Raw genomic sequence first — 55,368 nt, forward strand, 5'->3', positions numbered from 1 at the left:
GAGCGAAATCGATCATGCCGACGCCGATCGTAGCGTTGCTCTGACGATCGATGACGATGAAGCCGCCGAGGTCGCGGCTTTCGGTGTAACTCTCGAACGCCACCGCGGTGGCGAAACTCAGATTGACCACGCCGACCTCGTTCAACGCCAGTTCGTCGGCTTGCATCTGCCCGAGGGTGTTCAGATCCATTCGATGGCGAATGCGGGTGATGCTGCCGCTGACGGTGCGGGCCGCGAGCTTGAACAGATATGTTCGGCCGCTCTGCAACGATGTCTCGCTCAGCCAGATCATGTGGGCCTGGAACTGATCGGCCACGCCGACCGGGGCGTCGCTCGCTGCCAGTACATCGCCACGCGACACGTCCAGGTCATCGGCCAGGACGAGGGTTACCGCGTTTCCGGGATGCGCCTCGAGCAGCGCCCCGTCCGCGGTGATGATCTGGGTGACCTGAGTTTGCCGCCCGGAGGCAGCGACAGCCACTTTGTCGCCGGGCCTGATCCGGCCACAGGCGACGGTGCCCGCATAGCCGCGAAAGCTTGAGTTTGGCCGACTGACCAATTGTACAGGCATGCGAAACGGGCCGCAGACGGCCTCGCCCAGTTCAACGCCCTCGAGCCGCTGCAGCAGGTTCGGACCATGATACCAAGGCATCCGCCGGCTTGATTCGATCACGTTGTCGCCAAATCGCGCCGACAGCGGGATCGCCACCAGACTGCGAAAATTGAACGTCTCCACAGCCGTCTTGTACTCGGCACAGATCTCCTCGAATATGACCTGGTCGAAATCGACCAGGTCAATCTTATTCACCGCCAGGACGACATGACGAATACCCATCAGGCTTGCGATGAGAGAATGGCGGCGCGTCTGCGTAAGCAGCCCTTTACGCGCATCCACCAGTACGATCGCCAGGTCCGCCGTCGATGCACCCGTGGCCATATTGCGGGTATACTGTTCATGGCCTGGGGTATCCGCGACGATGAATCGTCGTTTTGACGTCGTGAAGAAGCGGTAGGCGACGTCGATCGTGATCGCCTGCTCGCGCTCGGCTTCGAGGCCATCCACCAGCAGCGAATAGTCGACCGCCTCGCCGGTGGTGCCGAATCTGAGGCTGTCGCGTTGCAGGGTCGCGAGTTGATCTTCCGGAATCGAACCGGTTTCGTACAACAGGCGCCCGATCAGGGTGGATTTGCCGTCATCGACACTGCCGCAGGTGATAAACCGCAGCAACCCTCCGGTTGCTTGGGGCGACCAGTCAGTCGCCGTAACAGGGTCTTCGATGGCGGTTCCCATTCAGAAATATCCCTCTCGCTTTTTCCGCTCCATCGAGTCGTTATCGTCGCGATCGATCAACCGGCCGCCGCGCTCCGAGACACGCGATGTGGTAATCTCGGCAATGATCTCGGCAAGGTTCGATGCCGTCGATTCCACCGCGGCCGAGAGCGGATAGCATCCGAGCGAGCGGAAGCGCACCCGCTTGAGCTCTGGCGTTTCGCCGGGTCCGAGACGCATCCGCTGGTCATGCACAACGATCCATACTCCTTCGCGATTAACGACCGGGAGATCCTGCGCGTAATACAGTGGGACGATCGGGATGTCTTCCTGGGCGATGTATTGCCAAATATCAAGTTCTGTCCAGTTAGACAGCGGAAACACCCGGATCGACTCGTTGGCATTTATCCGGCTGTTGTATAACCGCCAAAACTCCGGACGCTGGTTCTTCGGGTCCCAGCCTTGCGCCGCATCGCGAAACGAGAAGATGCGCTCCTTTGCGCGCGACTTCTCTTCATCACGTCGGGCACCGCCGAACGCGGCATCGTATCCACCGCTTGTGAGCGCCTGCTTCAGCGCCTCGGTCTTCATCGTATGCGTATAGAAACCGCCATGATCGAACGGATTGATGCCCTGCCGCCGGCCTTCCTGGTTCGTGTGTACGATCAGACGCAATCCATAACGGTCAGCCATCGCGTCACGATGGGCGATCATCTCGCGGAATTTCCATCCTGTATCCACGTGCAGCAAAGGGAAGTTGGGCTTGGCCGGATAGAACGCCTTGAGCGCCAGGTGCAGTAGCACCGAGGAGTCCTTGCCGATCGAGTACAGCATTACCGGTTTGCGGCATTCCGCTGCGACCTCTCGAAAAATATGGATACTCTCTTCCTCGAGCCGTCGAAGATGCGCGCTGGGCGTGATCGAGCTTGTTGCCAATGTTACGAAGGGTTGGTTTTCCGGCGGGGTTACCTGGCTGGTAGGATGCATCGTTGTCGAACACCTGTGTCACGTTTCGTGCAGAGATCAACCTCGGCGATTTACTCGTTGTCGCGGGAAGAGGATCGCCGATAGACCCGGATACAGAACGAAAATCCATCCAGCGCTATGGTTGGCTCCGTGATCGATAACCTGTCACGCTGGGAAATGCTAAAGCGCCGGCTTCGCATCGTGGCAGCTGAGTAGTTCTAGTATGATAACTATATCCTCCGGGCGCCAATGCGGCATATGGCTTCAGCTTCGCGATCAATGAAGTCAGGCGGTTGTAGTTAATTCCACCCGGCCGGGCAACACCTTCCGCTATCCCAAGGAGGTAAGTTCGCCGGGGCGCCGCGCGTTGCGTGATCCGATTCTCGGAACGCCTATTCCCCGCCCGCCAGACCCAGGCTCTGCAGGTAGATGAGAACCCCCGCCTCAAGCAGATCCTCGGCCGCCATCGGTAACTTGCGTCGCGACGGACTCTGCCGAACGAACAGCGAGGCGACGCCGTGCGCCATCGACCAGATGTGGAGCGCCATCATCAAGGAGGGCGGCCGACGTTCTTTCGGAAGGGTTGCCGTAACCTGGTCCGCCGCCTCCCGCAGCGCCGCGAATGCCCTGTCCGCGGCAGCCTGCAGCCCAGCATGAGCGTCCAGTGCCAGGCGGGAATCGAACATCGCCGCATAATACGCCGGCTCATCGCTTGCGAACGCCAGGTAGGCACGCCCGAGAGCCTCGAATGCCCGCACCGGCTCCGGCCGTCCGCCTTTCCATGCTTGCGCGAGCCGCTGCGCCAATCGCTCGTAGCCGCGCAGCGCCACCTCGGCGAGCAGCGCGTCAGCATCGCGGAAATGGCGATAAGGCGCGGCCGGGCTGACTCCAGCGAGCCGGGCAGCCTCGGCAATGGTGAAGCCGGCCGGACCCTTGGCGCCGATCAGTTCAAGCGCGGCTTCGATCAGGGCTTCGCGCAGGTTGCCGTGGTGATAGCCGCGCCGCCCCGAACCGCCCTCGCCGGACCCAGGCCAACTCATGTGCCGGATTTGCTCATGTGAAAGTGTTTTACATGAGTCGCATACTCGATCCAGCAAAGCACGAAAAAACCCGGCCACCGAAGCGGCCGGGCTAGGTTAAGGTCCGGGGTTGACTAGGATCACGGGTGATCCAGCGGCCGCGGCAATCGCGGGCAGCGTTGGCCGCTGATACACAAGATACCGATCCGCCGTGAACCATCTGTGATTTCCATCACATCGGCTCAGCCCAAGCGCCGACACTGGATTGGACGCCTGCGAGTGTTGTTGCGGAACAGCGGCGCCGTCGCTAGTTTTCGCGGCCGAATCGGGAGTTTTCGCCAAATGATCCGGCCACTTTTCTGGCTGCTGCTCGAGGTCCTCAATCTATATTGGTGGGCCGTCCTGCTGGCCGCTATCTTCAGCACGCTTGCGTCGTTTGGCGTCATCGACACCCGCAACCGTATCGTCTGGAGCATCGGCGACTTCCTTTACCGCATCACCGAACCGGCGTTGCGGCCAATCCGCAACATCTTGCCCAATTTCGGCAATATCGATCTGAGCCCGCTGGTGCTGCTGCTACTGGTCCAGGGTGCGATCATGATCGTGGCCAACGTCGAGGCCGCGATCCTCACCGGTGCAATGCAATACCTGCTTTGAATGCGGACCGCCCGCGGAACTCAAACGTGACCGTCACGGTTCGGCCCGGTTCGTGCCACCCAGCCAGTTGCCAGGAGGCGCTGCCAAAGGCCCGCGCCGCCGTTCTGGCGACTATACGATTGGAGACCTCGTGATCGCCCGATTGATCGACGGCCGAACCGTTGCCGCCGCTTTGCGTGTCGAGGTCGCGGCCAGAGTGGCCGCCGCAGGATTTGCGCCTGGCCTTGCGGTGGTATTGGTCGGCGAGGATGCCGCCAGCAACGTCTATGTCCGGACCAAGGACCGCGCCGCGCGGGAGGCCGGCATCGAAACTCGCACCATCCGCCTGCCGGCCGAAACCGGCCAAACCGAGCTGCTGAACTCGATCCAGCAATTGAACGACGATCCGACGATCGACGGCATCCTGGTGCAGTTGCCGCTGCCGCGCGGGATAGATCCGCCGGCCGTGATCGAGGCAATCGACCCCGCCAAGGATGTCGACGGCTTCCACCCGATGAACGTCGGCCGCCTCGCCGAAGGCCGCCCTAACCTGGTGCCATGCACCCCGCTGGGCGTGGTGAAACTGCTCCGCGCCGCCGCGGTGAACATCGCCGGCGCCCGAGCCGTGGTGCTTGGCCGGTCGGCGATCGTCGGGCGACCTTTGGCGTCGATGCTGCTGGCCGCCGATGCGACGGTGACCATCGCCCATTCGCGCACCCGAGACCTGCCGGCCGAGTGTCGCCGCGCCGATATATTGATCGCGGCCGTTGGCAAGCCGGAGATTGTCAAGGCCGATTGGATCCGCCCTGGTGGCACAGTGATCGATGTCGGCATCAACCGCATGCCGGACGGTCGCCTGACCGGCGATGTCGCGTTCCAGGCCTGCGCCGCGGTCGCCGGCGCAATCACTCCGGTTCCCGGCGGAGTCGGCCCGATGACGGTGGCGTGCCTGCTGGAAAACACCCTGACCGCCGCGTTGCGTCGACGTATCGCCTGATCACGCCGACATTCGCCTTGCGCCTGCGGGTTGTCAGGTCGCGGCGGCAATGACAAAACGAGGCAAGCGCGATTGCGCGGGAGGAAACCAAGAATGCTGGACACCGCGGGCGGAGGCCTCGGCCGCCAACCGCCGTGCTTTGCTCAACGGCCGAACGAGGCTCGGCGCCGGCTGGTTCTCGCGGCCTGTCTGATTGCGACCTTCATGGCCGCGGTCGAAAGCACCATCGTCGCCACCATCATCCCAACCATCGTTGGCGACCTCGGCGGGTTCAGCCTGTTCACCTGGGTGTTCACCGTTTACTTGCTGACCCAGGCCGTTACCATTCCAATCTACGGCCGGCTTGCTGACGTATATGGCCGCAAGCCGGTTTTTTTCTTCGGCACCACCCTGTTCCTGTTCGGCACCGTGGCGTGCGGCGCGGCCTGGAACATGCCCGCACTGGTGTGCTTCCGAGCCTTGCAGGGCTGCGGCGCCGGTGCCATCCAGCCGATCGCCACGACCATCCTGGGCGATATCTATACGCCTGCGGAACGCGGCCGCATCCAGGGGCTGGTGTCCTCGGTGTTCGGCGTATCGGCGGTGATTGGACCATCGTTAGGCGGTTTCCTGGTGGCACACATGAGCTGGCGTGCGGTGTTCTGGATCAATGTTCCGATCGGCGTCGCCGCCATCATGATGATCGCGGCATTTCTGCACGAGGACGTTCGCCATCGCCAACACCGCATCGACATTGCCGGGTCGGTGTTGTTGCTGATTGCATTCAGTTGCCTGATGGTTGCCATGGTGCAAGGTGGCAGCCTCGGCGGTCTGACGCTCGGTGCGCTGACCGCGGCCGGCGTGGCTGCTTTCGTCGTGCTGTTCCTGCATGAACGTCGCATTCCCGAACCCATGCTGCCGCTCGATCTTTGGCGCCACCGGGTGATCATCGTCGGCAGTCTGGGCAACTTCACCTCCGGCGCGATGATGATGGGCGTCGCCGCCTTCCTGCCGACCTATGTTCAGGGGGCGATGGGCCGCGGCCCGATTGTCGGCGGACTGGTGCTGGGCGCAATGTCGGTGAGTTGGGCGATGGCCAGCCTCGCCGCCGGGCGCATCATGATACGAACCAGCTATCGCCTTGTCGCGGTTCTGGGCGGCATCTCTTTGTCGGTTGGGTGCACGATTTTGGCGAACCTGACCCCGGCCGATGGACCCGTCTGGGCGGCATTTGGATCGCTTGTGATCGGCATCGGCATGGGGTTCTGCAGCACAGTGTTCATCGTCTCGATCCAGGCCTCGGTGCCGTGGCGCCAGCGCGGCGCCGCCACCTCGTCCTCGATGTTCATGCGCTTTGTCGGCCAGTCAGTCGGGGCCGCCGGATGCGGGGCGGTGCTGAACGCCACGATGCTGCACCTGGACCCTGGCGCCGCGCATGCGGTGGAACGTCTTCTTGATGCGCCAGTGCGGCTTGCGATGGCGCCCTCGGAGCTTGCGCATTTGACCGACGTTATGGCCAGGTCGTTGCAAAATGCTTATCTTCTGGCCACGGCTTTCGCTGTGCTGACATTGCTGATCGCGACCCGGTTGCCGGCGCGGCTGAGCCCGGCACATCATGACAGGTAAATCGCATGAGGATTCCTCGCGATGGAGACCACTCGATGAATCGATTCGTGTAGCGCCTGCTAGCGCGGAGGAGTTGCATAACCTCAGTTTTGCCGAGCTTGGCGCAGCGTCCGGATCCGATTGAGCTCACCCCGTGCCGCCTGACCCATCTTCGCAGGACCGCGGCCGCGTCGGTGGCGATCTGGTTCTCGGATGAGGCCAGAGTAGGCCAGAAAAGTTCGCTCGGTTGTGTATGCGCGCCGGTCGGTCGCGTCCGCATCAATATCGGCTCGGATCAGGACGGCGCCCGCCGGGAAACAGGCCGCGCTTCCACCAGCGACTTGATCCGTTCCGCATCCTCCAGCGTCGCTGGATTGTACACCACCATGGTCAGGTCCGGCCGACCATCCACGGCAAACGCTGAATATTCGAACGCGATCGGGCCGAGAACCGCGTGCCGTATGTGCTTGACGCCTTCGCCGTGGCTGCGGACATCGTTGTCGCGCCACATCGCCTCGAACTCGGGGCTCAGACGGCAGAGTTCATCGACTAGAGGCTGAACCTCGGCCGCCGCTCCCGCCCGCGCCGCATCCACCCTGAATGCACCAACCACGAACCGCGCCACGCTCTCCCAATCATATTGCGCGGCACGGACGCGAGGATCGAGGAAGATGAAACGCAGAACATTGCGCTGCCCCGGCGGAAGCGAATCATAATCGGTCAGCATCACGGTCGCCGCCCGGTTCCAGGCCACCACGTCCCAGGTGGCGGTCCTGATCAGCGCCGGGCTCGGTTCCAACGCATCGAGCACGCGTTGCAGCCGCGGCGTGACGCTCTCGTCCTTGCGGTAGTGCACCTCGGGTAGGCGGCCCAGGCCGAGCAGGAAGAGGTGTTCGCGCTCGACATTGGTCAACATCATGGCGCGGGCAATCCGGTCGAGCACGTCGGCCGAGGCCGCGCCGCCGCGTCCTTGCTCAAGCCATGTGTACCAGGTCGGGCTGATATTGGCGCGTTGGGCGACCTCCTCGCGGCGCAGGCCGGGCGTGCGGCGGCGGCCCACCGAAAACCCCAGCGCCGCCGGATCGAGCTTCGCGCGGCGACCCTTCAGATAGGTCCCTAGCAGGTTCTCGGTGATGTCGTGCTCGCCCATTCTGTTAGCCGTTATACCATGATGATGTCACTACTTTACCAGGATAAACCGCGATCAAAGATTTGTCTCCGACGCAACATGGAGATTGGTCATGCGTGTATTTGTGACTGGAGCCACCGGCTGGGTCGGCTCCGCCGTGGTGAACGACCTGATCGCCGCCGGCCATCAGGTGCTGGGCCTTGCCCGCTCGGACAAGTCGGCCGACGCACTGGCCGCGGCAGGCGCCGAGGCCCATCGCGGCGCGCTCGATGACCTGGACAGCCTCAGGAGCGGCGCCGCCCGATCCGACGGCGTGATCCACACCGCCTTCAACCACGACTTCTCAAAGTTCGCCGAGAACTCCGAAGAGGACGCCCGCGCCATCGAAGCGATCGGCGCGGTGCTGGAAGGCTCCGATCGGCCGCTGCTGGTGACGTCGGGCGTGGCGCTGCTCGCCCCTGGCCGCACCGCGACCGAGCAGGATGTGCCGCCGTTCGACTCTGCCTCGTATCCCCGCAAATCGGAGGCAGCGGCGGCCGCGCTGGTGGAACGTGGCGTGCGAGCAGCTTCCGTCAGGCTCGCCCCGTCGGTTCATGGTCATGGCGATCACGGCTTCGTTCCGAGGCTCGTCCAGGTCGCGCGCGAGAAGGGCGTGTCCGCCTATATCGGAAATGGGTTCAGCCGCTGGCCGGCCGTGCATCGGCTCGACGCCGCCCGCGTCTATCGGCTGGCGCTGGAGCGCGGCGCCGCCGGAGGCCCGTTCCACGCGGTCGCCGAAGAAGGCGTGCCGGTCAAGGTGATCGCGGAGGTCATTGGCCGCCGCCTGAACATTCCGGTCGTCTCGAAGTCTCCCGAAGAGGCGTTCGAGCACTTCGGCTGGTTCGGGATGTTCATAGGCGTGGACGCCCCGACATCGAGCGTGCGGACCAGGTCACTGCTCGGCTGGAAGCCGCAGCAGCCCGGGCTCCTCGCCGACTTCGATCACCCGGCCTATTTCGCTCAGTAGCCCTTGGTCGGCGTGAAACGGCGGCAGCGATTTTCGAAGGAGATGAACAATGAATGGCACGGCGATGTCGCTCGCGGGAAAACGTGTCGTCGTGATCGGCGGGGCTTCGGGTATCGGCTTCGCGGTTGCCGCCCTCGCGCGCGAGCAGGGCGCAGAGCTGGTGATCGCGTCCAGCAATGCGGCCAATGTCGCGGCGGCCGCCGGGCGCTTGGGTGGCGCGACGGGCGGCACTGTCGATCTGCGGGACGAAGCGAGCGTATCGGGTTTCTTCCGGAACCTCGGCGCGTTCGATCATCTATCGATTACCGCGGGTGACTGGGGCGGCACGGCGTTCAGGGCCACGCGGGACCTCGATCTCGCCGCGGCGCGCGAAGGCTTCGAGGTGCGTTTCTGGGGCGCGCTCGCCGCCGTCAAACACGCTAGCCGACAAATCGCGCCGGATGGGTCGATGACGCTGACGAGCGGCATGCTCACCCATCGCCCCACTAAAGCCATCCCGCTTGCGACTGCGATAGGCGGAGCGGTCGAGTCCCTGGTTCGCGGCCTTGCCGTCGATCTTGCTCCGCTGCGGATCAACGCGGTTTGTCCGGGTCTCATTCTTACCGATCATGTCAAGCAAATGCCCCAGGACAGGCAGCGGGCCTACGTGGCGGGGTTGCCGTTGCCGCGAGGCGCGTCGCCGGCCGAGGCTGCCACGGCTTATGTTTACTTGATGCTGAATAGCTATGTGACAGGACAGATCCTTCCGGTGGACGGCGGTGGCTGGCTGGTGTGAACAACAACCTGCGCCAGTCGCTCGATGGGCCGGGGGGAAAGGGAACTCGGATGCCTGTCAGTTCAGGGTCGCGTTCGTTTCGAAATGGCTGCACCGACCGCTAACAACTCTTCGCGTTCGGCCTCAGATCGTGGGTTTGATGCCGAACCCGAAGTTCTACCTGGGGCGGCGAACAGCTCGCACTGTTCCGCTGCTTCCGCCGCCGCAAAAGAACCGACCGCCGCCATCGGATTCGACCCCCGAAACGCCCACTCCGGGCGGCATCTCCAGGCATTCCTGGACATCTCCTGTAGCGGGATCGACTCGCCGCAGATCGCTCACGTCATCTTCCCAGGTGCCGTGCCATAGCTCCCCATCGACCCAGGTGATGCCGGTCACGAAGCGGCTGCATTCGATTGTGCGAAGTATCGCCCCGGTCTGCGGATCGACTTGATGGATCTTGCGGTCCCGATACTGCCCGACCCAGAGCGTCCCTTCGGCCCACGCCAGCCCGGAATTGCCGCCGCCGCCGGGAGCCGGGATGGTGGCGAGTACACGGCCGGTGTTCGGATCAATCTTCTGGATGCGATCCTCGGCGATTTGAAACAGGTGCTGGCCGTCAAAAGCGGTTCCCGCGTGCGCCGCGACATCGATCGAGCGCGCCACTTTCTCGCTTGCCGGATCGAAGGCGCTTAGCTTGTCTCCGGACGCAAACCAGACTTGATGACCGTCGTAGGTGACCCCATGCACCTGATCGATCCCCGGGTAGGGGCCATACTCATGCAGGATTTCGGCGGCTGATCGGTTCATTCTTCAGTCCTAGTCACTCGCCAGCGTATGAGGGGAGTAACAAGGTTGTCGGGAATCCCGGCACCGGTGGGATCATCCAGCGACGTGCCCGCCCAGCACCAAACGATTGCACTTTGCCGGCGGCGGCCAGCGTGTCGAGTGCCCGCTGCACGGTGCGCTGACCGGCACCAAGCGCAAGGGCCAAGGCCGAACTCGGCCACGACTCGCCGTCGGCGAGCAAGCCGAGCAGCGCCGCGTGCCGATCCTCGACCGGGCGCGCCAGCACGACGACCGGGTTCGCGCGGCGCGGCACCAGCGCAAAGCCTTGCTTCGTCGCGCTTACCGTGGCCAGTGCCCGAAGCTGCTGGCGAAGCCGCCCGATTTCGACGCGCAATCGCGCGCGATGCGATTCATCAGCGTGCTTCGCCCGGAAAGCCCGTGCAACGAGCGCGCCCCTGGACACGTCCGCGGGCCATGCTTCAGCCATCGCGCGTACCAGCGCGAACAAAACCGGCCGCGTTTGGAGCAGGACCACGGTACCGGCGTCACGCACCAAGTGACGACACGCGTCAACCACAAGTGCCGGCGACGCCAGCAACGCCTCGACCTCGTCGAGCAGGATAAGGCGCTGTTGGCCATGCGCAATCAGGCGTGCCGCGGGCGTGTTCAGTACGCGGGATGCGCTCTCGACCTCTGCCGTCAGTGCCGGGATCCCCACCTGGCGCGCGGCTCGCTCGGCCCGGGCCAGCGCGGTGCGTGCCACTTTCGTGCGCAGCCGACGCATGGCGATCCCGGCAACGACCAAGTCATGGGAAACCCTCGAAGCGGGCGCGAGCGGCGAGGGATCGAGCACGGCGAGCTTCCGTTCCGCCTCGTCGAGGCGCCCGATGAGAAGTAGACGCCGGACCTCCAGATGGCCTGCATGCGCGGCGTTGGCCCGATCGCCTCGCTGTTCGAGTGTCGCCCGCGCGGCGTCGAGCGCCTTCGCGGGCCAGCCCAGATCGCGCGATGCGAGCGCGATCTCAGCCTCGGCGACGACACATCGCGCGCGCGCCACGGGCTGGTTTGGGCCGAACGCCCGTGCGGCGCTTCGCAGCAGAGCCTTCGCCCGAGCCAGATCGCCGAGCCGGGCCATCGCAATTCCTCGCAACGCGAGTCCGGGCGCGTCATCACGCAGCGCCACCCAGTTCAATGCGCCGAGGGGGTCACCGGCCGCGAGTGCTCGCGCCGCCGCCGTGATCATCGGGTCCATCGCGATCCCGCCAAACTTGTCACTCCCAGCGTCCGCCACCCGATCCTTATCAATCTGAAGACCATCAACCGCTCCGTCGTCGTGAGAACAGAGCGGCAGGCGCAGGAGAATATCAATGACGCGACACATGACCGGCACACGCGACGAATGGCTCGCCGCCCGGCTCGGGTTGCTCCAGCAGGAGATGGAGCATACCCGGCGCAGCGACGAGCCGGCGCGGCGACGTCAGCAACTGCTATCGGTTCGGCTTGAGGAGGAGTACCGGTTCGAGATCGACCAAGGCAGCACCACGCTGGCCGACCTGTTCAGCGACGGCGCGGGGCCCATCGCCGAGATCGCGTCGATGGCTGGGACCGACGCGGCCACCTACACGCGGGATAGGCCTGGCGTCAGCGCATTCGCGCTCGATAGCGGAGCCATATACCACACATACTCCGCCTTTTCACGCGGCATGGACGGTTTGTGGGGGGAAATACTAGTGGCTCGACCGCGCGCCAAGGGGCCGCAACGAGACCGGCGTCTGGTGACGTCGCCACGACAATACGGCCCTTGGTTGGCCGGGTTTGATCTCTCCCAAGAGGTATAACCGTGGATCCGGCATGACGATCGCCCGCAACTCTGGAACTGTCGGCGCCCTTGCTGAAAGCGGCAGGTCCGGCAATCTTGGCGCGGCCGATTGTCTGTGCCTGGCAGCCGCGCCGACCTTTGCGATGATGGCGTTATTGACCGGCCTTTCGGGCCAGCCGGACATGATCTGCTCAGCTATGCGAGGGGCATTCCTGGGCGGAATGGCCCCAATGTATGTTTTGATGAGCGCCTTCCACGCGGTGCCCTGGCTGAAGCTGATCCGCCATCGGCGAAGCGGCGGTCCTGATCCGGCATTGGCGGCACCGAGCGGGATGCCGCCACAGGCCGAGGTCTGCCGTGGTGACGACATCCCGGACGCGGCGACGCCGAACCCCACGGCGACCAAATAACCGGGTTGGCAAGGTCCTGGCGCCACGCTGTCAAGGGCGATTTACCAAACGGCCAGCAACTGACACACACCAGAGCAGGCTGGCATGGCGCGGGAGTAACCAGAGGTGGCGCCATTGACTTCGGCGCCGGCCTAGCAAAATAGCGTTCGGGACTGAGAACCCAGCCTGTCGTCCGGGCATCCGGCCACGGCGTGGAGGCAACCGTCGACGCGGCCGAAGCTTTAAGCTCGTAGTGCTTGGCGGTCTCCCCGACGGGCGCATCACCTATTGGAAGAGGGTCCACAGCAATGGCTGACGCACCGCAAAAACCCACTATGACCACGGCCTTCGGCCGGCCGGTTGAGGACAATCAGCATTCGCTCACCGCCGGCCCGCGCGGCCCGGTGTTGGGACAAGATTATCATCTTATCGAGAAGATGGCGCACTTCAACCGCGAGCGAGTGCCGGAGCGCGTCGTCCACGCCAAGGGCTATGGCGCCCATGGCACGTTCACGGTGACCAAGGACATCACAAAATATAGCTGCGCCAAGGTGTTCGGCGCGGTCGGCAAGAAGACCGAAATGTTCGCCCGCTTCTCCACCGTTGGCGGTGAGAACGGGTCGGCCGACACCGCGCGCGACCCGCGCGGCTTCGCGCTGAAGTTCTATACCGAGGACGGCAACTGGGACCTGGTCGGCAACAACACGCCGATCTTCTTCATCCGTGATCCGCTGAAGTTCAGCGACTTCATCCGCACCCAGAAGCGCGAGCCCGGCACCCATCTGAAGCCGCATTGGCGCCGGTGGGACTATTGGGGCCTGTCGCCCGAGGCGATCCACCAGGTGATGTTCCTCTATAGCGATCGCGGCACCCCGGTTTCGGCTCGGTTCATGAACGGCTACGGCAGCCACACCTACAGCTTGTGGAACACGGCCGGCGAACGGGTCTGGGTCAAGTTCCACGTCAAGACCAAGCAGGGCAACAAGACCTTCGTCGATCACGACGCCGCCCAGATGACCGCCGACGATCCGGACTACTCGGCCCGCGACCTGATCAACGCGATCAAGAAGGGCGATTTCCCGAAGTGGACGGTCGCCATCCAGGTGATGCCGGAAACCGACGCCGAAACCTACAAGTGGAACCCGTTCGACCTGACCAAGGTCTGGCCGCACGGCGACTATCCGCTGATCGAGGTCGGCGAAATGGAGCTGAACCGCAACGTCGAAAACTATTTCGCCGAGGTCGAGCAGTCCGCCTTCGAGCCATCCAACCTGGTGCCCGGCATCGGTTTCAGCCCCGACAAAGTGCTGCAGAACCGCATCCTGTCGTACGCCGACGCGCACCGCTACCGGATCGGCATCAACTACGACCATATCCCGGTCAATCAAGCCAAGGGTGCCAAGGTCCACACCTATCACCGCGACGGCACCATGGTGACAGGCAGCAACGGTGGCAGTTCGGTGGATTACGAGCCGAATTCGTTCGGCGGCCCGGCCGAGGACAAGTCGGTGATGGAGCCGCCGCTGAAGATCAATGGCGACGGCGCCCGCTACACCACCTACTCCGGCGACGACATGGACCTCTACGGCCAGCCCCGGATGTTCTGGGAGAAGGTGCTGGACGACACCGGGCGGGCACACTTGGTGGCGAGCATCGTTGGCAGCATGACCGAACCCAACATGGGCATGGAGGACGATGCCAAACGCCACGAGATCCAGCAGCGAATGCTGAAGCACTGGTACAAGGTGCACCAGGATTTTGGTGCGGCGGTTGAAAAAGGCATCAACGGCGCGCAGCAGAAGATGGCCGCCGAGTAAAACGAGCAGGCGCCCTCCCTCAGTCGGAGGGTGCCCTATCTCGCATCAACCAAAGGATCCAAGGCGCGCTCCGGGTGCAGGCGGATCCTCAGGCGGACCGGCGAAGCACTGCGCCAAGCTCATCCAGAGCCGAGCGGGTTCACCGGTTACCCGAAGGGCAGTGTCGGCAACGTTTCGGACTTGCGTCACTACCTGACAGAAGTCGAGTGCGCTTCCGATAACTCTGCTTTCGCTCGCTGGCGGGTTCCACTCCCAGACTTCCCCCGACGGTCCGCGCAGGCCCACATGCGGAACCGGTCCTGGTGCTTCGACGCCGCGATTTGCAAATGTCCAACCATAGGTCCTGACGCCGAGTTCGGAGATATTGCGCAGCCGCGCGGTTGGCTGGCGCTGCTTTCGCATAAGGTCATAGATCGCCTGACCGTGCGCCCACGTCTCCATTTGGCGCGCGGTGGCGAACATCCGTACGCCCATGTCCGGCCCGGCCCATTTCAGACGAGTATCCGCGGGCAGCGCCGACAGCTTGTCGCAGAGGTCGACCATCTGCTGGCGCCAGCGCTCCAGCAGGCGTTCCGCAGTCAAATCACCCAGCCGTTGGCTGGTTTCCTCAAGGCGGGACATCCCGCTGTCGCGCGCAGTCTGGACATCATCGCGAAATCGGGCGAACGGTTCGGCTCCGGCGACCGAGGCCGACGCCATCAGGTCGCTGGCGTGCAGATGCTGAACGACGTCGTTGACCGTCCAGCTTTTGAACAAGGTCGGTCTCTGCCAATCCGCCTGCTTGAGCGTGGCGAGTGCCATGTACAGTTCCTCCGCCTCGGCGCGGAAATCGGCGACCTGTTGCAGCATCTGATCTTCCTCGGGCATGACCGCGCCAAGCGGAGCATCCGTAGCGCTTGAGAGAGCCACGCGCTTGAACAAGAGTTAACCCAAGCCGCGCCGGGGGCAACCGCAGCCGATCGCCGGTGATAATGGGAGCGATCACATATCTGATGTTGTTGCCGGGATCGGGCTGCCGCGATCGCAGCCGATGTTCAGGCAGACCGAGCGTCGGCGTCCACCAAAGCCCGGCGTCCACCAAAGCCCGGCGTCCACCAAAGCCCGGCGTCCACCAAAGCCCGGCGTCCACCAAAGCCCGGCGTCCACCAAAGCAATGACCCGGATGGTTTTGATCAGTTATAAAAATTATCATTGACATTAATCTTCTGTTCGACTAATGTTCCATCATCAACGGGTGAATTGTGCCCGATCAGGATGCGGCTGGCGCCACCTTCGCCCACCGCGCCTCATCATTACACGGGATAATTTCGCAGCGCCTGCCTGGTAGCAGGCGCCTATTGCTCACCACCGCACTCTTGCTTTGTGACCAAACGGCAGCTTTCGGCGCACCCGCGTCAATGAGCGGTCCGGCTTCGATATAAGGTTGATAATCCGATGACCACTTTCAGCTCCGCGCGTCCTGTTGTGAAGCCCAGGACGTGAACCAGCTCTCCGAGAAAACAACCGGCCTACGTTTCAATACCGAGATATCGCTTGGCTCGATTTTGCAGGCTTTGACGGTCTTTATCGTGTCGGCCTTCTTCTACGTGACCAACGCCTCCTACAAGACAGACAACACGGCGCAGCGACTCGTTTCCGTTGAAAACAGTGTCGCAATGCTACGCAACGAACTGCTTCAGAAGATCTCCGACAACCAGGCAGAGAACAAGGTTCGCTTCGAGGAGCTGAGCCGACAGGTCGCCGGTTTGCCGGACCAGACCGCGGCACTTCACCAGTTGGACGCGCGGGTGGCGCGGCTGAAAGCCAACAAGCAAGACCGCGACAAGCAGATCGGCGATCTGAGCAACGTGATCTACCAAGACCACGCAGATCTGGCGGCGATCCAATCGGCCAACCACCAGAAGCTTGGTGTCCGATGATCCGGGCGTTGTCCGTTGCGCTGCTGCTGGCCGGCTGTGCCGCGCCTGTCAAAACTCCGGTGACAGAAATCATCCCGCGGGAGGTGCTGTCGTGCCCCGAGGGTAGAGCCGTGCCGCCAACACCAGCCAAACCCCGCACCATCGAAGCGATATCGGGCTGGGGCAACCGCAACGAGCGGGCGTTGCGGTCGACCCTGGTTGCGCTCAAGGAGTGCAATCGGCGGCGTGACGAGGCCGTGCGACTACTCAAGCAGCGCTGACCTGAAGCAGCGGTTGGGCCATTCCGGCCGCCCTGCCGACACCCTGGTCCCGCCCCGCCGGATGTGACAGCATCCCGCCAACGCCCAGCCGATGGCCAGACAGCAAGTCATGGCCTCGCATGCCTGGCGTCGGAGGGAACCGATGTTCGAGGTCTTGGATCAGCGCCAGTCGCTGACCGGCAATCAGAAGCGCATCGTCGCCGCGGCGGTGCTCGGCGACATGCTGGAATTCTTCGATTATTTCCTGATCGGCTTTGTGCTCGCCTTCGTCGTCGGGCCATGGAAGCTGACCTTCCTGCAATCCGCGCTCGTTCTGCTGTCGTCGGGCATCGGCGCGATCCTGGGCGCCGCGTTCTGGGGCTGGATGGCCGACAAGATCGGCCGCCGGCCGGTGTTCAACTTGACCATCCTGAATTTTTCCCTGGCCACCGGCGCGCTCTATTTCACGCCCGACCACGGCTGGATATTCTTGATGCTGTTCCGCACTCTCGTCGGCTTCGGTGTGGGCGGCCTGTATTGCGTGGACCTGCCGCTGGTGCAGGAATTCATGCCTGCATCGAAACGTGGCTTCATCGGCGGCCTGGTCACCGCCTTCATCCCCATCGGGGTGATGATCGGCAGCCTGTGCGCGGGCTATCTGACGCCCGAGATCGGCTGGCGCGGCCTGTTCGCCATTGGCGTGCTTCCCGGGCTGGCGGTGCTGCTGATCCGCGTTTGGGTGCCCGAATCGCCGCGCTGGCTGCTGCGCCAAGGCCGCGTCGCCGAGGCCAAGAAATCGCTCGCCTGGGCGCTGGAGGTCGACCCGGACACGTTGCCCGACCCGACGCCGCTGGAAGGCAGGTCGACGCCCACCCGCTTCCTGGACCTGTTCAGCTATCCGCGCAGCCTGATCGTTTCTTGGCTGGGCAATCTGGGCGCCCAGACCGGGGTCTATGGCGTGGTGCTGTGGGCACCCACCCTGTTCGTCCTGGTGCTGCACGTCTCGCCGGCCGAGGCGTCCAAAGCCATGATCGGCCTGACCATCGGCGGAATTGTCGGGCGCGTCGCGTTCTCCTGGCTGTCCGAGCAGATCGGCCGCCGCCTGTCAGGCGGCATATTGGGTTTTGGTGCCGCACTGTTCATTGCGCTGGCCGGACTCTACCACAGCGACTTGATGTTCGGCGTCTCGGCGTTCTGGCTGCTGCTGATCGTGGCCTTCTTCTTCGCCGATGGCGGCTTCGCCGTGGTTGGCCCCTATGCCGCCGAGGTCTGGCCGTCGCACCTGCGCACCTCCGGCATGGGCAGCGCCTACGGCTTCGGTGGCATCGGCAAGATCATCGGTCCGCTTGGCCTGGCCCTGGTCGTGGGCAGCTCCAACGTGGTGAAACCCGAGGCCACGCTCGGCGCGATCCAGCCCGCTTTCCTGTATCTGGCGAGCTGGTTCGTGCTGGCCGGCGCCGTCTATCTGTTCCTTGGCATCGAAACCAAGGGCCGCACGATCGAGGAGATCGATCGCACCCTGAAGGCAGCTCCCGCCGTCGCCGAGTAGGCGCCGCACTTACCTGACAGTCTGGTCAGCCCCACCGCCCAAGCAGCGCCCGTCACATCGAACGCTTACGCGGGCGCCAGCATTCGCGATAGCGCCAGGTAGACGATTGCGCCGACGGCCACTCCGATGAACCAGGAGAATGCGTAGAACGGGGCCAGGGCGGGCACCACCAGTCCGCTCAGGGCCGCGAACCCACCGATCACGAATGCAATGATCCCGGCGTAGTTCCAGCCGCCGGACGCACCATAACGGCCGTCATAACGGTAGAGGTCGGCCACGTCGTAGCGCTGACGACGCAGGCCAAAGTAGTCCGCCAGCATGATGCCTGTCACCGGGCCAAGTACGCCGCCGATCGCACTCAGGACCTTGAAGATGCTGTCGGCGTTCTTAAACCAGACCCATGGAAAGAACAGCAGGCCGATCGCCAGCACCGCCATGCCCGCGCTGGCGAAATTCAGCCTTCTTGGGAACAGGTTTACCAGGTCGTAGCAGGCCGGCATGATGTTGGCCGCGACGTTCACTGACAGGGTGGCGATGACGATCGTGATGCCGCCAAAGATCAAGAGCGCGGGATGACCGATCGCGAGCAGCAGGTTGACCGGGTTCCAGATCGGCTTGCCGTAGACGATGACCGTAGCCGACGTCACGATCACGCTCATGAGTGTGAACACGACGGCGGTGATCGGCAGACCGATCAATTGCCCGATCACCTGGTCGCGCTCAGAGCGGACAAAGCGCGAAAGATCGGGAATATTGACCGCGAAGGTGCACCAGGTGCCAAGCAGGCCGGTCACCCCGGTGGCGAAGATCAGCCATCCATGGCTGCCCGACAGATGCGACGGCTGGCTGAATAGGGGACCAAGGCCATGGCCGACGCGCAGGCCCCAGATCGTCGCCATCACGCCGACGATAATCACCAGCGGGCCGGCAACCAGTTCAAAGTTGCGGATCCGATGCACGCCATGGCTGACGATCCAGCCGTGCAGTGCCCAGAACAGCCCGAGCGACACCCACCCGTGCAGCGAAAGTCCCAGGATGGACAGGCTGAATGTCGTCCAAGGATGCCACAGGGTACCAAGGATGGCGTCGATCGCCTGACTGCCTGCATAGCCTTGAACGGCAAACCAGAAGATGGCCACGAAGCCGCGTATCAGGACCGGAAGCTGAGCGCCTCGCGGGCCGAATGATGAACGGATCAGCACACAGAACGGCAGGCCATATCGGGTGCCGGAAACAGCGTTGAACCACATCGCGAAAAACAGCACGAAGTACGCAATGGCGGTGGCCGCGATCGCCTGCCAGGCATTCATCCCCAGCGCCATCAGACCAGCAGCGGTCTCGTAGGCCACCACGTTGTGGACCATGCCCATCCAGACGGTGGACATGTTGACCCAGGTCCAGTCGCGGCGCGCCAGCGGAACCGGCGCGAGATCCGCGTTGTAGAGACCGGGCTCCAGGCCAGAGCCCGACAGTTCATCGGGTTGCGCCTCAAAAGTTGTGGCACTGGCCATGCTCATCTCCGTCCATTCTGCGCAAAGCAGTGCAAAATCAGTGCCATCCCGTGTCAGACGGAAACGCAGACGACCGTTCAGCCGCACAGATGCCGAACCAGGGACCCGCGAAGTTCGGGACCTGGGGCGGATCCGCGGTAGAAGGCGGCGGCGCGGCTCTCGCCCGACGAGTCTTGGCCTTGTCCCGCGGTCAGTGGGTGCGGCGATGCCCGGACCGGCCTGCCCGGAAGCTGTTCATTTGCCTCCCGGTTAGCCAAACAGGTCCGACCGGCGGTCCGACAGGTGATTGTCGGGCAAGAGGTCCAGATCCTGCACCGCCGCGGAAACGCGATTATCCCTCCGGGGCCACCTGCTGCACGATGCCACCGATCGGCTTGAGGTCCGAGAGGCTGCTTTCCGGCTTTGGTGTCGCCCTTGCGTTCCCAGGAACGCGCAGCTGAAGGCGCCCGCTGGCAAACGAGAACAGTATGATATACCATACCGAAAATGCGTCAGCTCGAGGTGATCGATGAAGTCGAAACGGCGCACCATCGAAGCGCAACTGGACGCGGCGGCTCGGACCTGCCTAGGCCAAGGCGTCCAGCTCACCGAATTGCGCCGGCTCGTCCTGGAACTCGTCCTGCTGGCCGAGGCTCCCGCCACCGCGTATCAGCTCCTTGACCGCCTCAAGGCGACGCGCAAGGGAGCGGCGCCGCCTACCGTTTACCGCGCGCTCGATTTCCTGATGGAGCAGAAATTGATCCATAAGGTCGAGCGGCTGAACGCGTTTGTTGGCTGTAACGAAGCGGTTCCCCACGATCATCCGGTGCAGTTCCTGATCTGCCGGCGCTGCGGCAGCGTCGCCGAGATCGAGGACATTGCGGTCTCCAAGGCGCTAAAGCATGCCGCGGAGCGTCAGGGTTTTCACCCCGGCAAGGCGGTGGTTGAAGTCGATGGCACCTGCGCCGCCTGCGCCCAGCCGGCTTCCAGCTAACTTTTCGGCGGCGTCACGGCGCTGGCCAGTGGTTCCACCGCCTCGATCGATTGCCTCGACAGGTGGCCTGCCCCTGAGCGACGCGGCAGGGCGGTGGCCAGATAGACCCCGGAACTGACCGCGGTGATCCAGAAACTACTCGGCCAATCGGTATAAAAGGCCAGGGTAATGCCGGCCCACGCCTCGACCAGCGCCAGTGCGGCGGACAGCACGACACCTGTGCCGACTCGGCTGGTCAGCCGTTGTGCCGCGGCGGCGGGACCGACCATCAGGGTAAACACCAGCAGCACACCCACGATCTGCGCGCATTCGGCGGTCGCCAGCGCCACCACCGCCAGGAACAGAACGGAATAGAGCCGCAACGAAACTCCCTTCGCCTCGGCCAGTTCAGGCTGCAAGCTGGCAAATAACAAAGGTCGGGAAATCACCGACAGCAGCGCGAGGCTGACGATGCCCAGCCCAAGCAGGGTCCAGACCGTGCCGACATCCACCGCCAGAACATTGCCAAATAGCAACGCCGTGGCCTGCGTCGCGAAGGCGGTGTAGAAGTGCAGGAACAGCAGACCGAAACCAAGCGAAAGCGCCAGCACGATGCCGATCGCCACGTCGCGTTGCGCCAGGCGCTCGCCCAGCAGGCCCATGCCGATACCGGCGGCGACGGTCATCAGCACCAGGCCCCACAGCGGGGTCATGCCGACCAGGAATGCGCCGGTGGCGCCGGTGAAGCCGACATGAGCCAGCGCGTGACCGGCGAAAGTCTGCCCGCGCAGAACAAGAAAATAACCCACTGAACCCGAAACGATCGCGACGATGCTGGCGGCCGCGAAGGCGTTGCGCATGAAATCATACTCAAGCATGCCGCGCATCCGCCCCTCGACGGCCGGCAGCCTCATCGTGGCGGTGTTCGTCACGTTCCACATCCTGGCTGCCCGCCATGACGAAGATCCGGCCCTTGAGGTGCACCACGTCGATCTCGGACCCGTATAGACGCGACAGCACCGGGCCGGTGATCACCTCATCGACCGTGCCAAGCGCCGCCTGACCGTGGCCGAGGTAGAGCACGCGGTCGAGCGAGCCCAGCAGCGGGTTCAACTCATGCGCGCTGAACAACACCGCGATCCCGAGCTCGGTCTGTAGCGATTTGGTCAGCGCGACCACACCACTCTGGTGGTGCGGATCGAGGCTGATCAGCGGCTCGTCCAGCAGCAACAGCCGAGGCCGGCCAATCAGTGCCTGGGCCAGCAGCAGGCGTTGTCGCTCACCACCCGAGGTTTCGGCCAGCGGCCGGGCACCCAGGTCGCGCGCGCCCACCAGATCGAGTACCCTGTCGACCTCGATTCGCCCCGCCTTGCCGGGGATCGGCAGACCGAGGCGATTGCCGTCGAGCACATGGGCCACGAAGTCCCGACCGCTCAGCCGCATGCCTGAAAGCGCACCGCGGACCTGCGGCATATAGCCGATCGCGGGATTGCCCCGCACCGCCGGGCGGCCCAGCACGTCGATGGTGCCGCGGCTGGGGCGCACCAGTCCGAGGATGGCGCGCATCAGCGTCGTCTTTCCAGCGCCGTTCGGCCCCATGACACCGACGAACTCGCGCGCGGCGATGTTCAGGTTGACGCCGGCCAGGATGATGCGGCCGCCGAGCGCCAGGCGCACGTCATGAAACTCGATTGCGTTCACCAGGCTACTTCGGCAGCGCGTGATCGACGGCGTCAAGTTCGCCCAGCATCCAGGCCTGGTAAGTCTTGCCAGGCGGCTCGGTTTCGCTCGCGCCGACAACCGGGACGTGTGAGGCCTCGGCGATTTTTTCCATCCGCTCGGCGACCGGATCGGACGCTTGGCTGTTGTAGATCAGCAGCTTTACTTGGCGCGTCTTGAGGTCGCTCTCGAACGCGGCGACATCGGATGCGCTTGGCTCAGTGTTGTTCATCACCGAAATCTGGAACGCCATGTTGCGCACGTCCATCCCGAGCGCGGCGAACATGTAGCCGAACACCGGTTCGGTCGCCGTCACTTGTGTGCCCGCCAGTCGCCCGCGCAGCGCTGCGATCTTGGCCTGGATCGGTTGCACGGACTGCTGGAACCGCGCCAAACGTTGCTGGTAGTCGGCCTTGTGGGTGGGATCGGCGCTGCCCAGATCACTCGCCAAGGTTTTGGCCAGCGCCAGCATCGTCACCGGATCGTACCAGATGTGCGGGTTGTCACCGGGTTTCTTGCCGACAAGCTCGGCCACCACGATCGCCGTGCGGTTCGGGCTGCGTGCCGCCTCCAACAGCTTTTTCATCCACGGGTCGTAATCGATGCCGCTGTAGATGACGACCCGAGCCGCCGAAATGTCGCGCGCAACGGATGGGCTCGCTTCGAACAGATGCGGGTCCTGGTCGGGATTGGTCAGGATACTCGTCACCTTCACCTCCGGGCCGCCGATCTGGCCCGCGACATCGCCATAAAAGTTTTCCGCCGCAACGATGTTGATCGGAGCCGCGGCTAATGCCGGCGCCGCCAGTAAAACGACGAGTGCGGCCAGGACGAAAAATTTGTTCATACTGAACTCCGGGCAAGCACGGAGGGTGCTTGAGTCATGAGACGCTATAACATAGCGTCCACCCTGTCCAGGATGTGCAACGCTATAACGTACAAGCAGCCTGGTCGCCTTTCGAAGGAGAAGCCAGCATGCCGCATCGTTGGGCCTCGAAGCGCGTGGCTGGGGGCGCCGCTTGTCTGCTTTGGGCGTTGCCGGCGATAGCCCAGACCACTCCCAACGGTCACCCCGGGTCCGCCGCGCCGTCGGAGCAAGCCAACCCGACACCCGGTCAGACCGGCGCCGGGGCAGCCTCGGCAGTAGGTTCAACCGGATTGTGGGAGCGTGCAAACCTGCTTGGAGACATCGGCGGCCTGCGATCACTGCTTGCGGATCACGGCATTTCTCTCGGCCTCAGTGAGACCAGCGAAGTGCTCGGCAACGTCACCGGCGGCGTGCATCGCGGTGCCGCTTACGATGGCCTGACCCTGATGAGCGTTGGTGTCGACACCGAAAAGGCCTTCGGCCTGCCAAACGGTGTCTTCAACGTCAGCGCGCTCCAGATCCACGGCCGCAATTTAAGCACCGACAATCTGCTGACAATCCAGACCGCCAGCGGTATCGAGGCCGAACGCACGACGCGGCTGTGGGAATTGTGGTATCAACAGGGTTTCCTGGACGGCAAATTCGACATAAAAATCGGACAACAGAGCCTGGATCAGGAATTCATAACCAGTCAGGGATCAAGCCTGTTCATCAATACGATGATGGGCTGGCCGGCTCTTCCATCGCTTGACCTATACGCCGGCGGTCCGGCCTATCCGTTGTCCTCCTTGGGGGTTCGGCTTCGCGGACAACCGAGCGATAAGCTTACCGTGCTGGGTGGCGTGTTCGACGACAATCCACCCGGCGGCCCGTTCGCCGACGATAGCCAACTTCGGGGCGCCGAGCGGTCGGGCACTCGATTTAACACCGGCACCGGCGCGTTGTTCATCGCCGAAGTTCAATACGCCTTGAACCCGCCACCTTCTGCTGCGTCACAGGCCGCAGCGGCGGCGTCCGGTCTGCCGGGGCTATACAAGCTGGGGGTATATTACGATACCGGGTCATTCCCGGACCAGCGTTTCGATGCCGTCGGAATCTCTCTCGCCGATCCCGCCAGCAGCGGCAGTCCGCTGATGCGGCAAGGCAATTTCGGCATCTATGGCGTGATGGACCAGATGCTCTGGCGGCCCGACGCGCAAGGCGCGCGCGCCGTTGGCGTGTTTGCCCGGATCATGGGCGGCCCAGGGGATCGCAATCTGCTCAATTTTGCCCTGAACGCCGGCATCACGCTGAAGGCGCCATTCCATGGCCGCGACAATGACTCGGTCGGGCTCGGCTATGGCTTTGCGCGGGTCAGCAACGCCGCCTCGAACCTGGACAAGGACGCGGTGCTATTCTCGGGGATGGGCGTGCCAATCCGCTCCAGCGAGAGCTTCATCGAACTGACCTACCAAGCCCAGATCGCGCCCTGGTGGATCCTTCAGCCCGACCTGCAATATGTGTTCACGCCCGGCGGTGGCGTCGCTAACCCGCTGATCCCCGGACAACGAGTAGGCAACGAAATGGTGCTTGGTTTGCGCACCAGCGTGACGTTTTGAACGCCACCGCCAAACTGAGGCCCAGCTCGGGCACAGCCGTCGGCCTCTCCGCAGGCGTGCTCGATGCGGCGCTGGTTCCCGAGGTCGGAGTCGTAATATGGTCTTGGATGACCCGGCTCGATCTTCGCGTCACCGCGGCGCTCGCGACGGAATAGACCCAAGCACCGAATGGCAGTGGAAATGTTCAAAGCAACAAATCTCAGTGCCGGCTCCCCGGATCCCGCACCGGTCGCGCGCGCTGGGCGATTTGCGGTTATCGCGGCATCCCAGGTCGGTCTTGTCCATTGCCAGAGCCAGCTGACCGCATGATGGCGTCGTCAAGGCAGGTCGAGTGGTCGTGGTGCGGGAAGTCCATCGTCGTCGGTCTCGACGAGCGTGGCGACGGCCCGGGCGTCCTGTTGCTTCCGGCGCTGAGTTCAATTTCGACGCGCGCCGAAATGACCCCGCTGATGGATCGCATGGCCTCGGTCATGCGCGTCATCTCGGTCGACTGGCCCGGCTTTGGTGCGGGGGAACGACCCCATCTGCGCTGGACACCGGACGCGCTGTCCGGCTTCCTGGATCACCTGCTACACGCCATCATTCCGGAGGTTAGCATGGTCGTCGCTGCCGGCCACGCCGCGACCTACACGCTGCACCATGCCGCGCATCATCCGGGAAGGCTCGATCGGCTTGTGCTCATCGCTCCCACTTGGCGAGGCCCTTTGCCGACCATGATCGGCGGTCGGCATCGTCGGTTCGCCGGCATCAGACGAGCGATCGAGATGCCGCTGACGGGGCCGCTGCTCTACCGCGCCAACGTCAACCCCTTCGTCGTGCGCATGATGCTGGCCGGGCACGTCTATAGCCATCGTGACACGCTTTCGGAACACGGATGGTTCGAGAAACAGCGCGTGATCAACGCTCCCGGCGCGCGCTTTGGCACCGCCGCCTTCATCACCGGCGGCCTGGACCGAGTGACGAGCCGGGCCGAGTTCCTCGCTTTGACGCAACAGGCTGGCGTTCCCATCCTGCTGACGTATACGGAACAAACTCCCCCGAAATCCCGCGCCGAGATGCAGGCGCTTGGCACGCTTTCTTCGGTTCAGTCGTGCGTTCTGCCGAACGGAAAGCTTGGCGTGCATGAGGAATTTCCCGACGACGTCACGCGCGTAATCGCGCCCTTCCTGCTTTGGCCCGGCGGCAAGCCGGGCCATGCGTCCTCATAAAGCCGAGCGACCGCGGGCTTGCCGCCCGCTATGCCCACCGGCAATGCCAGCTTACGATGCCGCCGCCATGGTCCAACATGCCAGCCCGCTACCGTCGATCGATGCGCTGCTGCGAGCCCCGCGGACCGAACCGCTGCTGATCCGCTTCGGCCGCACCGCGGTCACCGCGGCGCTGCGCGAAGTGCTGTCGGCCAGGCGCGCCGCCGGCGACTTCGGCGTCCTCGGCGACGCCACCTTCGCGGCAATCGTCGATCAGGCCGCCGGCCGTCTCGCCGCCCAGTCCGCGATGTCCCAGCGCCCGGTTTTCAACATGACCGGAACGGTCCTGCATACCAACCTGGGCCGCTCGACCTTGCCGCCCGAGGCGGCCGAAGCCGCGGCTGAGGCTTTGCGCAACGCCACCTCGTTGGAATTCGATCTCGCCACCGGCCGGCGCGGCGAACGCGATGACCACGTCAGCTCGTTACTGTGCGAACTGAGCGGCGCGGAAGCGGCAACGGTGGTCAACAACAACGCCGCCGCCGTGATGCTGGCCCTCAACACGCTGGCGCTGGGCAAGCAGGTGCTCGTTTCGCGCGGCGAACTGATCGAGATCGGCGGTTCGTTCCGCGTCCCCGATATCATCGGCCGCTCCGGCGCTGCTTTGCGCGAGGTCGGCACCACCAACCGCACCCATGCGCGAGACTATGCCGATGCCATCATCCCCGAAACGACGGCTGCCGTGCTGCGCGTGCACCAGGCCAACTACGCGATCGTCGGCTTCACTGCGATGGTGTCGACCGAAACCCTTGGCCGTATCGCCCATCAAGCCGGCATTCCGCTGATCGAGGACCTGGGCAGCGGCAGCCTTGTGGACCTCGAGCGGTGGGGTCTGCCGCACGAAGCAACGCCGCGCCAATCACTCCACGCCGGGGCCGATATCGTCACCTTCTCCGGCGACAAACTGATGGGCGGTCCGCAGGCAGGATTGATCGTTGGTAATAAAATCGCGATTACGGCGATCAATCGAAATCCGCTCAAGCGCGCGCTGCGCCTGGACAAAGCCCGTCTCGCGGCGCTGGAAACGGTGCTGCGCATCTATGCCGATCCCGATCGGCTCGCCGAACGCCTGCCGGCGCTACGGCTGCTGACGCGACCGCAAGCCGACATCCAAGCCACCGCGGAACGCATCGGTTCGGTGATGGCACAACATTGGCCGGACCGCGATATCGCTACCGTGGCGTGTCGCAGCCAGATTGGATCGGGTGCCCTGCCGGTCGACCTGCTGCCCTCGTTCGCCGTCACCATCGGCGGCGCCGGCCTGGAAAACCTTGCGAAACTGCTGCGCGCATTGCCTCGCCCGGTGATCGGCAGGATCGCCCGGCGCCGACTGATCCTGGACTGCCGATGCCTCGAGGCCAGCGACGAGGCCGGCTTCATTGCGCAGTTGACCTAGCCGGAAGATACTGCCGAACGGAGGAGAAGCGGCCCCGGTGGGTCGGCCGGACTTCAAACCCGGTTGGGGCTGCTCAGCGGTCCTGGGCAGGTTCGACTCCTGCTCTCTTCCGCCCCGCCGCGCTGCGAACGATCTGTGGCCTAATCGCAACAGTGTGGCGTTTTCGATTCCGAGCCTCTCGCTATGCTTGGGACGGACCGCTATGGTTATAACAGCGAAAGGGCAGGCCGCTCGGTTTTCTTGGACCTCCCCCGCATCGGTCGAGAATCTGAGGAGAGTATCTATGAAGTTCCGCAATGCTTTGCTGGCGGCCACGGTCCTGGCGCTGCCGGTTGCCGCGAAGGCCCAGCCGATCACCGGGCTCTACATCGGGGGCGGCGGCGGTGTGAACATCATGCATGATGAAACCGCCAAGGTCGCTGCTGGAGGGTTTGGTGCCGGTGGTCACCTTCAGACCCGCGTCGGCCCAGCGGCTGATCTCGACATCGGCTACGGCCTAGGCAATGGGCTGCGAGTAGAACTCGAGGGGACCTATCGTTACAACACCATCAAGGGTCTGTCGGGCACCGCCAACGCCGGCGGTCAGGAACAGAAGTTCGGCCCGATGATCAACGTGATTTATGGTCTCGACGGTCTGTTCCCGTCACTTCCTGTCCAGCCTTACGTCGGCGTCGGTGGCGGCTACATCTGGACGCAGGAGCGGAATCTGCACGCCAGCGGCCCTGGCTTTGCCTCTACCGCCGGCACCAGGACCGATGGCAGTATCGCCTATCAGGCTATCCTTGGCGCGGCCGTGCCCATCGAAACAGTACCGGGTCTGGCGCTGACCGCCGATTACCGGTTCCTGGGCTTGGTCGACCACCGCAACTACCCCGGCCAGGTCAATGGCGTCCCCGGAAAGATCAGGCTGGACGACGACTTCAACCACACCATCCTGATCGGCTTGCGTTACAACTTTGGCGTCGCTCCGCCGCCGGCCGCTCCGGTCGCCGCGCCAGTGCCGGCGTCCCCGGTTTCGCGTTCCTACCTGGTGTTCTTCGACTGGGACAAAGCGACGCTGACCGATCGCGCCCGCCAGATCGTGTCCGAGGCGGCGGCGAATTCCACCAAGGTTCAATACACCCAGCTTGAGGTCAACGGTTACACCGATACCTCGGGGACCGCGCGCTACAACCAAGGTTTGTCGGTGCGGCGCGCCAACGCCGTGGCCGGGGAACTGGTCAAGGACGGCGTGCCCAAGAGCGCGATCGAGATCCAGGGCTTCGGCGAAACCCATCTGCTGGTTCCGACCGGCCAAGGTGTTCGCGAGCCGCAGAACCGGCGCGTCGAAATCATCATCAAGTAAGTCGGCTGACCGGACTGAAGAATGGGGGCGCCCGCGGGCGCCCCTTTTTTATGCCAATGCCAGCCGATAATTCTGTAAACGTAAGACCCTGGCGCGCTCATTATGCCATCTTTTTTTGCTCTGGCTGCTTGGAACGAGGCGAGCGCCGCGTCCGGCCTCGGCCAGCATGGGAACGCCGCTTCATCGAACAGAAAGCGCGCGATTGCCGCGAAACCTCTCTGGCAATAGGTCCGCACGCCAAATCGCTTGCTAGTGGTGCCCAGGGGCGGAATCGAACCACCGACACTGCGATTTTCAGTCGCATGCTCTACCAACTGAGCTACCTGGGCATCGCGTCACCATCGCGGAGGGGGCATCGCGTCACCATCGCGGAGGGCGGCTGCATAACCCATGCCCGCCATCCGATCAAGCGCCCCTTGGGCCGGCAAACCGCGCCACCCGATCACGCCGCCTCGGGCGATGGCGGCGGGTCCTCGTCCAATTCGGCCGGCGGCCCCGGAATGCGATAGATGCCGGTCAACCAGCGGCCGAGATCGACCTCCTGACAGCGCGGCGTGCAGAACGGCAGGGTCGCCTCGGAAGAGCGGCGCCCGCAGATCGGGCAGTTCGATGATGACTTAGCCATTGTCCTTCTCCAGCACCCAGACCGTCGCCGGCAGGGATGGGTCTGATCGCAATGTCACCGCCCGGCCGGTGCGCCGAGCAAAGTCGGCCAGCGCGGCCGGATCTGCCTGCAGCGCCGATACGACCCCGGGATGGGCTCGCACCGCCGGCAGCGCGCGCGGATCCTGGTCGAAGCCCGCCATCACCGCGCGCAGCGCCGACAGTCCCGCAGGCAGAGGTCCCGCCAACAGCTCGTGCAATGGCGGATGCACCCGGGCACGCACGATTTCAGCCAGGCCAAGTGCGGTAAAGCCGAGAAATTTGGGACTCAACGGGTCGTTTGCCAGGGCGGTGACGAAATCGGGTGCCAAGACCGATCGTTTGCGCGGCGACAGTCCGGCCAGGTCGACCACGATACCGCCCGACAAATTCCGCAGCCGGATCTGCTCGCCCACCGCGGCAACGGCGACCCGATTCAGCGCCTCGTGCCGAGCGCCCGGGCCGCCGGAACCAGTCAGCGCGGCGGCTGCGTCGACGTCGATGGCGACCAATGCGGGGGTCGGCCAGATCGACAAGCGGGCACCGCCACGAAGCTCGACGATCGGCTGGGCAAGAGCGTCGATCGCCTCGGCGACCTCGTCGTCAAGGATCGCCGCGCCCCGTGGCGCGACCGAGACCCGCTGACCCAGGCCACGCAGCGCGGAAGCCAGGCCGGCATCGTCCACCAGCACCGGCGCGCGGGGATAACGCGCGGCAAGTCGGGTCACCGGATCGGGCCCGCGCCGCAGCAGTGCGATCGGCCCGGCGGCGATCGGCCCGGCGGCGGTCGGCCCGTCCAGCCTGGCGGTCAGCCGCGGACCCTTGCCGCCCTGGGCGGCGCGTGTGACGCGAACGGTCAGCATGGTCCCGGCACTCAGCCCCTTGGCGCCCTCGCTGTCGGGCAGAAATCCCTCGGCGTCGGTCAACGCGACGAAGCCGCCCGCGATGGCGGGGACATGGGCGATAACTCGGCCGCGATGCACATCGCCAACCCCGTCAGGGGCGCCTGGACGCCATAGCGCATAGTCCAGCAAGCGATCCTCGTCGATCACCGCGATCCGCGCCTCGCCAGGGCTGGAGGCGACGCGGATCGAAACCGTCACGGCAGGTGCCAGCCGACGCCGCGCAGCAATTGCGCGGTCTCGAACAGCGGCAGACCGACGACGGCGGAATGGCTGCCGGACAGGAAACGCACGAAGCCGGCGGCCTGCCCATTGATGGCGTAGCCGCCGGCCTTGCCCTCACCCTCGCGGGTTGCAACGTAGGCTTCGATCTGAGCCTCGGTCAGGCGATTGAAGGTCACGATGCTTTCGACCAGGCGTTCGGTGCGTTGCCGCGTGATATCCGGGACCGGCTGGGCCGCCGGCGGTCTCATTAGGACGATCGCGGTCATCACCCGATGACGGCGCCCCGACAACAGCGTCAGGCAGGCGCGGACCTGCTCGGCGCTGTCGGCCTTGGGCAGGATGCGCCGCCCGGCGGCAACCACGGTATCGGCGGCGAGCACCAGATGATCGGCGGACGCGATGGCGGCGGCCTTGGCGCGCGCCATGCGCTGCGCATACCGACGCGGCAACTCATCGCGGACAGGGGTTTCGTCGATGTCGGGAGAGACGACCTGATCCGGCACGATGCCGATCTGCTTCAACAGCGTCAGTCGTCGCGGGCTGGACGAGGCCAGGATCAGCGGCAGCGGCTTCACCCGCCTAGTGGTCGCGCACTACTTGAAACGGAAGGTGATGCGGCCCTTGGAAAGGTCGTAGGGCGTCATCTCGACGTTGACCCGGTCGCCGGCCAGAACGCGAATCCGGTTCTTGCGCATCTTGCCACTGGTGTGGGCAAGGATGGAGTGCTCGTTATCCAGTTTGACGCGGAACATGGCGTTGGGCAGGAGCTCCATCACCGTGCCGCTGAATTCGATCATGTCCTCTTTTGACATCAGGCCTCTTGGTTCGGTTGAACAGGCCGGAACATGAGGTTCGCGGCGAGTGAGGTCAAGTCGTGTCGGACGGCCCGCGGCGGCCGGCGAAGGTGCCCGCGGTGGACCGCGCAACTTGGTCCGACATGGCTGAACCCAACAGGCGTGTGCCGCCTCTTTTTGGTCGATTTCAACACGCAGCCAAAGCAGGCCCACGGAGTAGACATTCCGATCAGACGACGAAACGCCGCGGACCATCGCTGATTCGAGGATCGTTGCGCATCCGCGGTTCGTTACCTTGAATGAGCGCCAACGCCACTTGGCCGGAACCACTTTGACCCAGAACGCGGCGCGCCTCGCTCCTCACCAGATGCCGCGTCCGGTCAGTCCGCGATGCCGCGGCCGCATCGATCTGCGTGGCGCTCCGCCGCCCTCGTTGGTCCTTCGTATTGACGATCAACCCAACAGGACCGACATCGGATCGGCCGCCCCCCGACCTCGTGCGTCCCGCGCCTCCGGAAAACCTCACCCCAACGCCAAGGTCGCGAAACTGCACAACCAGTGTTCGCCCATGTATTCGCCGCTGACATGCGGCAGGCTGGCCTCGATATGCGCCTCCGCCGAGCGCCGCGCCGCGCCAGGATCGGGAGTGAAATCCGCCAGCGCGCGCCAGCACCAGGCTCGGCTCAGGTTCAGTCCGTCCAGGTGCGCGATCTTGCCGTCGGCGCGGTCGCTGACGGTGACGGGCGCGAACAAGGCGGCCGGCATGCGCTGTCCGAGCCTTGGCAGGAATGCCGCGAACCAGGAACGAAACTCCGCTTCGGGCAGAGCGGCGCGCATGCATTCGGCCTCGATCAGCGCGGGCGAGAGGAACTCGTCGCCGCCCGGCTCCCACGCCTGGCAGCCCGCGTCGTCGCCGTACCAGCGCCGCACCGTCTCGATCAGCAAGCTCCGCAACGCCGCGTCCGAATAGTCCAACGCAAGGCGAGCGGCGAAGGCGGTGTTGGAATGCACCCCGGCGCGGATCGGGTAAGTGGCCAGCGGCAGAAACGCGCGAAACCGAGTGGCGAAGATGGTCGCCAGAGGCTGCAACGCGGTGGACCACGCGCGGCCTTCCGGTGCCTCGTGCGCGGCCAGTTCGGCGGCCAGCTTGAGCAGCCAGGCCCAGCCGTAGGGGCGTTCGAAACCCAAGCTCGAAGGTCGAGCAAGGTAGGCGCATTCGCCGGCGATGCGTTCAGAGACGATGTGGGTGTCGAACAGGCCGCGGATTGCGCTGGCGTTCGCCATCGTCGGAAAGCGGCGGTAAAGATAGGCCAGCATCCAGTAACCATGCACGCAGGAGTGCCAGTCGAAGCTGCCGTAGAACACCGGGTGCAGCGCCCGGGGACTTCGGGCATCGTCCGGGCCGGCCAGCACATGGTCCAGCTTATTGGGGTATTCGCGGCCGACATGGCCCAGCGCGATCGCGGCGAAACGGTTGGCGAGGTCGGGGGTCATCGGGGCACCATGAGGCCTCTCAGCCCGCTCGGGCAATGCCGCGCCGGCCACCATCTCGATCGAGGCAAATCCGACGTCCGGCGATACGGCTTGCGTCCGTCCGCGGTTGAATGACATCGTCTTCACAATAACACGACCAGACGCCGAGGGGGACGACCATGGATGCATCCGGGACCTCGAGTCTGGAGCGGACGACACTGAGGAAAATCCATCTGCGCCTCGTACCGCTGCTTCCTGCTCTACATCCTGTGCTACGTCGACCGCATCAATGTCAGCTTCGCGGCGTTGACGATGAACCACGATCTGGGTCTGAGCGCATCGGTCTACGGGCTGGCCGCGGGCGCCTTCTTCTAGGGCTGCTGCCTGCTGGAGGTTCCCTCCAACATCATCCTCGAACGCGTCGGCGCGCGGCTCTGGATCGCTCGGATCATGATCTCCTGGGGCCTGCTGTCGGCCGCGACCGCGCTGGTCGGCGTGGCGGTGCTGTTCTGGCTGATGGTGCGGCCGGCCGAGGCAAAAATGGCTCACCCCCCAGCAGCGCGATTGGCTCGACGGCGCCTTGCGTGGTGACCCATGCGATCGAGCAGGTGCGCTCGTTCGGCGTCCTGTCTTCGGCGGGATCGGCATGGCCGGGGTGGGGACGGTGCTGTTCCTGCCGCAAATCCTGAAGGCGATCGGGGTCACCAACACGCAGGCCGGGCTGCTGACGGCGATCCCCTATTTGTTCGGCGCCATCGCGATCGTTTCGTGCGGGCACCTGTCGGACAGGATCGCCGATCGCTACTGGACCCTCGTGGTGACCTGCGGCCTGGCGACGATCGGGATGCTGCTGGCGGCGATGCTGCCCGACAGCCTGTGGGTCCTGGCGGCGTTCTCGCTGGCGACGTCCGGGTTCTACGGCATGAAATCACCGTTCTGGCCGCTGGCCTCGACCTTCCTGACCGGGACGGCGCTCGCCAGCACCTCCAGTAACGTTATTGACGACGTAACTAACTCGAGCTGTCCCCTGTCCGCGGCGCGGAACAACGGTGTGATCAGCGGCAGCCAAAGCGGCGTCCCCTCGATGAAATACATGAAGATCGCGGTATCGACCCCGATGCGGCCCGACCCGAGATCGTCCATCAATCCCATGAAGTGCGTTCGGTCTCGACATGCGCTGCGGCGTCAACATCCTGCCAACGCGCCGAGACCCCGCAGGTCCATGATGGACAAGGCGGGCGGGTCGAGCGCGGCGCCCAGAAGGCTGATGACCTCCTGCGCCTCCGATCGACGCTGACGTTTGGCGCGGGCTTTGAGCTTTTCGTGCAGATCATCGGGCAGGCTTTTGATGTTCAAGGTCGCCACCGCAGATCCTCCTATAGTCCTCCATTTTGGGAACTTGCGGCCGTGTCCAGGTGTAGGTGCCGCACGCGAGTGCAACACCTCGAACAGCTCTACTCCGGGTCGCGTCCCTGAACCGCCGCATAACCACCGCCGAACGCCGCGTCGCGATGCCGGAACGCGTGCTTCACGCCATGCTCGCGCATCGTCGCCTTGAACGCCATCGCCTTGGGCGCGAGGTGACCGCGGGCGTCGATCTCGGCGCCGATGCGCTGGATGGTGCGCGCGCCCATCAGCTCCAGGCCCAGGTTGACAAGACGCTTGTTGGCGGAAAGCAGATGCGGGTCCACCAGGCCCATGCGGTCGGCCAGCCGCATGACCTCGGCCTCCAGTTGATCCGCCGGATAGGATTTCAGCGCCAGCCCGATCTCGGCCGCGTCCTTGCCGCTGAGCGAATCGCCGGTCAGCAGCAGTCGCTTCGCCCATTGCGGGCCACAGTGATACAGCCACATGCTGCCCGGCGGCGTGCCCAGGTCACGCACCGGCGGGAAGCCGATGCGGGCATCGTCGGCGACGATGATCATGTCGCAGAACCAGGCCAACTCGGTGCCGATGCCGATGCAGGTGCCATGTACCTGGGCGATCACCGGCTTGTGCATGTCGAACAGCTCGACCCGCAGCCGCTGGCCCTGCTCCAGCCGCCAGACGTCGTCGTCGATCTCGGTGCGGCCGCGATAGTCAGGACCGCGGCCCGCGGAAAATTCGTTCAGGTCGGCTCCGGCGCAGAAGTGTGGGCCGGCGCCGCGCAGCACGACGCAATGCACCGGGTTGTATTCGTCCGCCTCGCGCAGCGCCGCGTTCAACTCGCGTAGCAGCCTGGCGCTGAGCGCATTGCGCCGCTCCGGCCGGTTCAGCGTGACGATGGCGGTGCTGTTTTTGACCTCGAAGCCGATCTGTTCGAATTCCATGCGTGTCCTCCGTTAGGTGTGGGCTGGATCAGAACCCCGGACAGCGGTTACGGCAAGACCGGAGCCTGCCGGTGGCGACCTCGCGGATAAGCTCGGCGTTGATTCACACTGCCCCGGCATTGGACGAAAGCCGCGGTGCTGCGCTAATCCGCGCCGCATGGCTCGGATTCGCATCCTGGGGGCGGCCGGCTCCGGCACCTCCACCCTCGGTTCGGCGCTGGCTCGGCGCCTGGGGGTGCCGCATGTCGATTCCGATAGCCTGTACTGGCTGCCGACCGATCCGCCCTATTCGACGGTGCGGCCGCCCGAGCAGCGGCTGGCACTGCTGGTGGAAACGCTGCCGGCGGTCGGTCACTGGGTGTTTTCCGGCGCGGCGACCGAGTGGGCGGCGGCGCTGGAGCCGCACTGTGACCTGATCGTCTTCCTGCGGCTGGATCACGTGCTGCGCATGGCGCGGCTGCGGCGGCGCGAGGCGGCCCGGTTCGGCGCCCGCATCCTGCCGGGCGGCGACATGGCCGCGACCAGCGCCGGCTTCATTGCCTGGGCCGAAGCCTACGACACCACCGGATCGATGAGCCGCGGCCTGCTGACGCACGAGGCCTGGCTGGTCGATCAGCCGGCCCCGGTGCTGCGTCTCGACACCAAGGCGCCGGTGCGCGACCTGGTCGCGGCGGTGCTCGACCGGCTGGGGTCGGGGGCATGACCCACGCCGCTTTGCCCGACATGCTGTTGACCAGGAACGGGGGGAACTGATGGCTGACATCCTGATCGCCGGCGCCGGCCTCGGCGGCCTGACCGCGGCGCTGGCGCTGCTGCGGCGCGGCCACCGGGTGCGCCTGTTCGAGCAAGCCAGCGAACTGCGCGAGGTCGGCGCCGGCGTCCAGCTTGGGGCCAACGGCACCCGCCTGCTGATCGCGCTTGGCCTGCGCGACACGATGCAGCAAGTGGTCTGCGCCGCCGTCGGCAAGGAGGTCCGCCTCGGCACCACCGGGCAGAGCTGGCCGACCTTCGACCTTGGCGAGAGCTCGGTCGAGCGGTTCGGCGCGCCGTACTGGATGGTGCATCGCGGCGACTTCCACAGGGTGCTGCTGGACGCCGTGCGCGCTGCCAGTCCCGATGCGATCCGCGCCGGCGACGGCTGCGTCGGATTTGACCAGACCGGCGCGGCGGTCACCCTGCACCTGGCCAGCGGCGCCCAGGCCAGCGGCGATCTGCTGATCGGCGCCGACGGCGTGCATTCCCGCATCCGCCAGCAGATGTTCGGCTTAGGATCGGCGCATGGAGGCGCGGCGCACTTCACCGGCATCATGGCCTGGCGCGGCCTGGTGCCGATGCAGCGCCTGCCGCCGCATCAGCGGCGCCTGGTCGGCGCCAACTGGATGGGCGTCGGCGGCCATGTGGTGACCTATCCACTGCGCCGCGGCGAACTGCTGAACTTCGTGGGCGTGGTGGAGCGCGATGACTGGCGCGAGGAATCCTGGAACCAGCCCGGCAGCCGCGAGGAATGCCTGCGCGACCTCGCCAACTGGCACGAAGACGTCAAGACCATCATCCGCAACATCGATACGCCCTACAAATGGGCTCTGCTGGGGCGCGATCCGCTGCCGCGCTACGCCCAGGGCCCGGTGTGCGTGATGGGCGACGCGGCGCATCCGACGCTGCCGTTTCTCGCCCAGGGCGCCAACATGGCGCTGGAAGACGCGGTGGTGATCGCCCGCTGCCTGGATATCGACGAAAACCCCGAGGCAGCGCTGCGGCGCTATCAGTACGCCCGGCTGCAACGCACCGCGGCGATCGTGCGCGGGTCGTCGGACAACACCAAGCGCTTTCACAACCCGGCGTTGGGCAGTCCGGAGGGCGCGGCCGCCTATGTCGAGCGGGAATTCCTGCCGGAGAAGGTCAAGCAGCGCTACGATTGGCTGTACGAATACGATGCCCTGACCGTGGCGCTGTAGCTACTGCGGTGTAGGCTCGCAGATCGATTGGATCGGTTGCCCGGCCAGCACCTTGCGGACGAACGGCAGCGAATCCTTCAGCGACGCGTTCACCGTCTGGCCGTGATCGAGCCCGGCGTAGAGATGCGCCTGCACGGTCGACCCTTCGGCACAGGCGTTGCGCACCAGCGCCAACTGGCCCGCCGGAGTGACGTCATGATCTTGCGCGCCGGTGCCGACGAACAGCGGCTGGGTCAGCTTGACGGTGGAGAATTCCAGCTCCGGCAGCACCGCCGCAAGCGCCTTTGGATACGCCGGTGTCAGCGTGTTGCCGCGGTTCAGGCCGGCCTGCCGCACGGCGTGGAACAGCGGTCCGACGCATAGCGTGCGGGCCTGTTCGAACAGCGGCAACGCCCGTGCGGTGACCAGTTGATCGTCTGCCGGCGCCGGATCGCGCTGCTGGATCATGATGCCTAGATAGAGGGCGTAGGCGACCGTCGGATCGGCCACGTCCGGCGGGGTCGGCCGCGGGTGCAACATGGCGGGTCCCAGGAACGGCACGCCGGTCGCCACGCCGCCGCGGATGTTGATGTCAGGCGCGTAGGATGGGGCGATGCCGGCGGTGGCGAAGGCCGCCCCGCCGCCCTGCGACTGGCCGATGACGACGACCCGGTTGGCGACGTTGGGGAACGCCTTCAAAACGGCGCGGATGCTGTCCAGCACACTGAAGGCCTCGGGCCGCACCGCCAGGTAGGGATGCGGTCCGGGCGTGCCGAGTCCCTGGTAGTCGGTGGCGACGATGGCGTAGCCCTGCGCGAGCCAGGTATTGAGATACTCGGCATCGCGCGGCGACCGGGGCGTCCATGACGGAGCGCAGACGTCGGCGATCCCGGTGGTGCCGTGTGCCCAGGCGACCAGCGGCCAGCCACCCGCGGGCGGGGTGCCCTTGGGCGCGAAATAGGCGCCCGACACGACGACCGGCGTCTTGGTGTCGATGCCGTCGGTCGAACTGTAGAGGATGCGGACCTGCTGGCCCGCCATCGCCAGTCCCAGCGCCGGGTCGAGCGGCTCGGTGCGCAGCATCTGTCCTGGTGCGGCGGGGATGTCACCGGCCCAGGTGTAGAACGCCGAGACGCCGCCATCGCCTTGCCGCGGATCGGGCGCCGGCACCTGGGCGGCCCGCGCCAGGGTGATCGCGGCGAACAGGATGGCGGCGGCCAGTGCCAACGTCTTTCGTATGTGCAACGTCATTCGTGGGTACAATGTCATCTTGGATGCAACGACGCGGCGCGCATCACGCCCGGCCGGACGCATGCGCGATGGTCACGGATGACGCACCCCGGATGCTCCGTGGTTGCGGAAAAACGCGTCTTCGGTTTCGTAGTCGAAGTGGTCCCACGGGTAGGCGGCAAGGACCGGGTAGCGTTGCCGCCAATCACCATTCGCTGCGTCCTCGACTAGCCAGCCGCACATTGCCCCGGCGGCATCGGCATAGCTTGTCGCCGGCACATAGCCCAAACTTCCGGCCGTCCGGCAATCGAGGACAAAGGGTCGCGGCACCGACCAGGGTGTCCGGCCAATCAGCGGGGAATCGTCCGGGGCATCGACCGCCACGATCCGGCCCTGGTAGTCGAGGTGCCGCGCGATGTGGGCGGCGATCTCGGCCACCGTCGGCGCATCGGGGTCGGCGATGTTCAACACCCGGCTGCCCGGCGTTTCGGCGGCGATGCGGGCCACCGCGGCGATGTTGGCAACCGCCGAGGCGTGGAAGCGGCTGGTGCCCCGGTGTGCCAGCGGTATCGCCGAGCGGCGGTCGAGCATGCGCTTGACCAGCCACCACTCCCTGGGGTGGCGGGAGTTCGGGCCGTGTATCGCGCACGGCCGCAAGATCGTGACGGGAGGGGAGGCGGCGTCCAGCAGATGGCGCTCCAGAGCCACCTTCCGCGTCGAGTAGGTCGTCGGTCCGGGATCGACCGTCGGATGGGTTTCAGGGATCGGGTCGGGCAGGTCCGGGAAGCCGGTCTCGGCCGCCTCGTCCAGCGTCCGGCCGAGTTGATCCCGGTAGACGCTGGCCGAGGAAACCACGACGAAACAGCCGATGCTGGCCTGCACGGCGATCAACTGGCTGGCGTGGTCTCGGTTGTAGGCGGTGGTGTCGATCAAAGCGTCGGCGCCGGAGCCGAGCGTCCGCGCGAGTTCGTCTCGGTCCCGTTCCAGGGTCACGACCCTGGCACCTTGCTCGATAAGGTCGCGCGGTGCGGGGCGATGGCCGCGATGGGAGAACGTGACGCTCCAGCCGGCGGCAAGCAAATCGCGTGCGACCGCCCGGCCGATCTGTCCGGTTCCGCCCAGGATGAAGGCGTGTCGTTGCCCGGCCATGGTGTCGTTATCCGATGACGAGGCTATTGAGCGTCGTCGCATTTAGGTCCGCTGTCCAGCTTGGGCGACGTTCAGCCGCGCTGGCCCCGCGCGTTCGCCGCTGTCGGTGGTTAACGGTTGGTTAGGGGTTGGCCGGTAGTTTCGCGCTGTTTGGCTCCAACCGGAGAGGTCGCATCAGCCTCATGGGTACCGCCGGCACCTCGTCGGAGACGGAAAAGCGCGGCGGCGAGCTGCCTTTCCATCCATGCCGAAAGCGTCAGCGTTCGCCGCTTCGGCATCGGCGGTGGTTCCGGCACCGGCATGGCGCCGCGGCATGACACTCGACCCATTGCGCCGCGCCCGCGACCTGTTGGCGAGGGGTGACGACGAAGCGGCGAAACTTGCCTATATCGATGTGCTGCGGGCTGATCCGACGCATTGCGGCGGACTGACCGAGCTTGGAGCGCTGGCCCACGCCAGCGGTTTTGTGTCCGCCGCGCGTGATGCCTATCGCCAGGCGGTGCAATTTCATCCCGCCAGCAAGGTCGCCCAGGTCGGATACGCCTTTCTGCTGAGCGAAGCCGGCGACCTGCAGGCGGCTCGATGCCACTATCAGGCGGCGCTTGCGGTCGATCCCGATCTGGCGGAGGCGCATCAGGGCCTCGCGCGGATCCTGGCCGAGAGTGGGGAGGATGCCGCCGAACACTGGCGCAAGGGCTTCGCCGGGCGCGCGGTGGTGCGGCGGCGCTATCGCGGCGGCGGGGCGGGCGTCGCTCTGCTGCTGTTGGCGGCGGCGGTCGGCGGCAATATCCCGACGCAGCACTGGATCGACGACCGCGTATTCGCGGTGACGGCGGTGTATGCGGACTTCTTTGACCCCGGCGATCCGTTGCCGGCGCATGCGTTGATCGTCAACGCGATCGGCGACGCCGACCTTTGCGCCCATGCACTGGCGAACGCGGAACGGATCGTCGCCGGCAGCACCGCACCAGTAATCAATGCGCCGGGGCGGGTCGGGTCCACTGGCCGGCAGGAAAACGCGCGGCGGCTAGGTGCCATTACCGATGTAATGACACCACGTATCGGCGGCTTGTCTGACGTTGCGCGGATCGGGTTTCCGCTGCTGCTGCGCAGTCCGGGCTATCATACCGGGCAACATTTCGTTCGGGTGGAGACAGCCGCTGGACTGGCCGACGCGGCTGCGTTGCTGCCCGGCGAACCATTGGCGATCGAATACCTCGATGCGCGTGGGGCTGACGGGATGGCGCGCAAATACCGGGTGATGTTCATTGGAGGCGCGTTGTATCCGCTGCATCTGGCGATCTCGGCCGACTGGAAGGTGCATTACTTCACTGCCGCAATGGCCGAAAATCCGGCGTTTCGCGACGAGGAACGCAGTTTCCTGGACGACATGGCGGCGGTGCTGGGCGGTCGCGCGATGGCGGCGCTGAGCAAGATCCAGGCGACGCTGGGGCTCGACTATGGCGGTGTCGATTTTGCCTTGGCGGCGGATGGATCGCTGCTGCTGTTCGAGGCCAACGCGACGATGGCGATCCTTCCGCCAGACCGCGATCCGATGTGGGATTACCGCCGCCCCGCGGTCACCGCCGCGCTGACGGCGGCGCGCAACCTGCTGGGGCGGCACGGTCCGGTTTGATCGGTAAGGCGGCCTTTGCCGGACTGCCGCTATCGTCGATCCAGGTCAATCCCAACGCCGTTTCACCCGGTGCGACCGTGGTGTAAGCTGGGGCGCAATACCAAACTGAAACGTCGGGGAGGTTTGCGATGGATCAACCGGTGCGCGAAGCAACAAGCGGGACCTGGCCCGCCGGGCTGACGCGGGTGCCCTACTGGGTCTACCGCGATCAGGCGGTGGCGCACGACGAACAGGGGCGGATATTCGAAGGACCGGCCTGGCACTTTGTGTGCCCGGAGATCGACGTGGCGAACTCCGGCGATTATCGCGCCTCGATGATCGGCGCGATGCCGGTGGTGGTGGCGCGCGCCGAGGATGGCGAGATCGTCGCGTTCGAGAATCGATGCGCCCATCGCGGTGCGCTGATCTGCTTGGAGGATGGCGGGTCGGTGAAGGACTTCCAGTGCGTCTATCATGCCTGGCGCTATGATTTGCGCGGCAACCTGACCTCGGTGGCGTTCCGGCGCGGCGTCAACGGCAAGGGCGGTATGCCGGACGACTTCGAGATGGCGGCGCACGGCCCACGCAAGCTGCGCACCGCCACGTTGTGCGGTCTGGTGTTTGCCACCCTGGCGCCGGAGGGTCCCGGCATCGAGGATTATATCGGCCCCGAAGTGCTGGGTCGGCTGCGCCGCGTGCTGCACAAGAAGGTCGAGGTAATCGGCCGCTTCACCCAGCAACTGCCGTGCAACTGGAAACTCTACATGGAGAACGTGCGTGACACCTATCACGCCAGTCTGCTGCACACTTTTTTCACCACGTTCCGCATCACCCGGCTGAGTCAGGGCGGCGGCGTCATGGTCGGCGACACCGGCGTTGCGCACGCCAGCACGACGCTGGCGGCGGCAGGGGGGGCGGCGGCAGGGGGGGCGGCGGCGCCAACCCAAGACGACAGCTACGCTGGGATGCGCGCCGACAACCAGGGCTTCCAATTGCGCGACCCGTCGTTCATGCACGCCGTGGCCGAGTTCAACGACAACATCAACCTGCAGATCCTTTCGGTGTTTCCAGGCTTCATTCTGCAGCAGATCCACAATGCGCTGGCGGTGCGCCAGATCGTTCCCAGGGGTGTGGACAGCATGGATCTGCACTGGACCTATCTTGGTTTCGCTGACGATACGCCGGAATTGCGGGCGATGCGATTGAAGCAGTCCAACCTGGCGGGTCCGGCCGGTTTCGTGTCGATGGAGGATGGCGCGGTCGGCGGCTTCGTGCAGCGCGGCATAGCGGCGGCGGATCGGCAATCCTCGGTGGTCGAGATGGGCGGCGCGACGGCCGAGGGCAGCGAAACCCGAGCCACCGAGGCTTCAGTGCGCGGGTTCTGGAAGGCCTGGCGCGCGCAGATGGGGATTTGACGATGCTGTCGGGCGCGGATGCCGCGATGCCGCCGGATGCGGATGCCGCGATGCTGCGCGTTGCGGCCTTGAACGGGGCCTACGCAGCGGCGCTTGATTCCGGGCGGTTCGAGGACTGGCCGGGATTTTTCCTCGATCGGTGCCTGTACAAGGTGACCACGGCCGACAACCACGAGAAGGGCTATCAGGCCGGGCTGATCTATGCCGATTCACAGGCCATGCTGGTGGATCGGATCGCCGCGCTGCGCCAGGCCAACATCTATGAGAAGCAGCGTTATCGTCACGTGCTGGGTCTGCCGCTGATCGCCGACGAAGCGGATGGGGAGATCTCGGCGGAGACATCGTTCCTGGTGGTTCGCACCATGCGTGATGGTCAGATGATGATCTTCGCGGCTGGGATTTATCGGGACCGATTGCGGCCGGACGCTACGGGGTCGTTACGGTATGCCGAACGGGTGGTGGTGTGCGACAGCCAACGATTCGATACGCTGCTGGCGATTCCGCTATAGTGTCAGGACGCGCTCCAAATGGTCTGCCACGCCGTTGCCCGCATGCGACGATCATCTGGAGCAGTATCGTAACAGTCCCGTGCCGGCAGTTGGAGCCACGGTTGGGCGCTCCGGACGAACATGTGGAAAGCGGGAACCAACCAGGATGTGTCGTCCAACCCGCCTGCGCGCACCGTGACTGATTCGGGCCGATCGGCCCGGCTGCCGTGGATGCGGCCGCCGCAATCGGCGCAGAACCAGGAGACCGTTTCGACGCCCTCGGGGGATAGCCGGCGCCACGCTTTCGGTTCGCCCTGCAGTATGCGAAATGTCTCCGTGCGAACCGGCATATTCATCGCGAACGCCGCGCCGGACTGGCGCTGGCAGTTGGTGCAGTGACATGCATAGAGCAACAGCGGAGCTGCGTTGATCTCGTAACGGATTGCGCCGCACGGACAGCCGCCGGTCAGCGGCAGGGGATGCGGGCCTCGGTCGGCGGGGGTTGCGGATTGGCCGTTCATGTCATTGTTCGTCCTGCCGCTGCTCGGGCGGGACTCACCCCTGCGCCAGATAGCGTTCGAACGCCGCTAGCGTCGCCTCCGAGACATGGTGCTCGATGCCTTCGGCGTCCGACTCGGCGGATTCGAACGGGACGCCCACGGCCAGCAGCAAGTCGACCACCACGCGGTGCCGAGCGCGCACCCTGGCGGCCAGGTCCTCGCCGGCTCGGGTCAGGAACACGCCGCGGTACGGCTTGGCCACCGCCAGTCCCTCGCGCTTCAGGCGACCGATGGTCTTGATCGTGGTGGCGTGCGCCACGCCGAGCCGACGGGCGATATCGGTCGGGCGGGCCTCGCCGCCGTTGCTCAGAAGGTCGGAGATCAGCTCGACATAATCCTCCAGCAGCGCGCCCGACTGGGCGGTGCGCGCCTTGCCGAATCGGCTGGCCTGGGTCGGTTCCTCGGGCAGCGCCGCGGCGGAACGGCTCGGGAGATCGCTCATGGAGGCTGACATCGCTGGTTTATCCGGTGAAGGTCTGCCTAATTCGGCCAACTTTGCAACAGCAGGACACCATTCAGCAGCAGAACCAGCGCCGTCGCCGCCGCGGCCATGACCTGCATGGGCCGGCTGATGGCGAAGCCCGCCATCACCTGCGGCCGGCGGATCAGCACCAGCAGCGCAATCATCGGCACCGGCAGCACCAGGCTGAGCACCACCTGACTGATCACCAAAGCGTCGGTCGCGTTGACCCCGATCGCCACCACGATCACCGCCGGCACCATGGTCACCGCTCGGCGCAGCCACATCGGGATGCGGACCGCGACGAAATCTTGCATGATGACCTGGCCGGCCATGGTGCCGACGACCGAACTCGACAGTCCCGACGCCAGCAGCGAGGTCATGAAGGCGCCGGCCGCGACCACGCCCATCAGCGGCAGCAGGGTATGATAGGCGGCCTCGATCTCGCCGACATCGGCATGGCCGTTGTGGAACATGGTCGCCGCCATCGCCACCATCGCCATGTTGACCAGGCCGGCCAGGGTCAGGGCCAACAGCACCTCGGCGTTGGAGTAGCGGATCAACCGCCGCCGCTCGCTGTCCGAACGCGGGCTGACCCGATCGGTCATCATCGCCGAGTGCAGATAGATCGCGTGCGGCATCACGGTGGCGCCGACGATGCCGACCGCCAGCGTAACGCTGTCCGGTCCGGCGAGTTGTGGCACGACGCTATGGTAGAAAAACTGGCCCCATTGCGGTGGCGCGATGAACAGTTCCACCAGGTAGGCCAGGCTGATCACGCCGACAAAACCGGTGATGATTAGTTCGATCGGGCGGAAGCCGCGGCTCTGGAAGCTAAGCAGTGCCCAGGTGATGGCGAAGGTGATCAGCAGCCCGGTCAGCAACGGCAGGTGAAACAGCACACTGATGCCGATCGCCGCACCGATCGATTCCGCCAGGTCGGTGGCCATCGCCGCGACCTCGCTGGCCAGCCACATGGCGATCACCAGGGGACGCGGGAAATGCATCCTGCATAGCGCGGCAAGACTATGCCCGGAGACGATGCCGAGACGGGCGGACAGCGCCTGGAACAGCATGGCGATGATGTTGGCCAGCAGCACGACCCACAGCAGCATGTAGCCGTGCCGGGCGCCGGCCTGGATGTTGGTGGCGAAATTGCCGGGGTCCATGTAGGCGATTGAGGCGACCACCGCCGGGCCGACGAACGGCAGCAGCCCGCGCAAACCCCGGCGCCCGCCGCCGAGCGCGATCTGGCCGGCTTGTGCGGTGCGGTCGGACAGGTTCGGACGCGTCGCCGCGTGGCTCACCGACGGGTCGATCCTGCCCGGTATGAAGCTTGCGCCATATAATACGCCTTTCAACACAGAATGTAGTCTAGGCTACATTTCGAGTCGAGCAGTTTGGTGACGTTCGGCCGGAGTCAACCCTGAATTTGTTTGACCACCGTCCGTCAGCACCCCCTGGCGTCAGTAACGGGCGGGTGATCGCTGCCGGCTTTCCCGGGCCGGGAAGTGTGCTAAAGCCCCCGCCCCATGCGTCATTTCCTCGACTTTGAAAAACCCATCGCCGAACTCGAAGGCAAGATCGAGGAACTGCGGCGGATGTCGGAGCCAGACGGCATCAACATAGCCGATGAGGTGTCCCGGCTGACCTCGGTGGCCGACAAGCAGTTGCGCACCACGTATTCCCGGCTGACGCCGTGGCAGAAGACGCAAGTGGCGCGTCACCCGGATCGGCCGAAGGCGCAGGACTACATCGACGGGCTGATCACCGAGTTCACGCCGCTGGCCGGTGACCGCGCGTTCGCCGACGACGCCGCCGTGCTGGGCGGAATGGGTCGTTTGCACGGCCGTCCGGTGATGGTGCTGGGCACCGAAAAGGGCACCGATACCGAATCCCGGGTGAAGCACAACTTCGGCATGGCGCGTCCGGAAGGCTACCGCAAGGCACGCCGGCTGGTCGAGCTCGCCGGGCGGTTCGGCCTGCCGGTGCTGAGTTTCGTCGACACCTCCGGCGCGTTCCCCGGCATCGAGGCGGAAGCCCGGGGCCAGGCCGAGGCGATCGCTCGTTCGATCGAGGCGTGCCTGGAGGCGCCGGTGCCGATCATCGCCACCATCATCGGCGAGGGCGGTTCCGGCGGCGCGATCGCACTGGCCTCCGGCGACCGTATCCTGATGCTGGAGCACGCGGTGTATTCGGTGATTTCTCCCGAGGGCTGCGCCAGCATCCTGTGGCGCGACGCGGCGCAAGCGGCGCAGGCGGCGGAGGCGCTGCGGTTGACCGCCGAGGACCTGCTGCGGCTGAAGCTGATCGACCAGATCGTGGCCGAACCGCTGGGCGGGGCGCAACGCGATCGAGCCGGCACGGTTCAGTCGGTGGGTATGGCGATCGAGGACGCCCTGAGCAGCTTGAACGGGGTTGATGCCTCGTCGTTGCGAAGCCGACGCCGGGAGAAATTCCTCGGCATGGGACGCGAGGCGATCTCATAGGGTTGGCCACGCCGCGGTCGGGTACTGACGCCGCGGACGGGAGCCGCGTCCGGCCCGCGGTGGTGGCGCGTATGGCCGAAACCGCGGAATCCTGGCAAGCTTCTCCCCGGGTCACCGCAACCATTCCCCACCGGTTGCGAGTCCTTGAAGGTTTTCGGTCAGAAGCAATGCGCGAAGAAATAACAGCCTACAAACGAGAGCGCATTCTGGAAGAAGCGGTCAAGCTGTTCTATGAGCGCGGCTTCAGCGGCACCACGCTGGACGATATCGCCGGCGCGCTCGGGGTGACCAAGCCGTTCATCTACACGCATTTTCGCAGCAAGGTGGAATTGCTGGAGGCGATCTGCCGTCCGACCATCGAGATGTCGCTGGACGCGATCACGGATGCGGCCACGCAGTCCGGTCCGGCGTCGCGACGGCTGTTCGATGGGATCATTAACTTCAGCCAGGTGGTGCTGCAGCGGCAGGCCAATATCGCGGTGTATTTCCGCGAGGAAAAGCACCTGTCGGAAGCCGGCCTGGCGGAGATCAACGCGCTGCGCAAGCGGTTCGACCGGATGCTGAGCGACCTGTTGGAGGAAGGCTCCGCCGCCGGCGAGTTCGGTATCGTCGATGTCCGCCTCGCCGCCCTGGCGATCGGTGGCATGGTGAGCTGGGCCTACACCTGGTACCAACCCGGCGGACGATTGCCGATCGAGGCGGTGGGCGAGAAATTGGCGCACTTCGCCCTGCAACTGGCGGGTGGACAGTTGCCGGGAAGCGGGTCGCCTGTGCCTACTCGACCTTGAAGCCGCGCTTGACCCAGACCGCGCGCGCCGCCGGGCTCGACAGGAAGGTCAGGAAGGCGTGCGCCTGCGGCGTGTCGCCGGCTTTCACCACGGCGAACGGGTAGGTGATCGGATCGTGGCTGCTGGCGGGGAACACGCCGGCGATGGCGACCGCCTTGGAAATCGCGGCATCGGTGCTGTAGACGATGCCGGCGGGTGCCTCACCGCGCTCCACCAGCAACAGGGCGGAGCGCACATCGGGGGCGGCGGCGATCCGCGAGGAGACCTTGTCCCACAGGCCCAGCTTGCGCAGCGCCTGTTCGGCGTAGATGCCGGCGGGCACATGCGCCGGGTCGCCGGTGGACAGCCGGCCGTTCGGGCCCAGCAGCGACAACAGGTCGAAGTCGGGACCGATCTTGACGTGGACCGGATGATTGGCCGGCACGATCAACACGAGATTGTTGCCCAGCAGGTCGTGGCGCGTATCCGGCACGATCATTTTGTCTTTCGCCAGGTAGTTCATCCACTTCTCGTCGGCCGAGGCGAACACGTTGACCGGCGCACCCTGCTGGATCTGGCGCGCCAGGGTGGAGCTGGAATCGAATGACAGCCGCGGAGCCGGGTGTCCGGCCTTCACCCATAGCGCGGAGATGTCCTGCATCGCGTTGGTCAAACTGGCGGCTGCGAAGACTGTCAGGGTCTGTGCCCGGGCCTGCAACGGGGCCAGGATCAGTAGCAGGAATAGTAGAATACGCATGACGCCTCGCAAATTCAGGGGGTTATCGATCGAGTGGTGCCGGCGATCGCCAGCAGCTGGTCCTGGGTCAGGGTGCGGCCATAGACGACGGAATTGAACAGCGCCGCCAATGTCAGCGGGTCGCCGCCGCGCAGCCAGGCCAGCCCCAACAGACGGTTGATCGACGGCGGTTCCTCGACCCAGCCGAACGGCATCGACGGCGCGATATAGGCGTGACCATCGCGCACGGCTCGCAGGCCGGCCCAGGGCGCGGTGGCGAGGACCGGCTTCGCGGCCGGGTCGGCCAGGATGATGATGTCGGGGTCGAGTTGGCGGATCGCCTCGATGCTGGATGGGCGGAACGTGCCGGAGCCGTCCGGGGCGACCACCTGCCAGCCCAGGCGACGGAAGATCCCGGTCACGTCGGTGTCGGGCGCGGCAACGAGCAGTCCCTCGGCGCCGCGCGCATACAGCACGCGCGGGTGACTGTTGGCGGGGATCGGCAGCGCCAGGATTGCCTCGGCGAAGCGGGCGACGGCTTCGGCCTGAGCCGGCTGGTGCATGATCCGGCCGATGTCGCGGGCGACCCGAGGTATCTGGTCCAGGGCGCCGTCGAACAGCAGCGTCGGGATGCCGGTCTGGCTCTGGGTCTGGCGTGCCAGTTGCTGGTAGCGCGGCGATACCGTGCCGTAGTCGATAATCAGGTCGGGGTGCAGCGCCCGGATGTCGGCGGTCCTGTCCTGCTTCCCGGTCAGGCGCGGCACCGCGGGCAAGGGGTCCGCCGCTGGCGCCAGCGCGGCGCGCGAAGCTTCACCTGGCCGTTCCGGAAAGCCAAGCATTTGCGCCGGGGCGATGGCGGCGAGCAGGACCTCGGCGGGTGGGCCGGCGGGAAGCACGCGGTGTGGATTGTCGGGAATAACGACGCTGCGTCCGGTGGCGTCGGTGACCTCTGCGGCGGTTGACGGGACCGCGGCCAATGCGCACAGCAGGATAAGGGCTAGTGTCCTGCCGCAGAAGTTCGCAGTCCTTAGCGGCGGACGGATGGGATCAGCAGGCAACTGAAAACAAGGAGCGAGCGTCGCGAGACTGATGTTCGCCCGATATCGCGAATTTCGCACTAGCGACACTGGCGCCACGCGCTTCATCTCTTCAGCCTCATGCTGGCGACGGTATAGCCATCGGCACATAACGACAATGGGCGGCTCGCCGGATGGGGCAAGCACGTTGGGCTGCAAGCAGTTGATCTCCGGTGGGAGGCGTGTTTCGGTGCGCCATGGCAGCGCCGAAGACATCCTCCGCCGATCCTACGCGTTCGGCCGGGAAAAAGCCCGCGGCGGCGATCAGACCGGCGAGCCGGCTGAGCATCCGGGTGGACCTGGCCTCGGGCGCCCGCATCGGTCCTGGCAAGGTCGCGGTGCTGGAGGAAATCGCCCGGTCGGGTTCGATTTCGGCGGCGGGGCGGGCGTTGCACATTTCCTACCGGCGGACCTGGGAACTGGTCGAGGACCTGAACGCCTCGATGGGGGCGCCGGTGGTGCAAACCGCGGCCGGGGGCAGCGGCGGCGGCGGCGCCAGCCTGACCGAATTGGGGCAGGCGGTGGTCGGCCGCTATCGCGCCATCGAGCAAGATTGCGCCGAGGCGGCGCGCCGGCATCTGACGGTGCTGCAGCGTGCGGTTCGGGCGCGGCGGGGGGAGTGAGCACGACGACCGGCGGGGTTGGTCGGGTGGTTCAGCGGGGCACGCTTCACGCCGGGCAGTAAATCGGCGATATGCTGCCGCATTGTTCAGGAGACCAGAGATGAAGCTATCCGCTCGCAACCAGATCGCCGGCTCGATCCAGACCGTGAAGCCCGGGGCGACGACCACCCATGTCACGATCGAGATCGCCGGCGGGGTGACGATCACCGCCTCGATCACCAACGAGGCTGCCGAGGAACTGACGCTGAAACCGGGAATGAAGGCGTTCGCCGTGGTGAAGGCGTCGGACGTGATGGTCGGGGTCTGACCGACCGTGTCGGCTCGGCCGGCGGTGGATGTCCGCCGGCCGGAGCGTTCGGTTAAAGACCCGCCTGGGTGACGAACTTGGTGTTCAGGTAGGCCTCGATCGCTTCCGATCCGCCCTCGGACCCATAGCCTGAGTCCTTGACGCCGCCGAACGGCACCTCGGGCAGCGCCAGGCCGTGGTGGTTGATCGCCATCATGCCGGATTCGACCGCCGCGGCGATGGCGTTGGCGGTCTTGGCCGAGCGGGTATAGGCGTAGGCGGCGAGGCCGTACGGCAGCCGGTTGGCCTCGGTCACCACGTCGTCGAAGCCGCGGAACGGCGAGATCATTGCCAGCGGTCCAAACGGTTCCTCGCTCATTACGCGGGCCTCCATCGGCACATCGGTCAGCACGGTCGGTTCGAAGAAGTTGCCCTTGTTGCCGATGCGGCTGCCGCCGGTGCGAACGGTGGCGCCTTTCTGCCGTGCGTCGCCAATGAAGGCATCCATCGCGGCGATGCGCCTGGCGTTGGCCAACGGCCCCATGGTGGTGCCCGATTCGAGCCCGTCGCCGACCTTCAGCCGCTTGGTGTGGGCGATGAAGCCGGTGACGAACTGGTCGTAAACCTTTTCCTGCACCAGCATCCGGGTCGGCGACACGCAGACCTGGCCGGCGTTGCGGTACTTGGCGCCGGCCAGCAGCTTGCTGGCGGTGTCGATGTCGGCGTCGTCGAACACGATGGCCGGGGCGTGGCCGCCGAGTTCCATGGTGACCCGCTTCATGTGCGCCCCGGCGATCGCCGCCAACTGCTTGCCGACCGCGGTCGAGCCGGTGAACGACATCTTGCGGATCACCGGATGCGGAATGAGATACTCGGAAATCTCGGACGGGATGCCGTAGACCAAGTTGATCACGCCGGGCGGGACGCCGGCGTCGGCGAAGGCGCGGATCAGTTCGGCGGGTGAGGCGGGGGTTTCCTCCGGCGCCTTGACGATGATCGAACAACCGGCGGCCAGGCCGGCGGAGAGTTTGCGCACCACCTGGTTGATCGGGAAGTTCCACGGGGTGAAGGCGGCGACCGGGCCGACCGGTTCCTTGATCACCAGTTGGTAGACGCCCTCGGCACGGGCCGGAATGACGCGACCATAGGCTCGGCGAGCTTCCTCGGCGAACCAGTCGATGACGTCGGCGGCGGCGAGGGTTTCGCCCTTGGCCTCGGCCAGTGGCTTGCCCTGTTCCATGGTCATCAACTGGGCGATGGCATCGACTCGCTGGCGCAGGATGTCGGCGGCCTTGCGCATCATCTTGGAACGGTCGAAGGCGGACACCTTGCGCCATGTCCTGAAGCCCTTGTCGGCCGCCTCCAGCGCGCGATCGAGGTCGGAGGTGGCGGCATGGGGGACGCTGCCGATCCGATCACCGGTGGCCGGGCTGACCACGTCGATGGTACGGCCATTGGCCGCCGGACCCCATTGGCCGTCGATAAAGAGCGAGACGTCAGAATACATGGTTGCTGTCCTTCCGTTCGTGGCTGCCCGTTCGTCGCTGCCAGCCGACACGCATGAGGTGTAACGCCAGCGCGGATCGCCACTCCGCACATGGCAACAGCGCCGCGGGCGTTCAACCGAGCAGGAGGCGCTGTATCCGTCCCAGTATGGCGGATCGGCCCATTCCTGGCACTCTGCTACGCCGTTGCCAAGGCTTGGCGGTCCGCCGGGCGCCGCGATCGTGCGGTCTCACCAGGCCGGCCTGCTGTTCTCGGCTCAGGATTGATAAAACGCTATTTTCGTTGCGCCGACCGCACACGGGGGGCCTTGAAGATAGTTAGTAAAAATAACATATGGGAGACGGCAATCTGCCCGCCACCGTTGTTTTTCGTTGCCAATAGGATCCTCACCAGCAATGCCGATATATCGTCCCACTCCGCTCCCGGCGAACCGGGCAACCGCCACCATGCTGCCCACCGGTCAGTCGGGCCTATCCACGCCGCAGCCGCAGCCGCAGCCGACGCCGACCGTTCAACTGCCGAATCCGCCAGGCGCCGCGGTGCTGGCCCAAGGCCCGTCGGGCGGCCTGATCGTGACCTGGGCAACCCCGGCGACCGACGGCACGCACAGCGCGACCACCGGGTTCAACCTTCAGTTTTCCCCATCGGGTGCCGCAACCTGGACCATCGTGTCGGGCGTCGCCAGCCCGTATGCGCTGACCGGCGTGGCCCCGGGTGAAACCTTCGATGTGCAGATCCAGGGCTCGAACGCCGCCGGGGTCAGCGCGTGGTCGGCGACCAGCAGTCTGACGACGGCGACGGCAGTGCCGAACGCGACCGGCGCTCCGTCATTGATGCAAGGCACCGGCGGCGCCGTGACGGTGATATGGGCGTCGCCGGCGAGCGATAGCACACATAACGGCGCCACCGGGTTCAACCTGCGGTATTCCCCCTCCGGAGCCGCCGATTGGACGACCGTAGCAGGTGTCACCAGCCCCTACACGCTGAATGGCCTGGCCGCCGGTTCGGCGTTTGACATCGAGATCCAGGGGCTGAACGCCGCCGGCGTCGGCGCCTGGTCGGCCAGCAGCACATTGACGCTGACAGCGGCCGGACCGAACGCTCCGAACGCGCCGGCGATCGCCGGCGTCACGCCACCGCCGGACGGCACCACCTCGAAACTGAGCGTCGTCTGGACGGCGCCGACAACCGATTCCACGCACGGTGCCGCCATCGGATTCAACTTGCGCTACAGCCCCTCCGGCGCCGGCAATTGGACCACGGTGTCGAATGTCACCAGCCCCTATACGTTGACCGGGCTGACCGGAGGCAGCGCGATCGATGTCGAGGTGCAGGCCACCAACGCGGCGGTGAGCCCCGGCGCGTGGTCGGCCGCCGTCACCGCCACCACCTGGGGCGCCATCGTCGTGCCGGGCAACTGGACCGCCGCGGCTTCGCAGGTTCACGGCACCAGCGTGGCGCCGAACGGCGGGCTGCAACTGGACGCCACCGCCTCGCCGACCGCGGTGACCGGGGCCGCCTTCGCGTTCTCGACGAGTTCGTCGACTGTGCCGACCTCGGGCCTGGCCGCGGCTTCGGCTGACGGCCAGACCAACGGCTGGGGGCTGTATCTCAATGCGCCGGCCACGGCGGGCACGTATTATGTGTGGATGCTGGCGCAGGGCGCCGGCGGCACCACGATCGGCGCGTTGGTCACGTCCGCGATCACCGTGACCTGACGGCCGAGGGCGTGTCCACGACGGGCGCGCTCTTGTCGAGCTGATCTGGGCGGTCCGCCCAGCGCAGACAGTTTTTGGCCGCCTCGTTCGCCGCATCGCGCGGCAGACGGGGCGGCTGCCAGCCCGTTGCGCATCGTGGCGAGGCGGCTACGTTCATTATTCTTTAACCTGCCGTCGGTAGGGTTTTCCTCCGTTCTCCGGGAGAAAATTATGCGATGGCTTAACCTGCCGCTGCGCCTGATTCGCGACTTGCCGATCGGCGTCAAACTCGCGGCAACCGTGGTCGGTGCGCTTTCGCTGTTGACCGGGGTGTCGCTGTTCGCCTTCGACCGGCTGGGTTTCGTGACCAGCATGCAGGAAAATGTCGCGGCACAGTCCGCGGTGGATCACCAGGTGCAGCGCAGCCTGCTGGCGGCGCAGGAGCTTCGCGTGGTCAGCCGGGAACTGTTGATGCAGCAGACCGTCAGCGGCATCCGCAACGCGCTGCAGCGCGCCACCAAGCAAACCGAGCTGGCGGCCAGTCTGATGCACGACGTCAAGGTGGGACCGGATCAACCGCTGCTGGATGAGGCGCTGGTGCGGCTGAACGGATTGATGGGCGCGGTCGAGAAGACCGCCGATCTGCGCACCGAACTGCTGACCGTGCGCCAGAAGCGGCTGTTCCAGGCGCGACCGATGTTTGATACCTCGCTGACCACGCTGGTGAACGAGCTGGCGCGGGGCTCCGCGCTGGATGGCGGCGTCGGGTCGGTTCGTGACTCCGGCGAGCAAACCAAGGCGGATCAGCGCGATCCGACGATCGAGGCGGTCAACCGCTATCGCCTGGCGATGAGCCGGGTGCAGACCGCGGCGATGATGTTCATGGCGACGGGGTCCGGGTCGGCGGCCAACGATATACGGGAGGCGACGGCGGATGCGACCGCGGCGATGGCGGCGATCCTGACGGGCCCGGCGCCGGACGCGATCAAGGTCGACGCCCGCATGGTCGAGAGTATCGGCAAGGGCATCGGCGCCGCCTCGGTCGAACTGATCGAGATTTCGCGCCAACTGGACCAGCTCGCCGGCGTCGAGGTCGAGCAGGCCAGCCAAGCAATGGGTTCGGCGTTCGACAAGCTTGCCGAAACCGCCGCCGATCGGCAGCACGCGGCGTCCAATCAGGCGCTGGCGGCCGGTCGTCAGGCATCGAGCAACCTGCTGATGATGGTCGGGGTCATAGCGTTGCTGATGGCTGCTCTGGGGGTGGTCGTCACCCGTTCGCTGGCCGGCCCGATTCGCCACCTGACCCGCATCGTGCAGGCAATCGCCGGGGGGCGGACCGATCAGACCGTGCCCTATACCGCCTGGCGCGACGAGATCGGTCGCATGGCGGGGTCGGTGGAGACGCTGCGGACAGTGATGCGCCAGTCGTTCATCCAGAACCAGATGATCGAGCAGTTGCCGGTCGGCGTGATGACCGCCGAACCGTCGGGCGATTTCCGCATCACCTATCTGAACGCCGAGGCGCGGACCATCCTGCAGACCGCGCCGGACACGATCAGCGTTGCGGTGGACGAACTGGTGGGGCAGCCGATCGACGTGTTCCATGCGGACTCGCGGCTGCGGGGCGGCCTGATCGGCGATCCGGCCAATCTGCCGTTTTCCGCGCGAATCATCCTGGGGACGGAAACGCTCGATTTGCGGGTCAGCGCGATCGCCGATCGCGACGGTGCGTATGCCGGGCCGTTGATGACCTGGCGGCGGGCGACGGCCCAGGCGCGTCTGGTGGCGCAGTTCGAGCAGAGCGTCGGCGGCATCGCTCGTTCCGTCGGTGAGTCCGCGGATGGCATGCGCCAGGCCGCTTCGGTGATGCGGGAGAGCGCGGTGGCCGCCGGCGAGCGCACGCTGGCTGTGTCCGCCGCCTCGGACCAGGCATCGCGCAGCGTCAATACTGCCGCGGCAGGCGCCGAGGAAGTCGCGGCCTCGGTGGCCGAGATCGGGCGCCAGGTCGCTGAATCGGCGCAGATCGCCAGCCAGGCGGTTGCCGACACCCAGGCGACCGACGCCAGCGTGGGCAGCCTGAGCGAGGCGGCCGACCGGATCAGCACCGTGGTCCGACTGATCGGCGATATTGCCTCGCGCACCAACCTGTTGGCGTTGAACGCAACCATCGAGGCGGCTCGCGCCGGCGAGGCCGGCAAAGGGTTCGCGGTGGTGGCGGGCGAGGTGAAAAACCTGGCGATGCAGACCGCCAAGGCGACGCAGGAGATCGGCGGCCAGATCGCGGCCATGCAGCAGGCCACCGGACAGGCGGTGACGGCGCTGCGATCGATCAGCGGCACGATCCAGCGGATGAACGAGATCGCCTCGGTGATCGCGGGGTCGGTCGAGATGCAGGGCGAGGCGACGCAATCGATCGCCCAGGCGGTGCAACACGCCGCCGCCGGTACCGCCGAGGTCAACAGCAACATTACCGC

55 protein-coding genes and 2 tRNA genes (2 of these 57 running past the window's edge) are annotated in these 55,368 nt (G+C 65.5%); 30 read left to right on the top strand and 27 right to left on the bottom strand.

The genetic code is table 11. The features are described 5' to 3' along the window. From cysN to ACQY4Y_RS10840, 3 genes are all read right to left on the bottom strand, one after another. Positions 1–1,291 carry the 5' portion of a sulfate adenylyltransferase subunit CysN gene (gene cysN / locus ACQY4Y_RS10830; RefSeq protein WP_428490558.1) on the bottom strand. It extends 599 nt beyond the left edge of the window, so the window shows 1,291 of its 1,890 coding nt (coding positions 1–1,291); it begins with the start codon at positions 1,289–1,291; its stop codon lies off the left edge, out of view. Then, positions 1,292–2,257, bottom strand: coding sequence for a sulfate adenylyltransferase subunit CysD (gene cysD / locus ACQY4Y_RS10835; protein ID WP_428490559.1), 966 nt, complete (start codon positions 2,255–2,257; stop codon positions 1,292–1,294). A gap of 371 nt (positions 2,258–2,628) precedes the next feature. After that, a complete protein-coding gene (locus tag ACQY4Y_RS10840; RefSeq protein ID WP_428490560.1) occupies positions 2,629–3,276 on the bottom strand; it encodes a TetR/AcrR family transcriptional regulator in 648 nt (215 codons plus the stop codon). 321 nt (positions 3,277–3,597) lie between these two features. Between ACQY4Y_RS10840 and ACQY4Y_RS10845 the strand changes: the two genes are divergently transcribed. The 3 genes from ACQY4Y_RS10845 to ACQY4Y_RS10855 all read left to right on the top strand — a co-directional run bounded on the left by ACQY4Y_RS10845 (position 3,598) and on the right by ACQY4Y_RS10855 (position 6,493). Further along, complete coding sequence (locus tag ACQY4Y_RS10845) at positions 3,598–3,912, top strand: YggT family protein (protein WP_428490561.1); 315 nt, start codon at positions 3,598–3,600, stop codon at positions 3,910–3,912. A gap of 130 nt (positions 3,913–4,042) precedes the next feature. Continuing rightward, positions 4,043–4,888, top strand: a complete 846-nt coding sequence (gene folD, locus ACQY4Y_RS10850; RefSeq protein WP_428490562.1) for a bifunctional methylenetetrahydrofolate dehydrogenase/methenyltetrahydrofolate cyclohydrolase FolD — start codon at positions 4,043–4,045, stop codon at positions 4,886–4,888. A 93-nt stretch (positions 4,889–4,981) separates the two neighbouring features. Beyond that, on the top strand, positions 4,982–6,493 hold the full coding sequence (locus ACQY4Y_RS10855; RefSeq protein ID WP_428490563.1) for an MDR family MFS transporter: 1,512 nt from the start codon (positions 4,982–4,984) through the stop codon (positions 6,491–6,493). 274 nt (positions 6,494–6,767) lie between these two features. On the opposite strand, the gene ACQY4Y_RS10860 is transcribed toward ACQY4Y_RS10855, so the two are convergent. After that, positions 6,768–7,622 carry a helix-turn-helix transcriptional regulator gene (locus tag ACQY4Y_RS10860; protein ID WP_428490564.1) on the bottom strand — a complete coding sequence of 285 codons (855 nt, stop codon included), beginning with the start codon at positions 7,620–7,622 and terminating at the stop codon, positions 6,768–6,770. A 91-nt stretch (positions 7,623–7,713) separates the two neighbouring features. On the opposite strand from ACQY4Y_RS10860, the gene ACQY4Y_RS10865 reads away from it, so the two are divergent. Next, positions 7,714–8,607: an SDR family oxidoreductase gene (locus ACQY4Y_RS10865; RefSeq protein WP_428490565.1), complete on the top strand. Its 894-nt coding sequence runs from the start codon at positions 7,714–7,716 to the stop codon at positions 8,605–8,607. A 49-nt stretch (positions 8,608–8,656) separates the two neighbouring features. Continuing rightward, positions 8,657–9,382, top strand: a complete 726-nt coding sequence (locus tag ACQY4Y_RS10870) for an SDR family oxidoreductase (protein ID WP_428490566.1) — start codon at positions 8,657–8,659, stop codon at positions 9,380–9,382. A 156-nt stretch (positions 9,383–9,538) separates the two neighbouring features. On the opposite strand, the gene ACQY4Y_RS10875 is transcribed toward ACQY4Y_RS10870, so the two are convergent. Together ACQY4Y_RS10875 and ACQY4Y_RS10880 are read right to left on the bottom strand one after the other, a co-directional pair. Beyond that, on the bottom strand, positions 9,539–10,171 hold the full coding sequence (locus tag ACQY4Y_RS10875) for a DUF6923 family protein (RefSeq protein ID WP_428490567.1): 633 nt from the start codon (positions 10,169–10,171) through the stop codon (positions 9,539–9,541). A gap of 13 nt (positions 10,172–10,184) precedes the next feature. Continuing rightward, positions 10,185–11,531, bottom strand: coding sequence for a hypothetical protein (locus tag ACQY4Y_RS10880; protein WP_428490568.1), 1,347 nt, complete (start codon positions 11,529–11,531; stop codon positions 10,185–10,187). Here ACQY4Y_RS10880 and ACQY4Y_RS10885 point away from each other — a divergent pair. From ACQY4Y_RS10885 to ACQY4Y_RS10895, 3 genes are all read left to right on the top strand, one after another. Continuing rightward, positions 11,518–11,988, top strand: a complete 471-nt coding sequence (locus tag ACQY4Y_RS10885; RefSeq protein WP_428490569.1) for a DUF899 family protein — start codon at positions 11,518–11,520, stop codon at positions 11,986–11,988. The two genes, ACQY4Y_RS10880 and ACQY4Y_RS10885, sit on opposite strands and share 14 nt — an antisense overlap. Before the next feature lie 13 nt (positions 11,989–12,001). Beyond that, a complete protein-coding gene (locus ACQY4Y_RS10890) occupies positions 12,002–12,379 on the top strand; it encodes a hypothetical protein (protein ID WP_428490570.1) in 378 nt (125 codons plus the stop codon). Between the two features lie 314 nt (positions 12,380–12,693). Continuing rightward, the gene (locus ACQY4Y_RS10895) at positions 12,694–14,175 is read left to right on the top strand and encodes a catalase (protein ID WP_428490571.1); all 1,482 of its coding nucleotides are present in this window, start codon (positions 12,694–12,696) and stop codon (positions 14,173–14,175) included. A 45-nt stretch (positions 14,176–14,220) separates the two neighbouring features. Here the strand turns inward: ACQY4Y_RS10895 and ACQY4Y_RS10900 are convergent, their stop codons facing one another. After that, the gene (locus ACQY4Y_RS10900; protein ID WP_428490572.1) at positions 14,221–15,024 is read right to left on the bottom strand and encodes a TIGR03084 family metal-binding protein; all 804 of its coding nucleotides are present in this window, start codon (positions 15,022–15,024) and stop codon (positions 14,221–14,223) included. Between the two features lie 629 nt (positions 15,025–15,653). Here ACQY4Y_RS10900 and ACQY4Y_RS10905 point away from each other — a divergent pair. From ACQY4Y_RS10905 to ACQY4Y_RS10915, 3 genes are all read left to right on the top strand, one after another. Further along, positions 15,654–16,094, top strand: a complete 441-nt coding sequence (locus tag ACQY4Y_RS10905) for a hypothetical protein (protein WP_428490573.1) — start codon at positions 15,654–15,656, stop codon at positions 16,092–16,094. Continuing rightward, the gene (locus tag ACQY4Y_RS10910; RefSeq protein WP_428490574.1) at positions 16,091–16,354 is read left to right on the top strand and encodes a hypothetical protein; all 264 of its coding nucleotides are present in this window, start codon (positions 16,091–16,093) and stop codon (positions 16,352–16,354) included. The genes ACQY4Y_RS10905 and ACQY4Y_RS10910 overlap by 4 nt, the downstream gene beginning before the upstream one ends. A gap of 142 nt (positions 16,355–16,496) precedes the next feature. Then, positions 16,497–17,882, top strand: coding sequence for an MFS transporter (locus tag ACQY4Y_RS10915; RefSeq protein ID WP_428490575.1), 1,386 nt, complete (start codon positions 16,497–16,499; stop codon positions 17,880–17,882). A gap of 65 nt (positions 17,883–17,947) precedes the next feature. Here ACQY4Y_RS10915 and ACQY4Y_RS10920 read toward each other — a convergent pair whose 3' ends face one another. Continuing rightward, positions 17,948–19,393: an NCS1 family nucleobase:cation symporter-1 gene (locus tag ACQY4Y_RS10920; RefSeq protein WP_428490576.1), complete on the bottom strand. Its 1,446-nt coding sequence runs from the start codon at positions 19,391–19,393 to the stop codon at positions 17,948–17,950. Positions 19,394–19,901: 508 nt separating this feature from the next. On the opposite strand from ACQY4Y_RS10920, the gene ACQY4Y_RS10925 reads away from it, so the two are divergent. After that, positions 19,902–20,366 carry a transcriptional repressor gene (locus ACQY4Y_RS10925; RefSeq protein ID WP_428490577.1) on the top strand — a complete coding sequence of 155 codons (465 nt, stop codon included), beginning with the start codon at positions 19,902–19,904 and terminating at the stop codon, positions 20,364–20,366. Here ACQY4Y_RS10925 and ACQY4Y_RS10930 read toward each other — a convergent pair. From ACQY4Y_RS10930 to ACQY4Y_RS10940, 3 genes are read right to left on the bottom strand one after another with little or no spacing between them, the layout of a single operon-like run. Further along, positions 20,363–21,223: a metal ABC transporter permease gene (locus ACQY4Y_RS10930; protein WP_428490774.1), complete on the bottom strand. Its 861-nt coding sequence runs from the start codon at positions 21,221–21,223 to the stop codon at positions 20,363–20,365. The genes ACQY4Y_RS10925 and ACQY4Y_RS10930 overlap by 4 nt on opposite strands. Further along, positions 21,216–22,046 (bottom strand): metal ABC transporter ATP-binding protein, encoded by an 831-nt coding sequence (locus tag ACQY4Y_RS10935; protein ID WP_428490578.1) that lies wholly within the window; start codon positions 22,044–22,046, stop codon positions 21,216–21,218. The genes ACQY4Y_RS10930 and ACQY4Y_RS10935 overlap by 8 nt, the downstream gene beginning before the upstream one ends. A 4-nt stretch (positions 22,047–22,050) precedes the next feature. Then, positions 22,051–22,911 carry a metal ABC transporter solute-binding protein, Zn/Mn family gene (locus ACQY4Y_RS10940; RefSeq protein WP_428490579.1) on the bottom strand — a complete coding sequence of 287 codons (861 nt, stop codon included), beginning with the start codon at positions 22,909–22,911 and terminating at the stop codon, positions 22,051–22,053. Between the two features lie 128 nt (positions 22,912–23,039). Between ACQY4Y_RS10940 and ACQY4Y_RS10945 the strand changes: the two genes are divergently transcribed. From ACQY4Y_RS10945 to ACQY4Y_RS10965, 5 genes are all read left to right on the top strand, one after another. After that, positions 23,040–24,530, top strand: coding sequence for a carbohydrate porin (locus ACQY4Y_RS10945; protein ID WP_428490580.1), 1,491 nt, complete (start codon positions 23,040–23,042; stop codon positions 24,528–24,530). A 308-nt stretch (positions 24,531–24,838) separates the two neighbouring features. Next, positions 24,839–25,738, top strand: a complete 900-nt coding sequence (locus tag ACQY4Y_RS10950; protein ID WP_428490581.1) for an alpha/beta fold hydrolase — start codon at positions 24,839–24,841, stop codon at positions 25,736–25,738. Between the two features lie 43 nt (positions 25,739–25,781). Beyond that, positions 25,782–27,173 carry an L-seryl-tRNA(Sec) selenium transferase gene (gene selA / locus ACQY4Y_RS10955; RefSeq protein WP_428490582.1) on the top strand — a complete coding sequence of 464 codons (1,392 nt, stop codon included), beginning with the start codon at positions 25,782–25,784 and terminating at the stop codon, positions 27,171–27,173. A 19-nt stretch (positions 27,174–27,192) separates the two neighbouring features. Continuing rightward, positions 27,193–27,285, top strand: a tRNA-Sec gene (locus tag ACQY4Y_RS10960). Positions 27,286–27,456: 171 nt separating this feature from the next. Next, positions 27,457–28,518 (top strand): OmpA family protein, encoded by a 1,062-nt coding sequence (locus tag ACQY4Y_RS10965; protein WP_428490583.1) that lies wholly within the window; start codon positions 27,457–27,459, stop codon positions 28,516–28,518. A 253-nt stretch (positions 28,519–28,771) separates the two neighbouring features. On the opposite strand, the gene ACQY4Y_RS10970 is transcribed toward ACQY4Y_RS10965, so the two are convergent. From ACQY4Y_RS10970 to ACQY4Y_RS10995, 6 genes are all read right to left on the bottom strand, one after another. Beyond that, positions 28,772–28,847: transfer RNA gene (locus tag ACQY4Y_RS10970), tRNA-Phe, on the bottom strand. Between the two features lie 113 nt (positions 28,848–28,960). Next, positions 28,961–29,143 carry a DNA gyrase inhibitor YacG gene (gene yacG, locus ACQY4Y_RS10975; protein ID WP_428490584.1) on the bottom strand — a complete coding sequence of 61 codons (183 nt, stop codon included), beginning with the start codon at positions 29,141–29,143 and terminating at the stop codon, positions 28,961–28,963. Next, a complete protein-coding gene (locus ACQY4Y_RS10980; protein ID WP_428490585.1) occupies positions 29,136–30,263 on the bottom strand; it encodes a ribonuclease E/G in 1,128 nt (375 codons plus the stop codon). Before ACQY4Y_RS10980 ends, yacG begins: the two co-directional genes overlap by 8 nt. Next, on the bottom strand, positions 30,260–30,862 hold the full coding sequence (locus ACQY4Y_RS10985; protein WP_428490586.1) for a Maf family protein: 603 nt from the start codon (positions 30,860–30,862) through the stop codon (positions 30,260–30,262). The genes ACQY4Y_RS10980 and ACQY4Y_RS10985 overlap by 4 nt, the downstream gene beginning before the upstream one ends. Positions 30,863–30,880: 18 nt before the next feature. Continuing rightward, on the bottom strand, positions 30,881–31,099 hold the full coding sequence (gene infA / locus ACQY4Y_RS10990; RefSeq protein ID WP_158924133.1) for a translation initiation factor IF-1: 219 nt from the start codon (positions 31,097–31,099) through the stop codon (positions 30,881–30,883). Between the two features lie 504 nt (positions 31,100–31,603). Then, positions 31,604–32,692: a DUF2891 domain-containing protein gene (locus tag ACQY4Y_RS10995; RefSeq protein ID WP_428490587.1), complete on the bottom strand. Its 1,089-nt coding sequence runs from the start codon at positions 32,690–32,692 to the stop codon at positions 31,604–31,606. 312 nt (positions 32,693–33,004) lie between these two features. On the opposite strand from ACQY4Y_RS10995, the gene ACQY4Y_RS11000 reads away from it, so the two are divergent. Together ACQY4Y_RS11000 and ACQY4Y_RS11005 are read left to right on the top strand one after the other, a co-directional pair. Beyond that, a complete protein-coding gene (locus ACQY4Y_RS11000; protein WP_428490588.1) occupies positions 33,005–33,145 on the top strand; it encodes a hypothetical protein in 141 nt (46 codons plus the stop codon). 55 nt (positions 33,146–33,200) lie between these two features. Next, on the top strand, positions 33,201–33,851 hold the full coding sequence (locus tag ACQY4Y_RS11005) for an MFS transporter (RefSeq protein WP_428490589.1): 651 nt from the start codon (positions 33,201–33,203) through the stop codon (positions 33,849–33,851). Here the strand turns inward: ACQY4Y_RS11005 and ACQY4Y_RS11010 are convergent. Beyond that, positions 33,740–33,997 (bottom strand): FitA-like ribbon-helix-helix domain-containing protein, encoded by a 258-nt coding sequence (locus tag ACQY4Y_RS11010; RefSeq protein WP_428490590.1) that lies wholly within the window; start codon positions 33,995–33,997, stop codon positions 33,740–33,742. The genes ACQY4Y_RS11005 and ACQY4Y_RS11010 overlap by 112 nt on opposite strands. 11 nt (positions 33,998–34,008) lie before the next feature. Further along, positions 34,009–34,863 (bottom strand): crotonase/enoyl-CoA hydratase family protein, encoded by an 855-nt coding sequence (locus ACQY4Y_RS11015; RefSeq protein ID WP_428490591.1) that lies wholly within the window; start codon positions 34,861–34,863, stop codon positions 34,009–34,011. Between the two features lie 157 nt (positions 34,864–35,020). Here ACQY4Y_RS11015 and ACQY4Y_RS11020 point away from each other — a divergent pair, with 157 nt between their 5' ends. Continuing rightward, positions 35,021–35,566, top strand: coding sequence for a hypothetical protein (locus tag ACQY4Y_RS11020; RefSeq protein ID WP_428490592.1), 546 nt, complete (start codon positions 35,021–35,023; stop codon positions 35,564–35,566). Positions 35,567–35,615: 49 nt separating this feature from the next. Continuing rightward, positions 35,616–36,818 carry an FAD-dependent monooxygenase gene (locus ACQY4Y_RS11025; RefSeq protein WP_428490593.1) on the top strand — a complete coding sequence of 401 codons (1,203 nt, stop codon included), beginning with the start codon at positions 35,616–35,618 and terminating at the stop codon, positions 36,816–36,818. On the opposite strand, the gene ACQY4Y_RS11030 is transcribed toward ACQY4Y_RS11025, so the two are convergent. Beyond that, positions 36,819–38,048, bottom strand: a complete 1,230-nt coding sequence (locus ACQY4Y_RS11030; RefSeq protein WP_428490594.1) for an alpha/beta hydrolase — start codon at positions 38,046–38,048, stop codon at positions 36,819–36,821. A 72-nt stretch (positions 38,049–38,120) separates the two neighbouring features. Beyond that, positions 38,121–39,176 (bottom strand): NAD-dependent epimerase/dehydratase family protein, encoded by a 1,056-nt coding sequence (locus ACQY4Y_RS11035; RefSeq protein ID WP_428490595.1) that lies wholly within the window; start codon positions 39,174–39,176, stop codon positions 38,121–38,123. 244 nt (positions 39,177–39,420) lie between these two features. Between ACQY4Y_RS11035 and ACQY4Y_RS11040 the strand changes: the two genes are divergently transcribed. From ACQY4Y_RS11040 to ACQY4Y_RS11050, 3 genes are all read left to right on the top strand, one after another. After that, positions 39,421–40,812: a hypothetical protein gene (locus tag ACQY4Y_RS11040; protein WP_428490596.1), complete on the top strand. Its 1,392-nt coding sequence runs from the start codon at positions 39,421–39,423 to the stop codon at positions 40,810–40,812. A 128-nt stretch (positions 40,813–40,940) separates the two neighbouring features. Beyond that, positions 40,941–42,206 (top strand): aromatic ring-hydroxylating oxygenase subunit alpha, encoded by a 1,266-nt coding sequence (locus ACQY4Y_RS11045; RefSeq protein ID WP_428490597.1) that lies wholly within the window; start codon positions 40,941–40,943, stop codon positions 42,204–42,206. A 2-nt stretch (positions 42,207–42,208) separates the two neighbouring features. Further along, entirely contained in the window at positions 42,209–42,715 is a 507-nt protein-coding gene (locus ACQY4Y_RS11050) for an aromatic-ring-hydroxylating dioxygenase subunit beta (RefSeq protein ID WP_428490598.1), read from the top strand. A gap of 2 nt (positions 42,716–42,717) precedes the next feature. Here ACQY4Y_RS11050 and ACQY4Y_RS11055 read toward each other — a convergent pair whose 3' ends face one another. From ACQY4Y_RS11055 to ACQY4Y_RS11065, 3 genes are read right to left on the bottom strand one after another with little or no spacing between them, the layout of a single operon-like run. Then, positions 42,718–43,215, bottom strand: coding sequence for a GFA family protein (locus tag ACQY4Y_RS11055; protein ID WP_428490599.1), 498 nt, complete (start codon positions 43,213–43,215; stop codon positions 42,718–42,720). Positions 43,216–43,249: 34 nt separating this feature from the next. Continuing rightward, positions 43,250–43,696 carry a manganese-binding transcriptional regulator MntR gene (gene mntR / locus ACQY4Y_RS11060; RefSeq protein ID WP_428490600.1) on the bottom strand — a complete coding sequence of 149 codons (447 nt, stop codon included), beginning with the start codon at positions 43,694–43,696 and terminating at the stop codon, positions 43,250–43,252. A gap of 38 nt (positions 43,697–43,734) precedes the next feature. Continuing rightward, a complete protein-coding gene (locus ACQY4Y_RS11065; protein ID WP_428490601.1) occupies positions 43,735–45,021 on the bottom strand; it encodes an Nramp family divalent metal transporter in 1,287 nt (428 codons plus the stop codon). Between the two features lie 225 nt (positions 45,022–45,246). Here ACQY4Y_RS11065 and ACQY4Y_RS11070 point away from each other — a divergent pair, with 225 nt between their 5' ends. Both ACQY4Y_RS11070 and ACQY4Y_RS11075 read left to right on the top strand, forming a co-directional pair. Further along, a complete protein-coding gene (locus ACQY4Y_RS11070) occupies positions 45,247–46,203 on the top strand; it encodes an acetyl-CoA carboxylase carboxyltransferase subunit alpha (RefSeq protein WP_428490602.1) in 957 nt (318 codons plus the stop codon). Between the two features lie 167 nt (positions 46,204–46,370). Then, positions 46,371–46,991, top strand: a complete 621-nt coding sequence (locus ACQY4Y_RS11075) for a TetR/AcrR family transcriptional regulator (RefSeq protein ID WP_428490603.1) — start codon at positions 46,371–46,373, stop codon at positions 46,989–46,991. Here the strand turns inward: ACQY4Y_RS11075 and modA are convergent. Both modA and ACQY4Y_RS11085 read right to left on the bottom strand, forming a co-directional pair. Continuing rightward, positions 46,978–47,727 (bottom strand): molybdate ABC transporter substrate-binding protein, encoded by a 750-nt coding sequence (gene modA / locus ACQY4Y_RS11080; protein ID WP_428490604.1) that lies wholly within the window; start codon positions 47,725–47,727, stop codon positions 46,978–46,980. The two genes, ACQY4Y_RS11075 and modA, sit on opposite strands and share 14 nt — an antisense overlap. Before the next feature lie 14 nt (positions 47,728–47,741). Continuing rightward, positions 47,742–48,683, bottom strand: a complete 942-nt coding sequence (locus ACQY4Y_RS11085) for an ABC transporter substrate-binding protein (RefSeq protein WP_428490605.1) — start codon at positions 48,681–48,683, stop codon at positions 47,742–47,744. A 296-nt stretch (positions 48,684–48,979) separates the two neighbouring features. Here ACQY4Y_RS11085 and ACQY4Y_RS11090 point away from each other — a divergent pair, with 296 nt between their 5' ends. Both ACQY4Y_RS11090 and ACQY4Y_RS11095 read left to right on the top strand, forming a co-directional pair. Continuing rightward, positions 48,980–49,405, top strand: coding sequence for a winged helix-turn-helix domain-containing protein (locus tag ACQY4Y_RS11090; RefSeq protein WP_428490606.1), 426 nt, complete (start codon positions 48,980–48,982; stop codon positions 49,403–49,405). 100 nt (positions 49,406–49,505) lie between these two features. Continuing rightward, positions 49,506–49,712, top strand: coding sequence for a TOBE domain-containing protein (locus tag ACQY4Y_RS11095; RefSeq protein ID WP_428490607.1), 207 nt, complete (start codon positions 49,506–49,508; stop codon positions 49,710–49,712). Positions 49,713–49,764: 52 nt separating this feature from the next. On the opposite strand, the gene ACQY4Y_RS11100 is transcribed toward ACQY4Y_RS11095, so the two are convergent. Beyond that, positions 49,765–51,198 carry an NAD-dependent succinate-semialdehyde dehydrogenase gene (locus ACQY4Y_RS11100; RefSeq protein ID WP_428490608.1) on the bottom strand — a complete coding sequence of 478 codons (1,434 nt, stop codon included), beginning with the start codon at positions 51,196–51,198 and terminating at the stop codon, positions 49,765–49,767. A 394-nt stretch (positions 51,199–51,592) separates the two neighbouring features. Here ACQY4Y_RS11100 and ACQY4Y_RS11105 point away from each other — a divergent pair, with 394 nt between their 5' ends. Continuing rightward, on the top strand, positions 51,593–52,915 hold the full coding sequence (locus tag ACQY4Y_RS11105) for a fibronectin type III domain-containing protein (RefSeq protein WP_428490609.1): 1,323 nt from the start codon (positions 51,593–51,595) through the stop codon (positions 52,913–52,915). Between the two features lie 210 nt (positions 52,916–53,125). Continuing rightward, positions 53,126–55,368: the 5' portion of a methyl-accepting chemotaxis protein gene (locus ACQY4Y_RS11110; protein ID WP_428490610.1), read on the top strand. Its footprint extends 136 nt past the window's final position; 2,243 of the gene's 2,379 nt are visible here — the first part of the coding sequence; the start codon lies at positions 53,126–53,128; the stop codon falls past the right edge of the window.

The organism is Rhodopila sp., from assembly GCF_965277165.1.
Taxonomy (GTDB): domain Bacteria; phylum Pseudomonadota; class Alphaproteobacteria; order Acetobacterales; family Acetobacteraceae; genus Rhodopila.

Bases quoted from the DNA above. Each gene is read 5' to 3' on its own strand.
- ACQY4Y_RS10940 (WP_428490579.1), bottom strand. From the start codon at position 22,911: ATGAACAAATTTTTCGTCCTGGCCGCACTCGTCGTTTTACTGGCGGCG.
- ACQY4Y_RS10885 (WP_428490569.1), top strand. From the start codon at position 11,518: ATGACGCGACACATGACCGGCACACGCGACGAATGGCTCGCCGCCCGG.
- ACQY4Y_RS11020 (WP_428490592.1), top strand. From the start codon at position 35,021: ATGGCTCGGATTCGCATCCTGGGGGCGGCCGGCTCCGGCACCTCCACC.
- ACQY4Y_RS10845 (WP_428490561.1), top strand. From the start codon at position 3,598: ATGATCCGGCCACTTTTCTGGCTGCTGCTCGAGGTCCTCAATCTATAT.
- ACQY4Y_RS11035 (WP_428490595.1), bottom strand. From the start codon at position 39,176: ATGGCCGGGCAACGACACGCCTTCATCCTGGGCGGAACCGGACAGATC.
- ACQY4Y_RS10875 (WP_428490567.1), bottom strand. From the start codon at position 10,171: ATGAACCGATCAGCCGCCGAAATCCTGCATGAGTATGGCCCCTACCCG.
- ACQY4Y_RS11100 (WP_428490608.1), bottom strand. From the start codon at position 51,198: ATGTATTCTGACGTCTCGCTCTTTATCGACGGCCAATGGGGTCCGGCG.
- ACQY4Y_RS10865 (WP_428490565.1), top strand. From the start codon at position 7,714: ATGCGTGTATTTGTGACTGGAGCCACCGGCTGGGTCGGCTCCGCCGTG.
- ACQY4Y_RS10945 (WP_428490580.1), top strand. From the start codon at position 23,040: ATGCCGCATCGTTGGGCCTCGAAGCGCGTGGCTGGGGGCGCCGCTTGT.
- modA (WP_428490604.1), bottom strand. From the start codon at position 47,727: ATGCGTATTCTACTATTCCTGCTACTGATCCTGGCCCCGTTGCAGGCC.
- ACQY4Y_RS10860 (WP_428490564.1), bottom strand. From the start codon at position 7,622: ATGGGCGAGCACGACATCACCGAGAACCTGCTAGGGACCTATCTGAAG.
- ACQY4Y_RS11075 (WP_428490603.1), top strand. From the start codon at position 46,371: ATGCGCGAAGAAATAACAGCCTACAAACGAGAGCGCATTCTGGAAGAA.
- ACQY4Y_RS10870 (WP_428490566.1), top strand. From the start codon at position 8,657: ATGAATGGCACGGCGATGTCGCTCGCGGGAAAACGTGTCGTCGTGATC.
- ACQY4Y_RS11015 (WP_428490591.1), bottom strand. From the start codon at position 34,863: ATGGAATTCGAACAGATCGGCTTCGAGGTCAAAAACAGCACCGCCATC.
- selA (WP_428490582.1), top strand. From the start codon at position 25,782: ATGCCAGCTTACGATGCCGCCGCCATGGTCCAACATGCCAGCCCGCTA.
- ACQY4Y_RS10965 (WP_428490583.1), top strand. From the start codon at position 27,457: ATGAAGTTCCGCAATGCTTTGCTGGCGGCCACGGTCCTGGCGCTGCCG.
- ACQY4Y_RS10880 (WP_428490568.1), bottom strand. From the start codon at position 11,531: ATGTGTCGCGTCATTGATATTCTCCTGCGCCTGCCGCTCTGTTCTCAC.
- ACQY4Y_RS11050 (WP_428490598.1), top strand. From the start codon at position 42,209: ATGCTGTCGGGCGCGGATGCCGCGATGCCGCCGGATGCGGATGCCGCG.
- infA (WP_158924133.1), bottom strand. From the start codon at position 31,099: ATGTCAAAAGAGGACATGATCGAATTCAGCGGCACGGTGATGGAGCTC.
- ACQY4Y_RS10840 (WP_428490560.1), bottom strand. From the start codon at position 3,276: ATGAGTTGGCCTGGGTCCGGCGAGGGCGGTTCGGGGCGGCGCGGCTAT.
- ACQY4Y_RS10855 (WP_428490563.1), top strand. From the start codon at position 4,982: ATGCTGGACACCGCGGGCGGAGGCCTCGGCCGCCAACCGCCGTGCTTT.
- ACQY4Y_RS11070 (WP_428490602.1), top strand. From the start codon at position 45,247: ATGCGTCATTTCCTCGACTTTGAAAAACCCATCGCCGAACTCGAAGGC.
- ACQY4Y_RS10950 (WP_428490581.1), top strand. From the start codon at position 24,839: ATGGCGTCGTCAAGGCAGGTCGAGTGGTCGTGGTGCGGGAAGTCCATC.
- ACQY4Y_RS10910 (WP_428490574.1), top strand. From the start codon at position 16,091: ATGATCCGGGCGTTGTCCGTTGCGCTGCTGCTGGCCGGCTGTGCCGCG.
- ACQY4Y_RS10915 (WP_428490575.1), top strand. From the start codon at position 16,497: ATGTTCGAGGTCTTGGATCAGCGCCAGTCGCTGACCGGCAATCAGAAG.
- ACQY4Y_RS10895 (WP_428490571.1), top strand. From the start codon at position 12,694: ATGACCACGGCCTTCGGCCGGCCGGTTGAGGACAATCAGCATTCGCTC.
- ACQY4Y_RS11005 (WP_428490589.1), top strand. From the start codon at position 33,201: ATGGCCGGGGTGGGGACGGTGCTGTTCCTGCCGCAAATCCTGAAGGCG.
- ACQY4Y_RS11000 (WP_428490588.1), top strand. From the start codon at position 33,005: ATGATCTCCTGGGGCCTGCTGTCGGCCGCGACCGCGCTGGTCGGCGTG.
- cysD (WP_428490559.1), bottom strand. From the start codon at position 2,257: ATGCATCCTACCAGCCAGGTAACCCCGCCGGAAAACCAACCCTTCGTA.
- ACQY4Y_RS10900 (WP_428490572.1), bottom strand. From the start codon at position 15,024: ATGCTGCAACAGGTCGCCGATTTCCGCGCCGAGGCGGAGGAACTGTAC.
- ACQY4Y_RS10890 (WP_428490570.1), top strand. From the start codon at position 12,002: ATGACGATCGCCCGCAACTCTGGAACTGTCGGCGCCCTTGCTGAAAGC.
- mntR (WP_428490600.1), bottom strand. From the start codon at position 43,696: ATGAGCGATCTCCCGAGCCGTTCCGCCGCGGCGCTGCCCGAGGAACCG.
- ACQY4Y_RS11030 (WP_428490594.1), bottom strand. From the start codon at position 38,048: ATGACGTTGCACATACGAAAGACGTTGGCACTGGCCGCCGCCATCCTG.
- ACQY4Y_RS10995 (WP_428490587.1), bottom strand. From the start codon at position 32,692: ATGTCATTCAACCGCGGACGGACGCAAGCCGTATCGCCGGACGTCGGA.
- ACQY4Y_RS11090 (WP_428490606.1), top strand. From the start codon at position 48,980: ATGGCAGCGCCGAAGACATCCTCCGCCGATCCTACGCGTTCGGCCGGG.
- ACQY4Y_RS11095 (WP_428490607.1), top strand. From the start codon at position 49,506: ATGAAGCTATCCGCTCGCAACCAGATCGCCGGCTCGATCCAGACCGTG.
- ACQY4Y_RS10920 (WP_428490576.1), bottom strand. From the start codon at position 19,393: ATGGCCAGTGCCACAACTTTTGAGGCGCAACCCGATGAACTGTCGGGC.
- ACQY4Y_RS11040 (WP_428490596.1), top strand. From the start codon at position 39,421: ATGCCGAAAGCGTCAGCGTTCGCCGCTTCGGCATCGGCGGTGGTTCCG.
- ACQY4Y_RS10925 (WP_428490577.1), top strand. From the start codon at position 19,902: ATGAAGTCGAAACGGCGCACCATCGAAGCGCAACTGGACGCGGCGGCT.
- ACQY4Y_RS11055 (WP_428490599.1), bottom strand. From the start codon at position 43,215: ATGAACGGCCAATCCGCAACCCCCGCCGACCGAGGCCCGCATCCCCTG.
- ACQY4Y_RS11105 (WP_428490609.1), top strand. From the start codon at position 51,593: ATGCCGATATATCGTCCCACTCCGCTCCCGGCGAACCGGGCAACCGCC.
- ACQY4Y_RS10930 (WP_428490774.1), bottom strand. From the start codon at position 21,223: ATGCTTGAGTATGATTTCATGCGCAACGCCTTCGCGGCCGCCAGCATC.
- ACQY4Y_RS11045 (WP_428490597.1), top strand. From the start codon at position 40,941: ATGGATCAACCGGTGCGCGAAGCAACAAGCGGGACCTGGCCCGCCGGG.
- ACQY4Y_RS11025 (WP_428490593.1), top strand. From the start codon at position 35,616: ATGGCTGACATCCTGATCGCCGGCGCCGGCCTCGGCGGCCTGACCGCG.
- yacG (WP_428490584.1), bottom strand. From the start codon at position 29,143: ATGGCTAAGTCATCATCGAACTGCCCGATCTGCGGGCGCCGCTCTTCC.